The sequence below is a fragment of the Bacillus sp. NP247 genome (genome assembly GCF_018966865.1).
GTDB lineage: Bacteria > Bacillota > Bacilli > Bacillales > Bacillaceae_G > Bacillus_A.
Genome location: NZ_CP076653.1, coordinates 2,593,537 through 2,651,207, shown reverse-complemented (window position 1 = coordinate 2,651,207; position 57,671 = coordinate 2,593,537). Strand labels below are relative to the sequence as shown.

Sequence of the window (57,671 nt, the reverse complement as noted above, 5' to 3'; positions counted from 1 at the left end):
CAAATCGCACAATATGTATGCGACACATCTGTCGTATTAAATGATGCACTAGATAACAATCATCGTGTATTATTTGAAGGTGCACAAGGTGTTATGCTTGATATCGACCACGGTACGTATCCATTCGTTACATCTTCTAACCCAATTGCTGGTGGTGTAACAGTTGGAACTGGAGTTGGTCCTGCGAAAGTTACTCGCGTTGTAGGTGTATGTAAAGCATATACAAGCCGTGTAGGTGATGGTCCATTCCCTACGGAACTTAATGATGAAATCGGTCATCAAATTCGTGAAGTTGGTCGTGAATACGGAACAACAACTGGTCGTCCGCGCCGCGTAGGCTGGTTCGATAGCGTTGTTGTAAGACATGCACGTCGTGTTAGTGGTTTAACAGACTTATCATTAAACTCTATCGATGTATTAACAGGTATCCCAACTCTTAAAATTTGTGTTGCTTACAAATACAATGGCGAAGTTATCGATGAAGTTCCAGCTAACTTAAACATTTTAGCGAAATGTGAGCCTGTATATGAAGAGCTTCCAGGTTGGACAGAAGATGTTACTGCTATGAAATCATTGGATGAACTTCCTGAAAATGCAAGAAAATACGTAGAGCGTGTTTCTGAATTAACAGGAATCCAATTATCTATGTTCTCAGTTGGACCAGATCGTAATCAAACAAATATCGTTCGTAATGTATACGAAGCTTAATTGATATAAGAAATTGATTTTTTTAAGAAAAAACTCATGTTCTCATGAGTTTTTTCTTATCTTTTATAAAAAAATAAAAAAAGGTATTGCAAAAACAAAAGATAACATGTTATGATATGTCTTGTCGTCACGAAAATATGACGTTGGTGAGTATGAGCCATTAGCTCAGTTGGTAGAGCATCTGACTTTTAATCAGAGGGTCGAAGGTTCGAATCCTTCATGGCTCACCATTTTATTTTTCGTGGCCCGTTGGTCAAGTGGTTAAGACACCGCCCTTTCACGGCGGTAACACGGGTTCGAATCCCGTACGGGTCATGTTTTTTTATATTCATTTTTGGTCCCGTGGTGTAGTGGTTAACATGCCTGCCTGTCACGCAGGAGATCGCCGGTTCGACCCCGGTCGGGACCGCCACTTTTGTTTATACCACCATTAGTGGTTTTATATATAGTTTTGGCTCGGTAGCTCAGTCGGTAGAGCAGAGGACTGAAAATCCTCGTGTCGGCGGTTCGATTCCGTCCCGAGCCACTCTCAGGATATTAAGTGGGCCCACTTAATATCCTTTTTATTTTGTCCAGTTTTACAAAAGTGGGTAGTTATTTTACAATAGAATGAGGAGCCTCTAGCAGTTGAAGCTAGAGGTTTTTCTATAGATCGTATAGGATTCCGTGTAAAAGTGGATGATACATGAGTCTATGAGAATAGAGGAGAAATACTTAGACTAAGATTGTTGTCATATAGGAACATACTATAGAAACACCAATATGTTTGAGGATTATTGATCATATTTTTATAAGGAGGAAATAGACGATGATGGGAAAGAAAATTTTAGTAGTTGATGATGAAAAGCCGATTGCGGATATTTTGAAGTTCAACCTAGAAAAAGAAGGTTTTGAAATTGTAATGGCGCATGATGGTGATGAGGCGATTGAAAAAGCAAATGAAGAACAGCCAGATATGGTTTTATTAGATATTATGTTACCGGGAAAAGACGGTTTAGAGGTATGTCGTGAAATACGTAAAAGCTCAGAAATGCCAATTATTATGCTTACAGCAAAAGACTCTGAAATTGATAAAGTATTGGGGCTTGAGCTTGGGGCAGATGATTATGTAACGAAACCATTTAGTACGAGGGAGCTACTTGCTCGTGTGAAAGCGAATTTACGTCGCCATCAACAGGGTGGTGCTGCAGAGAAAGAAGAAAATACCGAAATGGTTATTGGACCAATCGTTATCAATTCGAACGCTTATAGTGTAACAAAGCGTGAAGAAAGCATTGAGCTTACACATCGTGAATTTGAATTACTACATTATTTAGCGAAGCATTTAGGTCAAGTTATGACTCGTGAACATTTATTACAAACAGTTTGGGGTTATGATTATTTTGGAGATGTACGTACAGTAGACGTAACAGTACGTCGTTTACGCGAAAAAATTGAAGATAATCCAAGTCATCCTACTTTAATTGTAACTAGACGTGGAGTAGGGTATTACTTGCGTGACCCAGAACAGGAATAGTATATGAAGAAAGTTGGCTTTTTTCAATCTATTCATTTAAAATTTGTGCTCATATATATGCTGTTAATATTAATAGCAATGCAAGTAATTGGTGTATATTTCGTCAGGGAATTAGAAAAAAGCCTTGTAAAAGGCTTTCAAGATTCCTTAACGCAGCAAACAAATCTACTTTCTTATAACCTGAAGCAAGAGTTTGTAAAAGAACGTCCTAAAACAGAATCAGTAGATAAAGCTATTAATGATTCGATTCAAAAATTCGCATCAGATCGTAAGAAAGATATTCAAGAAGTAAGTGTGATTGATTCTACTAAAAAATTAATGGCAATTTCAGACGGGTCTAAGCAAAATAAGGTAGGAAGAACGTCAGCAGATACAGCTGTACAACGGGTAATGGTACAAAAGAAACCAGAGTCAAAGATTGAGAAAGATGGAAATACAGGTCATCGAGTTCAAGTTATGATTACCCCTATTCTAAAAGAGCCAGGCGGAGAGGTACTTGGTGTCATTCATATCGTTGCATCTATGGAAGATGTGTATAAACAAATGAAGGACATCAACCAAATTTTCGCAACGGGGACAGTAATTGCTTTATTAGTAACAGCTGTACTTGGAATTTTATTGGCTCAAACAATTACGAGACCAATTTCAGATATGCGAAGACAAGCAATTGAAATGGCGAAAGGAAATTATTCGCGAAAAGTAAAGGTGCATAGTCACGATGAGATTGGACAATTAGCATTATCTTTTAACAATTTATCTAAAAAATTACAACAAGCTCGTTCCTCCACAGAAAGTGAAAGACGAAAATTATCATCCGTTTTATCACATATGACAGATGGAGTAATTGCTACTGATCGAAAAGGGGATATCATTTTATTAAATGATCCTGCGGAAAAGATGTTAAATGTTTCGCGTGAAACGGCGCTAGATCAATCAGTGTTAGAAGTGCTAGGAATACAAGAAGAATTTACACTGGATCATTTATATGAAGAGCCTGATTCAGTTTTATTAGATTTTAGTACGAGAAATGAACCATATATTTTACGTGCTAGTTTCTCTGTTATTCAAAAAGAAACAGGGAAGGCAAATGGTTTAATTGCTGTATTATATGATGTAACAGAGCAGGAGCGGATAGAACAAGAGCGCCGTGAGTTTGTTGCGAACGTATCTCATGAGTTAAGAACGCCGTTAACAACAATGCGCAGTTACTTAGAAGCACTTACTGATGGAGCATGGCAAGATCCCAATATTGCACCACAATTTTTAACGGTTACACAAGAGGAAACGGAAAGAATGATTAGGCTTGTAAATGCATTGTTACAACTATCTAAACTAGATAGTACAGAACATCGCTTAATGAAGGAATGGGTCGACTTTACTGATTTCTTTAATAACGTTATCGATCGTTTTGAAATGTCTAAAGAGCAAAATGTAAGCTTCAAACGATCTTTCTCTAAAAAATCTCGATTTATTGATATGGATACAGACAAAATTACACAAGTTTTATATAACATTATTTCCAATGCACTAAAATATTCGCCAGAAGGTGGTACAGTAACATATCGCCTACGTGATCGCGGGGAGTTATTAGAGATTAGTGTGAGTGATCAAGGAATGGGAATTCCGAAAGAAAATGTAGATAAAATATTTGAACGTTTTTATCGTGTAGATAAAGCGCGTTCGAGACAAATGGGTGGTACAGGCCTTGGGTTAGCTATTGCGAAAGAAATGATTGAGGCACATGGCGGCTCGGTTTGGGCGAAAAGTGAGGAAGGAAAAGGGACAACTATTTATTTCACATTGCCAATGGCGACAGATGAAGAGGACGATTGGGAATGAGTATGGAAAACTTTAAAACGATAGTTCTAATTAATTTGGTTGTCATTAGTCTATTTCTTACTTTTAACTTGTGGACATATGTTCCTGATTCTACTTCTATGCAAAATACAAAGTTCGTTCAAGGTAACGAAGAGATAAATCCGATAAAGATTTCTGAGGTTGTTCGCCCATCCTCTGTCGTTATTCATAAAGAGAAAAATCATTATGTAAGCGAAAAGAAGGAAAATGTGGATTCGATCTATAAAATTCTTGAAAACGGAGAATTACATAATTTCGAGGAAATCACGGGGACAGTCCCTAAAGGTGATTTTCTGTCTTATGTACACGGAGAAGAAAAAATTGAATTTGTTTTTCCTACAAATATCCCGTTAGATACGATTAAAAATATGTTTAATATTAAAGATAAAAACATAGAAATTAACAGAAGTTTTAATCGTATTATAATTGATCCTTCTAGAAGTAAGGACCAAGAAATTAAAGTTAGCTTTGTTTCCTATGATACTCCTCATAAAATATATCAAGCAACATTGAGTGGTGCTTATATAAAGGATATTATAAATGCTCAAAATCAACTTATAACAGTAGCAAGACCATATTTTGAGTATCAAATAAATGATACAAAAAAACTTTTTTTACCAGAGGGGATTACGGAATCAAGCAAGGCAGAGTATATTACAGCTAAACTAGAAGTGGATCCATTTAAAAATGCTTTATTTAGTGATCCACGTTATTTAAGTCCTATTTCTGAGAAAACAAAGGAAACATTTACAGATGGCATCCGTTCTATGGAAATTGATAAGTCGGATGCAATGTTGAAATATAAAAATTCCGCTGTACATGGTGATAAATCTACGGATAATGCGGTAATTTTACAAAAAAGTTTTGACTTTGTAAGTGGGCATAGTGGATCCTTGAAGTCCTATCGTTTTGATTATATTAATGGTAGGAAAACTTCATTCCGTTTATATGAGGATGGTTTGCCTGTATTTAGTGCAAATGGAATAGCGGAATTAAAACAAGTATGGGGTTCAGGTGAAATTATGCAGTATGAAAGACCCTTTTTTGAGTTCAGTATTCCTTTGCCTAGTAAACAACAAACAACTTCTCTTGCATCAGGTCGTACAGTGATGACATCACTAGAGAATAATCCGGAAATTGATAAAAAATCAATTCAGGATGTTGGTATTGGTTATAAAATGTCATTGGAACCGTCCATCAGTGATGTGAGAATCGCTGTCTTACAGCCGATATGGTATGTAAAATGTGAAGAAGATGGTAAGCAACAAATATATGAGTGGAGTGAGGGGGGACTAAATGGATTGGGATCGAATTAAAACCATATTTATTGTGACCTTTTTTGTTTTAGACCTCTTTCTTATCTTTCAGTTCATTCAAAAGCAAGATAGTAATCAATTAGAACTTGTGACGGAAACGAAAATCGATCAACAATTAAAAGCTGAAAAAATTACTATGGGAAATTTTCCTAAAGAACCGAAAAAAGAGTCATTTATAATGGCGAAAAATAAGGGTTTCAAAGAAGAAGATGTGCAATCTTTAAAAAATCAGACAGCGCATGTGCAAGACGAATATCAAATAGAGGGTAAATTAAAAGAGCCTTTTTTAAATACAAAATCATTGTCAAAAGATAAGTATAATGAGTTTTTGAAAAACTATGTGCTGGATGGACAAAAATATGAGTTTGGAGCAATAAAGGACTCAAAAATTTACTTTTTTCAAAAGTATAAAGATAAACCAATCTTCTACAATAATCGTGCGATGATTGTTGTAGATTTAAATGAAAAAAATGAGCTTATTTCATATACACAAACAATGTTAACGGATTTGAAGGAAATGGGCGAAAGCGAAAAGACGAAAGAACAAGAAATTATTACTGCTCAAACAGCTTTAGAAAATATATATTTGAAAAATAAAATTGCAGAAAATACGCACGTGAAAGAGGCGCAGATTGGATATGCGACTCTTGCGGAGTCTTCTTCTAATATACAAGTGCTTGCTCCAACATGGAACTTAAAGACAGAACAGAAAAAGGATTTTTTTGTGAATGCAATTGAAGGGCAAGTTATGGAATTAGGGGAAACTCAAGTGCCGGAAGAACATAATGGAGTGAGAAAGAATGAGTATGCACTTTAGTGTACTTGCAAGTGGAAGTACAGGGAATATGCTATATGTAGGAACAGATGAAAAAAAACTGCTCGTCGATGCAGGTTTAAGTGGTAAAGCTACAGAGGCTTTATTTAAACAAGCTGAACTGAATATAAATGACATATCAGGTATTCTTGTAACACATGAGCATAGTGACCACATTAAAGGATTAGGTGTATTGGCGCGTAAATATGATTTACCTGTTTATGCGAACGAGAAAACATGGAATGCAATGGAACATTTAATAGGTAATATCCCAACTGATCAAAAATTCATTTTCTCAGTAGGAGACGTGAAAACATTTGGGGATATTGAAGTTGAATCATTTGGTGTTTCTCACGATGCGGCAGAGCCGATGTTTTACGCTTTTCACAACAATAATAGAAAGTTAGCTCTTATTACAGATACGGGCTACGTAAGTGACCGTATGAAAGGTATTATTAAGGGAGCGAATGCTTTCGTATTTGAAAGCAATCATGATGTGGAAATGCTTCGTATGGGACGCTATCCATGGAGCATTAAGCGACGTATTTTAAGCGACGTTGGTCACGTTTGTAATGAGGACGCTGCATTAGCGATGGCTGATGTTATTACAGACGAGACAAAACACATTTATTTAGCGCATTTAAGCTTAGATAATAACATGAAAGAATTAGCGCGTATGTCTGTATCACAAGTATTAGAAGAAAAAGGTTTTGGGGTTGGAGAATCCTTTGAAATACATGATACAGATCAAAAAATGCCTACGAAAATTCAATACGTATAATTCTTCATTTTAGTAAACAATAAAGGTGAATATAGTTGTTTTCAGGAAGATAGGTGAACAAATATGTCCTTTATTGATGAAGAAAAATATCGTATTAAACGCGCAGGGAAAAATAAACATAAAGGTATTGTCATTTCTAGCATAGCGGGAACAATTGTAGGGGCTTCATTATTTGCATTTGGAGCTCCTTTATTTTCAAATCATGCAGGTAAGCTTCCACAAGCTGAAGCAAGTGAAAAAAATATGGCTGAAACTCAAAGTGGAAATGGTCCTGTTAAACAGATTAGCTTTGTAGACGCTGTTGATCGTGCTTCAGAGGCTGTTGTTGGTGTTATTAACATTCAACGAGATGATTTTTCAGAGGCTGATTCGGAAGCTGGTACAGGCTCTGGTGTGATTTATAAGAAAACAGATGGACATGCGTATATTGTAACGAATAACCACGTTGTTGCTGGGGCGAATCGTATTGAAGTGAGCTTAAGTGACGGTAAGAAAATTCCAGGTAAAGTATTAGGAACCGATATAGTCACAGACTTAGCGGTACTAGAAATAGATGCGAAGCATGTGAAGAAAGTGATTGAAATTGGCGACTCTAATACCGTTCGTAGAGGAGAACCAGTTATTGCGATTGGGAATCCACTTGGGCTACAATTTTCTGGAACTGTCACACAAGGTATTATTTCGGCTAACGAGCGTATTGTCCCTGTAGATTTAAACCAAGATGGACATTACGATTGGCAAGTAGAAGTATTACAAACAGATGCGGCAATTAATCCAGGTAATAGTGGTGGTGCACTTGTTAATGCAGCAGGACAATTAATTGGCATTAACTCAATGAAAATTGCAGCAAAAGAAGTAGAAGGAATTGGACTAGCTATTCCAATTACAAGAGCCGTCCCTGTTATGAATGAACTTGAGAAATACGGTAAAGTAAAAAGACCTTATGTTGGAATTGAGCTTAGATCGTTAAATGAGATTCCGAATTATTATTGGTCAAAAACGTTACACTTACCAGGTAACGTAACAGAAGGAGTCTGCATTTTAGATGTGAAAAGTCCTTCACCAGGTACGGATGCGGGTCTTAGAGAACATGATGTTATTGTGGCGGTAGATGGAAAAGCGGTGCAAGATATTATTGGGTTCCGCACGGCCTTATATAATAAAAAAATTAATGATAAAATGACTCTTACGTTTTATCGTGGTACAAAACGAGCGAAAACAACGGTGAAATTAGGCATTCAAAAGTATTAAAAACAGGAGGGCATACCTCCTGTTTTCTATTGTAGAAAAGTGAGGTGAAGAATATGAATTTACCTTGTTGTTTAGAACATGTTGAATTAGCATTAGATATCATTGTGGATGAGTGTGAAGTCGCACCGGTTATTAACAATGTGGATAACTCTAAAGAAGAGAAAAAAACATGTGAATTTTGTCAAAATGAGGCGACATATGTTGTATCGAACACAGATTCTCACACAATATGTGGGTAATATTTGTGGATATGTGGATAAGTCCTGTGGATAACGTGTTTGTAAGGTGGGGAATAAATGTGAATATCTCGATTATTTCAATTGGGAAATTAAAAGAAAAGTACTTAAAACAAGGTATAGCAGAATATTTAAAACGATTATCTTCTTACGCAAAAGTAGAAGTAATTGAATTGCCAGATGAAAAGGCGCCAGAAAATTTAAGTGCAGCAGAAATGTTAATTGTAAAAGAAAAAGAAGGTATCCGTATACTGGATAAAATTTCTGACGATACGCATGTCATTGCGTTAGCTATAGAAGGAAAACAAAAATCATCAGAAGAATTTGCAGCAAGTCTAGATCGTCTTGCTACATATGGAAAGAGTAAAGTAACGTTTGTAATTGGTGGATCACTTGGACTTAGCTCAGAAGTAATGAAGCGTTCAAACGAATCTCTTTCTTTTTCGAAGATGACATTACCACATCAATTAATGCGTCTAGTATTGCTTGAGCAAGTATATAGAGCGTTTCGTATTAATCGCGGTGAACCGTATCATAAATAGTTGTATACTAGTACATTAAAACGGCTACAGATGTGGCCGTTTTCTATATTTCATAATATGTAATAGGAGAACTGTATGAAGCCAAAACAACTACTAAGTTTATATATAGAAAATTTTTTAGTCGATGAACTACAAAGGTTGGGCTTCCGTTATGCAAAGAGTGTACCTAAGTTTTCTCGTAAACAAGGTGATTTTGAATTAACCTTTAGCTTTTCGCTCAGTAAATGGAACTCTGAAAATCATTGTGAGTTTTGGACCATGTGGGGTGTTACGTCAAAAAAGTATTCTAAATGGTATAAAGAACAATGGGGAGATAAGCTAGTAAATAATTCAATAGTCGGAGATGCAGAGTGGAATATTCCAGGATGGACAAGGAATATTCAGCATTTTAAGTTGAAGAATTTGGAATGTGATAAAGTGGAATTTAGTGAATTCATGCATAATATAATGAATATTGGGATTACCTATTATTCGCAAATTGATGATTGGAATACTGCGGCGGAGTATGCAACAAGGAGTCCAATTATTTTTTATGAAAGAGTATGTGATTTTTATATGATGTCAGGGCAAGAAGATAAAGCAAAGGAAATCCTTGAGAGAGGTATTCAGGAGATTAAAGATAGGAAACATGATAGTTATATGCAACTTCCAGAAATTGAAAAGAGATTGAAGAAGTATTTTATACAGTAAACTCCTATTTCCTAAAATAAGTATGTTTCTATTTCTAAAAAAATATGCTGTAATATGAAGAGGAAAAAGTATAAGTAGTCAGAGAAGTGAGGAATTAAAGGTGAAGAAGTTTAAGAAGTTTTACTTGGAGATTACAAGTGTATGTAATCTTGCGTGCAGCTTTTGTCCGCCGACGGAAAGGCAGAAGCAATTCATTTCTGTGGAGGATTTTGCTAAAAGATTAGACCAAATTAAACCTCACACAGACTACATTTATTTGCACGTGAAGGGTGAGCCGCTGCTCCATCCGAAAATAGATCAACTGTTAGATTTAAGCCATGAAAAAGGGTTTAAAGTTAATATTACAACGAACGGAACGTTAATTAATAAGAGAAGGCATAGATTGTTAAATAAGCCTGCTTTAAGACAAATGAATTTTTCACTGCACAGTTTTGATGGGCATCCAGGTTCGCAAGATAAAGAAGGTTATGTAAGGAGTATACTTTCCTTCATTAGAGAGGCGACAAGTCAATCGGATTTAATTGTTTCACTACGGTTATGGAATTTAACTCAGGATAATAAAACAAATGCTGAAATCCAGAAAAATAGAGATTTATTATCCATCATTGAAAATGAGTTTGGTCTATCTTATCAAATCGAAGAGAAGCTTACACCAGGAAAAGGTATAAAAATTGCGGAACGTGTCTTTATTAATCAAGACTATGAATTCCAGTGGCCGGCATTGCATGAAGAAGAGGATGATGGAAAAGGATTCTGTCATGGTCTTCGAAATCAGGCAGGTATTTTAGCGAACGGAACGGTTATTCCTTGTTGTCTAGATGGTGAGGGAATTATTAATCTTGGAAATATTAATAATGATTCATTCTCTAATATTATTGAAGGCGAAAGAGCGAACAATATTGTAGATGGATTTTCAAAAAGAGTTGCAGTAGAAGAACTGTGCAGAAAGTGCGGATACCGCAAAAGATTTGGAAAGTAAATATAGAATAAGCCCTCATAAAACGAGGGCTTATTTTTATTCTTGATAAGAGTGCTCTAGTTCATCAATTAAGGAACCGACGTAAGAAACGGCTTTACGGATTGCATCTGGTTTTGACATGTCTACTCCAGCGTGTTTCATTAATTCAAGTGGTTTCATTGTACCGCCTGCACGGAGTACATCAAGCCAGCGATCAACAGCAGGTTGTCCCTCTTCTTTAATCATTTGAGCTACAGTAGTAGATGCAGTTAAGCCCGCAGAATATGTGTAAGAATATAAGCCCATATAATAGTGAGGTTGACGCATCCATGTTAAACCGGCGCCTTCATCAATTTCTACAGAATCTCCCCAGAATGTCGAAAGGACCTTCGTTTTTATTTCAGTTAAAGTTGTAGCTGTGAGTGCTTGCCCTTCTTCTGCTAGGGTATATACTCTTCTTTGGTATTCTCCCTCAAGTAGATGGGTAACGAAGTTGTGGTAATATGTGCCGAGTAGTTGCAGAATAACCCATCTGCGCATTCTCTTATCCTCCGTTGTCTTAAGTAAATGCTGAGTTAATAGTAATTCATTCATCGTTGATGGAGCTTCAACAAAGTACATAGATGGACGCACATTCATAATACGCTGATTTTTATTGGCTAAATAAAAATGACCAGCATGTCCAAATTCATGAGCTAATGTGAAACACCCGCGCATCGTACCCTGCCATGTAATTAAAATATAAGGGTGAGAACCGTATGGGCTAGAGCAGAAGGCACCTGTTGATTTTCCAACGTTATCTGCAAGGTCTACCCATCTTTCTTTGAAGCCCTTTTCGATAATGGAACTATATTCATTTCCTAATACTTTTAAAGAATCTTGAATGAGTTTACCAGCTTCTTCGTAAGTGATTGTTGGATTAAATTCAGGATCCAACGGTGCATGTAAATCGCAGAAGAGCATTTGATCGAGACCTAATACTTTCTTTTTTAAATCTGCAAAACGGCGCATATGAGGCGCTAATTCGTTATAAATAATATCTAGTTGGTTGTTATACATTTCAAGTGGAACGTTTTGAGGTTCTAGAAGCATATGAGTAACGGACTCGTACTTGCGTAAACGAGAAAGCGTCACTTGTTTTTTTACTTCAGTAGCATATGTTGTTGCAACTGTATTTTTATATCGTTTTAATGTAGAAACAAATGATGAATATGATTTTCTGCGTATGTATGTGCTTGGAGAGAATTCATATTTACTTTCAAATAACGCAAACGACACAGGTAAATCATTTCCTTGTTCATCTTGTATAGAAGGAAAATCCATATCGGCTAATTTAGTCATACCGTAAATTTTGTAGGGAGAACTATGAACTTCGCCGAGTGCAGCAAGAGCTTCTTCTGTTTCAGGTGAGAGAGTGTGCTGCCTTTTTTGTAGTATTTCTAGTAACGATTTACGGAAAGGTTCAAGTTTTGTTTCTTCAATTAAATATTTTTCAATTGTTCCCTCTTCGAGTGAGAGGATTTCATTATGGATAAAGGATAGTGCAGTATGTACAGTTGTCCATAAAGCAGAAATTTTTGAAGAGTTCGCTTGAATAACTGGATCTGTTCGATCAGCAGATTCTTTTAAATTTGCATATGAATATAGTTTTGTTAATTGCATTAAAAGCTCTTCCTCTAAAAGCAGGCAATTTAATAAAGTAGTGGGGCTAGTGTGTAATTGTCCTTTAAATGTATCAAGTTTTTTTATATCGTCTTTTAATACACGTAATGCAATTTCCCACTCTTTATCAGATGGGTATAAATCAGAAAGGTCCCATGTTAATTCAGTAGGGACTTCTGCGCGAATAAGGCGTTTCTCAATTACATCTTTCATTTGTTATATCCCCCTTATTATAAGTATCTAAAAACATGATACTAGAAAATTCAGTAAAATAAAAATATTTTACATTTTTATACATGAAAAAGAAGGACAAGCATATAAAATGCTTGTCCTTCGAGTTGAATTGGAAAATTAATATACTTTGTCACCGTTGAAAATAGAGTTTTTTACGACAACATAATCTACAGTACGAATAGCGTCTAATTTTGTTCCGCCAGCGTAAGAGATAGAAGATTGAAGATCTTGTTCCATTTCGACTAAAGTGTCTTCTAAAGAACCTTTATGCTCAACGAACATTTTCTTACCTTCAACGTTTTTCTTCTCACCTTTTTGGAATTCAGAAGCAGAACCGAAGTATTCTTTATAAAGCTTGCCATCTTTTTCGATTGTTTCTCCTGGAGATTCTTCATGACCAGCGAATAGAGAACCGACCATAACCATAGTTGCTCCAAATCGAATTGATTTAGCTACGTCGCCATGTGTACGAATACCACCGTCAGCGATAATTGGCTTACTTGCAGCTTTTGCACACCAGCGAAGTGCAGCTAACTGCCAACCACCAGTTCCAAAGCCTGTTTTGATTTTAGTAATACAAACTTTACCAGGTCCAATACCAACTTTTGTTGCGTCAGCACCAGCGTGTTCTAATTCTCTTACCGCTTCTGGAGTTCCAACGTTTCCAGCGATAACGAAGCTTTCTGGTAAATGTTCTTTAATATGTTGAATCATGTTGATTACAGCATTAGAGTGACCGTGTGCGATATCGATTGTAATGTATTCAGGTGAAAGTTGCTCAGCAGCTAATTGTTGTACGAATTCGTATTCGTCTTCTTTAACACCAACGCTGATTGAAGCAATTAATCCACGTGATTGCATATCTCTAATGAATGAGATTCGTTTCTCTGGTTGGAAACGATGCATGATATAGAAGTAATTATTTTCAGCTAAATAAGTTGCGATTCTTTCATCTATAATCGTTTGCATATTTGCAGGTACGACAGGTAATTTAAATTTATGTTTTCCTAAAGTGACAGTTGTATCACATTCAGATCGGCTGTTTACAATACATTTTGCAGGAATTAATTGAATATCTTCATAGTCAAATACGTTTTCCATCATTTACACCCCTAAAATACGAATATTTTATTTTTATTGATTAAAAATGTTCGTCCATAGGATAATTTACATCATTTTTATGAAGAAGTCAAAGATTTTCTTAACGTTTTTTTTGAAAGAAGCTAATATCTTTTAAAAATAACGTTAAAAACGAATTTAAATAGTTTTTATATGCATAACGTTCGTTTATAAAAAAGTAAGGAAAGTTGCGATAATTGCATAAAATTGTATGTGTGCTTTTTATTTTGGGTGAGGGGGGCTGGGGAAATACTATGAAAAAGTTAATACTGACAATAGGAATAACTTTGTTGGTTGTTGCTGGATGCAGCAATAATGATGCATTTGATAAGGCGAAGAAGCAAGGAGATTTAGCACTGGAAAATAAAGAATACGATAGAGCAGTCGCATCTTTTGAATTAGCATTAAAAGAAAATAAGGATGACCGAGAAGTAAGGCTGAAGATGGATCAAACGAATAAAATGATTGAAGCATTACAGGGAAGCAATATAGACCGAGCAATTTCGTTATTGAGAGAAATTGAAAATGATTCTGCTAGTTCAGTTATATTGGCCAAACAAGCAAAAGAAAAACGAGAAGTTTTAGCTAATCAAAAAGATGAGGAAGAAAAATATAAGCAAATGCTTGCTAAAGTAGAGGAGTTGAAAAACCAACAGAAGTTTGTGGATGTAAAAGAGCAACTGAACGTAATTATTAGGGAAACGAAAGGGAAAGAACAGTTTAAAGTATATTATCAAAATGCGAATGAACAAATTACACAGATTGTGCCGAGGGCAATAGATGTAGATAAAAGAAAAGATGAGAATCTTAAGGAAGAAAAAGTAAAAGAAGAAAATAAAAATGAAGAGAAGCCGAAAGTAGAAGAGCCTAAGAAAGAAAGTGCTATTACCGGTCAGAAGGTAGAGTATATTACTAAATTAAATAGTATTGAGGAGAGTTTGAAGAAACTCGATTACTTATATGAGAAAGGAATTACAACTGAAATGAAAGAGGGTGAGAGCAAAAGATACGAGGCATGGGATAACGCATTAAATGAGATTTATGGTGTTTTAAAAAGGCAACTTCCTACAAAGGAAATGAACACTTTGAGAGAGAAACAGCGTGAATGGATTACGTATCGAGATCAAAAGGCGAAGGAAGCTTGGAATGAATCCGGACAGGGGACATTGTCAGGTTTAGCAACTATTTCATCGAATGCAACTAGTACGAGGGAGAGATGCTATCAGTTAGTTGAACAGTATATGAAGTGATAGAGGTTTATTTTTATAATGGAATAATTTTTTGAAATAGAAAATCTCTATATAAAAAGGTGGATCACGAATGATTCGCCTTTTTATGTGAGCTTTCAAGTATAATGAATAAGGTGATAATAACGTATATGATGATTCATTGATAGGAAAAGCGAAAAAAGAAAATAATACAGAATAAAAAGAGGTTAATATATGAGTAAAAAAAGTTTTGTTGATTATGCATTAAGTAAAGAAATTGTAAGAGCACTTACTGGTTTAGGATATGAACATCCAACGGAAGTGCAAGGAGAGGTTATTCCAGTTGCTTTGCAAAAGAAAGACCTTGTCGTGAAATCACAGACTGGAAGTGGAAAAACCGCTTCATTTGGCATACCACTTTGTGAAATGGTGGAGTGGGAAGAGAATAAGCCACAAGCTTTAGTTTTAACGCCGACGAGAGAGCTTGCGGTACAAGTAAAAGAAGATATTACGAATATAGGACGCTTCAAAAGAATTAAGGCTGCTGCAGTTTATGGTAAATCTCCATTTGCACGTCAAAAATTAGAGTTAAAGCAAAAAACACATATTGTAGTTGGGACTCCTGGCCGTGTGTTAGATCATATTGAAAAAGGTACTCTTTCTTTAGCGTATTTGAAGTATTTAGTTATTGATGAAGCAGACGAAATGCTGAATATGGGCTTTATCGATCAAGTAGAGGCAATTATTGACGAGTTACCTATAAAACGAATGACAATGTTATTTTCAGCAACACTTCCAGAAGATGTTGAAAAGTTATCTCGTAAGTATATGGATTCGCCAACGCATATTGAAATTAAGGCTGCTGGGATTACGACAGATAAAATTGAACATACACTTTTTGAGACGAGAGAAGAGGAGAAGCTTTCACTTCTTAAAGATGTAACAACGATTGAGAATCCAGATAGTTGTATTATTTTTTGCCGTACACAAGAAAATGTAGATCACGTATTTAAACAGTTAGATCGCGTTAACTATCCTTGTGACAAAATACATGGTGGTATGGTACAAGAAGATCGTTTTGAAGTTATGGACGATTTTAGAAAAGGGAAGTTCCGTTATTTAGTAGCGACAGACGTAGCAGCTAGAGGAATTGATATTGATAATATTACACATGTTATTAACTATGATATTCCATTAGAAAAAGAAAGTTATGTACATCGTACGGGAAGAACAGGACGAGCTGGTAATAAAGGAAAAGCTATTACATTTATAACGCCGTATGAAAATAGATTTTTAGAAGAGATTGAGGAGTACATCGGCTTTGAAATTCCAAAGGCACTTGCACCTTCAAAAGAAGAAGTTATGAAAGGAAAAGCAGTATTTGAGGAAAAGATACATGCTAAACCGATTATAAAGAAAGATAAAAATGCAGACCTAAACAAAGGAATTATGAAATTGTACTTTAATGGCGGGAAGAAAAAGAAAATTAGGGCGGTAGATTTCGTCGGTACAATTGCTAAAATTAAAGGTGTGACAGCAGAAGATATAGGCATTATTACAATACAAGACAATGTTTCTTACGTTGAAATATTAAATGGAAAAGGACCACTTGTTTTAAAAATCATGAAAAACACAACGATTAAAGGGAAACAATTAAAGGTTCATGAAGCAATTAAGTAAACAAAAAAACTATCCACTTCAAACAGGTGGATAGTTTTTTGTTTAAGATTCTTTGAGATCATCGACTAGTTTTTCTGCTAAACGTCTATACATATTACTCATAGTCACGAAGGATGTTAGTAATAAAAACTTTTCTAGTGTTGGATCTTCTAAGGAAGAAACCTCGTTTACTTCCGTAACACGGTTATTTACGTCTTGTTTAAAGCTTTCAACATTGGTTTCAGTAAGAGAAAGATAATCTTTATATAGAGTATTTAATTCGAATGTATCATCGTTTATCAACGGTGCATTTATATTTTCTAAGGAGCTTTTTATATCATTAATGGAAAGTGCTCCTTTTAATTGATAAATTAAGCTGATTAAAATCATATGTTCTTTTGAATACTTTTTATTTTTGATAGGGATGAATAGTTTCCCTTTTGCGTAATTGTTAATCATTGTTTTTGTTAATACTTTTTCATCATCAGTTCTCGTTGTATCCGCATAAGTATTCTCAAATAGTTGGACAACTTGGTCTACATATAAGTCGACATTTGGGATATCCTCAAGTTTAATATTTTTTTCTAAATGTAATGATTCAAGTAATTTATTTATATTTTCCACGTAGAACCCCTCACTTTTATAACTTAGTGGAACTTAATGTTTAGTATATCTTTAAATATGGTATTACGAAACAAATGAAATGTAAATGTTGACCCGTGTGGATAATATATATATAATTACAAGTAGTTATTAAAACTACATGTAATTATATGAGGGGTGTTTATATGAATACTTATGTAAGAGAACCGGTTAATGCATTTACTCACTTAGGAGGAGCTGTATTATCATTTATTGCATTATTAGCTATGATTGTGAAAGTTTCTGTTAAGATGCCATCTGTTGCTGCAATTACAGCTGTTATTTTATTTGGTATCGGGATGATGGTCCTTTATATGGCGTCAGCTGTGTATCATAGCGTTATAGCCAGTGAACGTGTTATTTATTTCTTTAGGAAACTAGATCATTCTATGATTTTTATATTAATTGCAGGTACATATGCACCCTTTTGCTTAATTACATTAAATTCGGCAAATGGTTTACTACTATTTTGTTTAGTTTATGCAACTGCAATTTGTGGTATTGTTTTTAAAATGTTTTGGTTTAATTGTCCAAGATGGTTATCGACAGCAATTTATCTTCTGATGGGTTGGTTAATTGTTCTATTCTTGGCACCGCTAGCTGAGAATTTAAGTACAGGAGGTATTATTTTCTTAGTACTTGGAGGCATTTTTTATACAATTGGTGGGTTTATTTACGGTGCGAAGCCAAAATGGTTGGAGTTTAAATATATGGGACATCATGAAATTTTTCATGTTTTTGTATTGTTAGGTAGTCTTGCGCATTTTCTAAGTGTATATTGTTACGTAATTTGATCAAAAAACGCCACGCGATATCTGTTATGTGGCGTTTTTTTATTACCTGATTGGAATCGTGTATTGTACAAAATAATTATGGTATAAAATGTAAGTTTCTGTGTTCGCATAATAAACATATGATAAGAAATATATGATATACTTTGAGAAGTTTATAATGAATGAAATATGGAGGACTATAATTATGGCAATACTTGTAACAGGTGGAGCAGGATATATTGGTAGTCATACATGCGTAGAATTACTAAAAAACGGTTACGAAATTATAGTAGTAGATAATCTTTCGAATAGCTCAGTAGAGTCTATAAATCGAGTGACAGAGATAACAGGAAAACAGTTTAAATTTTATAAAGAAGATATTTTAAATCGAGAAGCACTTGATACGATTTTTGAAGAAAATACAATTGAAGCTGTTATTCACTTTGCAGGCTTTAAGGCTGTAGGGGAATCAGTAGCAATTCCGTTAACGTATTATCATAACAACATTACAAGCACATTAGTGCTATGTGAAGTGATGCAGAAGCATAATGTGAAGAAGATGATCTTCAGTTCATCTGCAACAGTGTATGGTATCCCAGAAACATCACCAATTACGGAGGAGTTTCCATTAAGTGCAACAAATCCATATGGTCAAACAAAATTAATGATTGAACAAATTATGCGTGATGTAGCATTTGCGGATGCAGGATGGAGTATCGCATTACTTCGTTACTTCAACCCATTTGGTGCACATGAAAGTGGGCGTATTGGAGAAGATCCAAATGGAATTCCAAATAACTTAATGCCATATGTAACACAAGTAGCGGTAGGGAAGTTAAAGGAATTAAGTGTATTTGGAAATGACTATCCAACAAAAGATGGCACGGGTATCCGTGATTATATTCATGTTGTAGACTTAGCAAATGGACATGTAAAGGCGCTTGAAAAGGTACTTGGCACTACTGGGATAGATGCATACAATCTCGGTACAGGTACTGGTTATAGTGTATTAGAAATGGTTGAAGCATTTGAAAAAGTTTCAGGCAAGGAAGTTCCATATAAAATTACGGAACGTCGCCTTGGTGATGTTGCAGTATGTTTTGCAGATGCATCGAAAGCAAAGCGCGAATTAGGATGGGAAGCAATACGCGGATTAGAAGAGATGTGTGCAGACTCTTGGAGATGGCAATCAAATAACAAAAATGGCTATCTAGAAGTTTAATATGTAGATAAAAAAATGACCTTTTTGCAGGAGCAAAAGGTCATTTTTATTTATTTATTTCCATTAAGTTTATTAGCAAATTTAGTAAAGAAAGTTCGCTGTTTTATAGGGACGTTTGACTGGCAAAACGTGTAGTAATCAATATCTTTAATGTAAGTAAAGAGTCTAGAAATAGCATATAAGAATGTAATAGAAGATCCAATTGCAAAACTAATACCGTAACCATTGAATCCAAATGGAAGTAGAAGAATACTTAATAACAGATTTGCAAAAAAGAATAAGGCTGATGTTCGAAGTGCACCTTTACGATCTTCAAAATATAAGAGTAGTAATGTGATAACAAGGACCATCCCGTTTGCATAGGCACCAATTATAGTCAGCTGCAGAATAGAGTATTCAAGTGTCATTTTTCCAGATTGTGAACTAAACATCCATATTATAAAAATAATAAGTAAAGAAAAAATACCTTGATTACGAAGTATGCGTTCCATTTCTTGTTTGGGGACAAAGTTCATCGAATCTTTTAATTGTAAAATTGTATTTAATGTCGCCCCATTGTTAACTGAACCGAAGAACTTCTTATACCTTTCATAAAACCTTGTTTCAATGGATACTACGAAGAAAATATAGGTTGGGATAATGCTTAAATAAGCCCAGAAAACAGAGGTATCATACATTTGATGATAGATAAATGTGTTTTCAATATTTCCTCGCCCTTCCCCGAACCAAATAACAAAGTTACATACCCAAATGCCAATATTGTAAAGTGAGCTTGACCAAAATAGTTCTGGATATTTATCTAAATAAGAAAGAAAGGTAAATTGTTCAGTAGCATCACTATTTGGAAACATTCGTACAATAACTATACTTAACCACACTAATGTAATGAAGGTCCCAATTGTAAAAGCAATTAAAAGTAATAGGGCAAATCCATGTTCTAGTCCGAGTGTTGGATGCCAGTAAGATATAAGTGCAATTCCAGATAAGGAGAAAATGGAACCAATTAAAAATGCAAGAGCGATGGACTGATAATCTTTAGCTGCTGTTAAATAAATGGATTGAATCCAAATGATATTTAAAGCTAAAAATAAAAATAGCATCACGATTTTATAATACAAGGCTAATGGTGTAAAAATTGCAAACAAAAGCCATAAGATAATAGCTAAGAAAAGTGTGATTTTCGTCATTCCTAAAAAGGAAGAAAATACTTTATCAGCTTTTTGCTCGTATAAAAGGTCAGCCAGCTACCCAAGGGAAATTCCGGGAAGCATATGTAAATTTATTAAAAGAAATTAAAAGCGTTGATTCCAACCTGCTTCTTATACAGAATTGGGGATTTGACACAATTAAAAATACATCCTTGAATTTTATACATGGTGTATTGTGGGAAGACTTCAATAAACAAGTTATTGCGAAAGATGAATGGAGTCAAAATTGGATGCGCTATTTTAAACAACAAAGTAATAAAATTGTAACGTTTACCGTTACTCCAAATAACGTATCTAAAAAATATAGTTCTATAAATGGATTTATTCCTACAATCAATCCGAATGACATTTATGATAAATAGCAATTGTTCGGAATAAGAAACTATCAAGATTGACTATGACAGTTTAGGTCAGTAATACGATTATCTTATAAAGATGAATGTATTACTGACCAGCCCTTTTTATATAATAGGGGGACTTAATGAATTCGAACGAGCTGTTTATGGTATACTGTGTTACCTTCTTGGCTTGAATATGGTGGTAAGCTTCGCCCAAAGCAATTTGCAATAATGTTGGAATGATCATTATATGAAATTCGGATTTCATATAAATCTACAGTGTCATCTAAATCGGCGTAAAAAACGGCAAGATTATTACTGTCGAGAGAATAGGGGAAGCTCGCTTCTACATTTTCTCCAATCAGTACGGGAAGTTTTACAGGAGTGGAATAAGTAGACCAATCCCATACCTCAATAGTTACGTGATGTGGATAGTATTTATCCAGGTTCACAATGTTAGCTACAGCGGAAACAGTATTAGTTTCTTTCGTTAAAACACCAGTTGAATGAATTACATATCGGGGAATTCCATGATGAAGCATATACATCTTACCTTTCTTAAAAGATTAATATGAATTTAAAATATTTTATGTGAAGGATCGATAGAATGAACTAGTATAAATGAATCATTCTATTGATTTTCATAGAAAACAAAGAGGATAATTTGAAAATCATCCCAGGTCTTGTTTTGTTGTTAGAGTGCGTTTATAATCAAGTAATCCTATTAGCTTTTTGATAGGATTATTTTTTATTGAAAGCGCTTTTAATTCTGGGTGTTGTTAGAGTAACATTTTTACTTTCAAATACGGGAAAGCTGAATGGGAGTAAATAAGAAATAATATTGCTATATAAGTTATAAAAGAGATTTTCATTTTATTTTTTAAGGTAGGAAGTCTGACTTATGATATGAAAAAATTTGTATGTAGTTTTAAGTAAGAAGAAAGATAATAAATAATATGATTTTTTATATGGTGGGGAGGTTACAGTGTGAAAATATAAGATTTTCACACGAATATATATGGGTTACGTAGGGTTATTACTTTCAGGTGCAGCTTTATTTTTAAATAGTCTTGTCATATTAGGCAAAGTAGAGATGAAAAGTGCAGGTGTCTTTAATTTATTTGTGGGAGCATTACAAATTATCATTCCGTTCTATTTGATTATGATTTCTGATCAAAGTAATTGGACGGTATATTCATACGCAGCTACTTTTTTATTTGGTTTAACTTATTTATATGTAGGCATTACTTTTATTAAAGGAATGGATAGTAGTGGACTAGGATGGTTCTGTATTTGGGTAGCAATTATTGCTTTATTCTATATGGTTGTTTCATTTGTTCAATTCCACGATGTTGTTAATGCGTTAACATGGTTTATGTGGGCATTACTTTGGTATTTATTCTTTGTATTGAATGCACAAAAAAAGAATATCAATCAATATCTTGGCAGAATTGCCTTTGTACAATCATGGGTAACATTGACGTTGCCTTCACTCTTTTATTTTATGGGAGTATGGGGAGAGGGATTCGTATATGAACTGTGGGTTTACGTATCAGTAATTTCTATTTTATATTGCTGCTATTGTATTTTTAAATACCGAGTACGTTAGTATCGTATGTAGAAAAAACATGGAATCGTTAAACTGATTCCATGTTTTTTCTATTTTAGCGTTTATAATAAAGGTAGTATTTTACAATTTATAAAACGGGGATGATGAAGGTGAAAAAAGTATTGGTGCTAGGGGGAACAAGGTTTTTTGGTAAACATTTAGTAGAAGCACTTTTGCAAGCTGGGGATGATGTAACAATTGCTACGCGGGGAATTACCGAAGATTCCTTTGGGGATACAGTAAAAAGAATCGTAGTAGATAGAGAAGACGAAAAGTTACTGGAAGAGCGTTTGGAAGGTAAAAGCTATGATGTTGTATACGATAATTTATGCTATAGCTCGAATGCTGCGGAAGTTATATGTAAAGTATTACGTGATAGGGTGAAAAAATATGTTATGACATCTTCAATGGCTGTCTATGAACCTGCAATAGACCTGCAAGAAGAGGATTTTAACCCGTATGAGTATTCAATCACGTATGGAGATAGGAAAGATTTTACTTATAGTGAAGGGAAGCGATTAGCAGAAGCGGTGTTGTTTCAACATGCAACATTTCCAGTCGTTGCAGTACGTTTTCCGGTAGTTATTGGAGAAAGTGATTATACGAAAAGATTGCAGTTTTACGTTAAAAGTGTTGTGAAACAAGAGCCAATTGTTGTAAATTCGTTAGATGGAAAGTTGGCGTTCATACATGAAAAAGAAGCTGGAGAGTTTTTAGCATGGTGCGGAATGGAAAGCATAGAAGGTCCAATTAATGCTTGTAGTAACGGGGTGATTACTATGAGAGAAGTTATTCGTTTTATAGAAGAAAGCACGGGGATAAAGGCGCTTATTCAAGAAGTAGGAGACAATATAGCCCCTTATAATGAGGTAACTAATTGTACGTTACATAATAGAAAGGCTCGCGAATTAGGATTTCCGTTCCAAGAATTAAAATTAGAAATAAAAAATGTTTTACAGCATTACATAAATACACTGAAGTAATCATAAATCCCCCGGTGGCAATCCGGGGGATTCTGGAGGATTTCGACAATACTAATTTTACATTACCAAATTTACCTTATACGCACGACTAATGCTTTTGTAATTGAATTGCTTGCAAATACTTTTCATTCACTCGGTCCCAATTAACTGTATTCCACCAATTGGTGATGAATTCTGGACGCCGATTTTGATACTTTAAATAATAGGCATGTTCCCATACATCGATGACGAGTAATGGGATCTTACCTTCTTGCAAAGGTGTATCTTGATTGGGTGTACTCATAACAGCGAGTTCTTCACCATCAAGAACAAGCCATCCATATCCACTTCCAAAACGACTAATGGCCGCTTTGGACAGTTGGTCTTTTAAGTTGTCAAAGGTATTGAAATAATAATCAATTACTTTTGCAACGTCTCCATTAGGCTCGCCGCCACCTCGTGGGCTCATCACTTCCCAAAAAAGACTATGACAATAATGTCCACCACCGTTATTTCTTACAGCTGTAACAATTTCTTTTGGCAAATCATCTAAATTACATAGTAACTCTTCTAAAGATTTATTATGTAATTCAATATAATTTTCTAAAGTAGCATTTAAATTGTTTACATATGTCGCATGGTGCTTTCCATGATGAATGGAGAGTGTATTGCTATCGATATATGGCTCTAGTTCATCATAGTCATATGAAAGCTTTGGCAATTGAAATGAAGACATAAAATTACCTCCTTTCTTTTTAAAAGTTGGTCTAGGTAAAAAAACTTTACCTTAGTCAAAATTACACCTATTCTTCATGTAAGTCAATAGAAAGTTATTTAATTTTCTGAAAGTATTACAATAAAAGTAACACTTTCACTTTCGTTTGTGACTATTATCCTTTTTGCTTATACTGTAAATTAGTAGCGTTTGTTGAAATAGAAGGAGATTGTTTATGAGTAAAACGAAACAATTAATAGAGGAAGCGATTAATTTTATTACGATTTGCTATAAGGAACTTAATAAAGAGCAATTAATAGAAGAGCGTATTGGAGAAATTCTAATAGAAATAGAGAAGACCGGAACGTATGAGCATACATTTGAAGAACTTGTTCATGGATCGCGAATGGCATGGCGTAATAGTAATAGATGCATTGGGAGATTGTTTTGGAGTAAGATGCACATATTAGATGCGCGTGAAGTAGATGATGAGGAAGGTGTATATAATGCATTAATTCATCATATTAAATATGCAACTAACGATGGGAAAGTTAAGCCGACAATTACGATTTTTAAGCAATATCAAAGTGAAAAAAATAATATTCGAATTTATAATCACCAATTAATTCGATATGCAGGATATAAAACGGAAATGGGAGTGATCGGTGACTCTCATTCCACTACATTTACAGATTTTTGTCAGGAGCTTGGTTGGCAAGGAGAAGGTACACATTTTGATGTATTACCACTTGTATTTTCTGTTGATGGAAAAGAGCCTATGTATAAAGAAATTCCTAAAAAAGAAGTGAAAGAGGTACCAATTGAACATCCAGAGTACCCAATGTCATCTTTAGGAGTGAAATGGTATGGGGTACCGATGATTTCAGATATGCGCTTAGAAATAGGCGGTATTTCTTATACAGCAGCCCCGTTTAATGGATGGTATATGGGGACTGAGGTTGGTGCTCGTAATTTAGCGGATCATGACCGCTATAATTTGCTTCCAGCAGTTGCAGAGATGATGAATTTAGATAATTCTAGAAATAGTACGTTATGGAAAGACAAAGCGTTGATTGAGTTAAATATAGCTGTTTTACATTCTTTCAAAAAACAAGGGGTTAGCATTGTAGATCACCATACTGCCGCCCAGCAGTTTCAGCAGTTTGAGAAGCAAGAAGTTGCTTGTGGGCGGGTTGTAACTGGCAACTGGGTGTGGTTAATTCCGCCGTTGTCGCCAGCTACCACTCATATTTATCATAAACCGTATCCGAATGATATTTTGAAGCCAAATTTCTTTCATAAATAGTTTGTAGTATAGGGCATTTCTTGCAAAATATAAATTTTTTTAAATTACTGTTATGTAGCAATTGGAAGCCTTTACTCTTAGTTATTTGAGGAAGGGGATTTTTGAACCAGGGAGTTCGTTGTGTTATAATCAAATTTCTGTTTCGAAGACCTTATAGAAATATAAGGTCTTTTGTTTTGCTTTTTTATGTGATAGGAATAGAAAATTTCTTTTAAATAAAGGATTTAGCATATTTTTAGGGACAACATAAGTGTGTAGAAAATTGATGAATTATTATGCTTATATAATCATTGTGTTTTGGGTGTAAACAATAAAACATAATAAAGTTGTTTTTTTAGATTGCTGAGGAAGGAGGAAGGAAAATGAGGATGAAGAGTCAAAAAACGGATTGGCCTGTATTTCTTATTAGCGGTGGCTCGCTTTTATTATTTGTAATTGCAGTTATTTTAAATAAAAGTTATGTAGAGGGAGTCATTAATAGCAGTTTTGCAGCTTCAATTAAATATTTTGGTGCCTTTTGGCAGGTTTTATTAATTGGTACATTTATTGTTGCGATGTGTATGGCGTTCTCGAAATATGGGAGAGTTAAACTTGGAGGATTAGAAAAACCTGAGATTGGTACGGCAAAATGGCTCGCTATTATTATGTCTACATTACTTGCCGGAGGTGGCGTTTTTTGGGCAGCAGCAGAGCCAATGTATCATTTGATGACGGTGCCACCAATACATGAAGGTATATCTGCTGGAACGAAAGAAGCGGTCATGCCTGCTTTAGCACAAAGTTATATGCACTGGGGTTTCTTAGCATGGACGATTTTAGGGACAATTAGTGCAGTAGTTATGATGTATGGGCATTATCATAAAGGTATGCCGTTAAAACCTCGAACGCTTTTATATCCTATTTTTGGGGAGAAATTGCGAAAGAGTTTTCTTGGAACAATGATTGATGTATTTGCAATTATTGCGGTAGCTGCAGGAACAATTGGCCCAATCGGATTTTTAGGATTACAAGCAAGTTATGGCTTACAAGCATTATTTGGAATTCCTGATGTGTTTACTACTCAATTAGCAATTATTATTTGTGTAGTGGCCGTTTCTACTATATCTGCGGTAACGGGAATTAATAAAGGGATTCAAATAATAAGTGATTTAAATGTTAAACTAGCGATTTTATTGATGATGTTTGTGTTATTCTTTGGACCAGGTGGATTTATTATTGATTCATTTGTTTCTTCGTTTGGATTTTATATAAATGAGTTTATACCAATGAGCACATATCGCGGGGATACAGGTTGGTTAGGATCGTGGACAATCTTCTTCTGGGGATGGTTTATTGGATATGGACCGATGATGGCAATTTTAGTGAGTCGAATTTCAAGAGGAAGAACGATTCGAGAAATCATCGTTGCAATTGGAATTATTGCACCTATTATTACAACGTTTTGGTTTACGATTTTGGGAGGATCAGGTGTGTTTTATGAGTTAATGAAGCCTGGCTCTATCTCGGCTGCATTAAGTGAATCTGGTATGCCAGCAGCTATGATTGCAATTACACAGCAGTTGCCACTCTCTAATATTATTGGACCAGCATTTCTTTTATTAACAATTTTATTTGTAGTAACAACAGGAGATTCAATGGCCTATTCTATCTCGATGGCAGTGACTGGAGATGGAGATCCTAGAATTAGCTTGCGAATTTTTTGGTCGCTTATTATGGGCGCAGTTGCAGCAATTCTTTTATATATGGGTGAGGGAAGTATTAATGCATTACAATCCTTTATTGTAGTGACGGCTGTTCCTGTATCAATTTTATTATTCCCGATGCTATGGTTAGCTCCTAAAGTTGCAGGGGAATTAGCATTGAAGCAAGGAATTGTAGAAGAAAAAGATAAAACAGCTTTCTTATTCCAGAAGGCTAGTAAATCAAAATAAATGATAAACAAACATTGAAAAGAGGAAGCATCTGAAATGAGGTGCTTCCTCTTTTACGTTTAATCTAACACTTTTCCCTTTGTTTCTGGTACACATAATAGCATCGTAATCAATCCGATTGGATAGATGATAAAAATTAGGGACAATGCTCCAAGTAGATGGCCATCCGTAGCGAGTAATCCGATAATAACCGGCCCAAATCCAGCTAATCCACGCCCTGTACCGAAAATAAAGTTTTCCGCTGTGGAGCGAGCTTCGGCAGGATAGTTTTATGTGTAAAATATTTCAAAAACATTTCATTCTTCTTGACGCACGCTTCATTATTTTCCCATAATAAAACTAACTAATATAAAAAGGAATGAATCACAGATGCTAAATTTAGTACTTATGATGATTGAACGCGTCGGACTTATTGTTATTTTAGGATTTTTACTTTCTCATATTAAAACATTTAGGCGCCTTCTTCATAAGCAAGACGGATATGTAGATAAGTTTAAGCTTATTTGTATTTTTTCAGTGTTTACAATTGTAAGCAATTACACAGGGATTGAAATAGCAGGAAATACTATTATGAATGAAAATTGGCTACAAGGTGTTTCTTCATCGAGTACAATTGCGAATACACGTATTATGGGTGTTGGAATTAGTGGATTGCTCGGCGGGCCTATCGTTGGAATTGGAGTAGGATCGATTGCTGGTATTCACCGTTATATGCTTGGTGGGACGACAGCGGCAAGTTGTGCAATCTCATCAATTTTAGCAGGAGTTATAACGGGTTATATTGGATACATTTTCAAAAAATATAATCGTACAATTACGCCTAAATTTTCAGCGATTTTAAGTGTTTTTATCGTTTCTTTAGAAATGGTTATGATTCTATTAATTGTAGAGGATGGAATTAGTATTGTGAAAACAATTGCGATACCGATGATCCTTGTGAATAGTTTCGGGAGCTTTATTTTACTTTCTATGATACAAGCCATTTTGCGTCAGGAAGAGAATGCAAAAGCTCTGCAAACACATAAAGTATTACGGATTGCCGATAAGACGTTACCATATTTTCGCCAAGGGTTAACAGAAGAGTCTTGTAAACATGTGGCACAAATTATTCACCGCTTTACGGGAACGGATGCGGTATCCTTAACAGATACAGAGAAAATCTTAGCTCACGTTGGATTAGCATCAGACCATCATATTCCTTCACACAGTTTAATAACAGGTTTATCAAAATCCGTATTAAAAACAGGGGAAATAATGAAAGCGAAGTCTCGTGAGATTATTAATTGTCAACATGAGGGGTGTCCATTACAAGCGGCAGTTGTTATTCCATTAACTTCACATGGAAATACGATAGGAACATTAAAACTTTATTTTAAAAACTCTAATCAATTAAGTCGTGTTGAAGAAGAGTTAGCGGAAGGGCTGGCGAAAATATTCTCCACACAGCTTGAGTTAGGTGAAGCTGAGTTACAAAGTAAGTTGTTGCAAGATGCCGAAATAAAAGCGCTGCAAGCACAAATCAATCCGCATTTTTTATTTAATGCAATTAATACGGTATCAGCTTTATGCCGAACGGATGTAGAGAAAGCGAGAAAATTATTATTGCAGCTTAGCGTTTATTTTCGTTGTAATTTGCAAGGGGCACGACAATTACTTATTCCATTAGAACAAGAGTTGAATCATGTACATGCATATTTATCGTTAGAGCAAGCGAGATTTCCGAATAAGTATGAGGTGAAGATGTACATTGAAGAGGCACTAAAGGTGACTTTAGTTCCACCATTTGTGCTTCAGCTATTAGTTGAAAATGCATTGCGCCACGCTTTTCCGAAAAAGCAGCCAGTGTGCCAAGTCGAGGTACATGTGTTTGAAAAAGAAGGGATGGTTCACTTTGAAGTAAAGGATAATGGACAAGGGATTGAGAGTGAACGTCTAGAGCAATTAGGAAAAATGGTAGTTCCATCAAGGAAAGGGACGGGAACAGCTTTATATAATATTAATGAACGACTTATCGGGTTATTTGGGAAAGAGACAATGCTTCAAATTGAAAGTGAATTAGAGCAAGGGACAAAGATCCTCTTTGTAATTCCGAAAAAAGTAGAGGAGGAAAAACGGAGTGTTAAAAGTATTAGTAGTTGATGATGAAATGTTAGCACGGGATGAATTGAAATATTTATTAGAGCAAACAAAAGAAGTAGAGATAATTGGTGAGGCAGATTGTGTAGAGGATGCATTAGAAGAATTAATGAAAAACAAACCAGATATTGTTTTTTTAGATATTCAGTTATCTGATGATAACGGATTTGAAATCGCAAATATATTAAAGAAAATGAAAAATCCACCTTCAATTGTATTTGCTACTGCATATGATCAATATGCGCTGCAAGCATTTGAAGTAGATGCATTAGATTACATTTTAAAGCCATTTGATGAAGAACGTATCGTACAGACATTAAAGAAATATAAAAAACAAAAGCAAATAAAATTAGAAACAAAGCAAGACGTAAAGAGTGTAGATGTAACGACCGAGATGCATAAATTAGCATTACCAATTGAGGAATCAATTGTACTTGTCAACATTGAAGATATTATTTATGTAGGGCTTGTAGATGGGAAAGTAACTGTAAAGACAATGAAAGAAACATATGTAACACATGATACGCTTGTCATTTTGGAAAAGAAATTACCACAAACAATTTTTATGCGTGTTCATCGTAGTTTCGTTGCTAATATTAATCATATTTCTGAGATACAGCCGTGGTTCAATTCGACGTATAACTTAATTATGAAAGAGGGATCCAAAGTCCCAGTTAGCCGTACATATGCAAAAGAACTTAAAAAGCTGCTCCGTATTTAAGGAGCAGCTTTTGTATTTCACCGTATGATTTTTGTAATTGGCTGTTTATATTTGACATCCTGTTATGTAAACGCTTACTTAGGTGTTTGTATCCTATAAAATAAAGGTACCAAATCAAAAGAGGTGGCCAAAATGAGCACAAAAAAAGTATATGGATTTCTATCACAAATATTCGTTTTTTCAGCTATTATGTTAGTTTCTAATATTATCTCAACCCATTTACCAATTCCGATGCCGTCATCAGTAATCGGGTTAGTCGTTTTATTTAGTCTATTATGTTTAAAGGTTATTAAATTGGAGCAAGTTGAATCACTCGGAACAGCTTTAACAGGTATTATCGGATTCCTTTTTGTCCCATCAGGTATTTCAGTTATTAACTCTCTTGGTGTAATGAGCCAATATTTCGTACAAATCCTAACCGTAATCGTTGTCGCAACAATTATTTTACTTGCTGTAACAGGTTTATTTGCACAATTGATTTTAGGTAAAGATGACAAAGAAACAAAAGAGTTGAAAGTTGTAAACAAAGGAAGCAAACATGGAAAAGTCGCGTAACTATTTTAGACCATACATGGTTAGGAGGTAATGAACATGACAAGCACAATGACTCCATATTTCGGAATCGTCGTTTCATTAATTGCATACGGAATCGGAACGTTTTTATTCAAGCACTCAAAAGGATTCTTCTTATTTACACCACTATTCGTAGCAATGGTATTAGGGATTGTATTTTTAAAGGTAGGTAACTTTACCTTTGAGGAATATAATACGGGCGGAAAGATGATTAGTTTTTTCTTAGAGCCAGCAACAATCGCATTTGCGATTCCATTATATAAACAAGTTGATAAGTTAAAAAAATATTGGTGGCAAATTTTATCGGCTATCGTGGTTGGATCTATTTGTTCAGTGGTTGTTGTGTTCATTGTCGCAAAAGCAATTGGTTTAGATACAGCTGTAATGAACTCAATGTTACCGCAGGCAGCAACAACAGCAATTGCATTACCAATATCTGAAAGTATCGGTGGTATTCCAGCAATTACATCATTTGCAGTTATCTTCAATGCAGTTATCGTATACGCATTAGGAGCTTTATTCTTAAAAACATTTAGAGTTAAACATCCGATTGCTAAAGGTTTAGCTCTTGGGACAGCAGGACATGCGTTAGGGGTTGCAGTAGGGATCGAAATGGGTGAAGTAGAAGCAGCTATGGCAAGTATCGCTGTGACAGTAGTTGGTGTTGTAACAGTAGTTATCATTCCGATGTTTATGCCATTCATTGGGTAATATAACTTACTTAAAAAATTATAAAAGCAAGCTATTTGTAGGACGGATTTCTACTGATAGCTTGCTTTTTATGTTACAGTATTGGTAAGACCTATTTTTATAAGAATAAAAGTTTCCTTAAATCTTCATTAATACTATGCATAATGCGTTTTGAAATAGGTCATTGTATTGTAAAATAAGAAGTAACATAATATATTAGCAAAATTAACGGGCGGTTAGGATTGAAGATAAATTGCTCGCAATGGTTTTAATATTAAAGGATAATTATAAGTAGAGAATAGAGAGAGAGCTACTTGTTAAAGTTTTACTTTATAGGACAGGAGAGAGTACTCGTCGATTATGCAAATAAAAAACCTGTTTCAAAGCAAAGGATTTCAGAGGTTAATCGTATTAGTATTACTTGCTCTCATATTGTATGGGATGCAAAGTATGTTAAATTTAATTTTAATTACGTTTATGTTGACGTATTTAATGGATCGATTCCAAAAGTTTATTTCTCGTAAATTAGATCATTTCATGCCAATTAATCGGAAAATTATTATAGCGCTTTTATATGTAATGCTAGTGGCGGGAATTGCAATTACACTATTTAAATATTTACCGGTATTAACAATACAAATTTCACAATTGATTTATCAATTCAATGTATTTTTAAGAAATCCACCTGATAGTGAATTAATTAAGTATGCAGTTAATGCTGTTAATCATATGGAGCTTTCTAAATATGTAGGGCAAGGCGTAGACATTTTGTATAAATCTATTACGAATGTTGGGAAATTTGGCATTCAAGTTTTACTTTCTGTAATTTTAAGCTTATTTTTCTTACTTGAAAAAGCACGTATCGTTGCTTTTACTTCGAAATTTAAAGAAAGTCGACTTGCAATTTTCTATAACGAAATAGAGTATTTCGGAAAGAAATTTGCACGTTCATTCGGAAAAGTAATCGAAGCACAATTTTTAATTGCAATTGTTAACTGTGTGTTATCTGTTATCGCATTATGGATATTAGGATTCCCACAATTACTAGGCTTAGCGTTAATGATCTTCTTACTGGGTTTAATTCCAGTAGCGGGTGTTATAATCTCGTTATTCCCACTTTGTATGATTGCTTACAATATCGGCGGTATTATGTATGTCGTTTATATTATAGTTATAGTAACAGTAATTCATGCACTCGAGAGCTACGTGTTAAATCCAAAATTCATGTCACAAAAAACAAATTTACCGATTTTCTATACGTTTATGGTACTAATTTTCTCGGAACACTTTTTAGGTGTATGGGGACTTATTATTGGTATTCCGATCTTCATATTCTTATTAGATGTTTTAGACGTGACAAGTGATGAAACTGAGAAGGATTTTTCTGAAAAATAAAGTGAAGAAAAAGCATCGATATTCGATGCTTTTTCTTTTATAACTTATGGTATCTTATGACATACTGTAAGAAGAATATAAAATTGGGGTGAAATAATGGCTGTAAATGAAAAGGTAGAATTAGCTACATTTGCTGGAGGATGTTTCTGGTGCATGGTTTCGCCATTTGAAGAGATGGAAGGGATTATACAAGTTGTTTCAGGCTATATAGGTGGCCATACAGAGAATCCAACGTATAAAGAAGTGTGCTCGGAAACAACGGGACATTATGAGGCAGTACAAATTACATTTGATGCAAACAAAATGCCGTATGAAGAGTTGCTTCAAATATATTGGAGACAAATTGATCCAACGGACGTCGGCGGACAATTTCACGACCGTGGACAGTCTTATGAAACGGTGATTTTTTATCATAATGAAGAACAACATAAAAAGGCAGAGACTTCAAAAGAAGAACTTGCGAAGAGTGGGCGCTTTTCCAAGCCAATTGTGACAAAAATATTGCCGGCTGCTACGTTTTATCCAGCTGAAGAATATCATCAAGGATATCATAAGAAAAATACATTCCGCTATGAGTTATACCGTAAAGGATCAGGGCGAGATGCTTTTATTAAACAACATTGGCCAAAGGATAATGCCCATTTAAAAGAAAAACTCAATGAGATGCAGTTTTATGTAACACAGGAAAATGGTACAGAACCACCATTTCGAAATGAGTATTGGAACCATCAAGAGAAAGGTCTTTATGTAGACATCGTTTCAGGTGAACCGTTGTTTACTTCTATAGATAAATTCGATAGCGGATGTGGATGGCCGAGTTTTACGAAACCGGTTATGTCAGCTAGTGTAAAAGAAAAAATGGACGTTAGTCATAATATGACGCGTACGGAAGTGAGAAGTAAAGAAGGGGATTCACATCTAGGTCATGTATTCCCAGACGGCCCAGGACCAAATGGTCTTCGTTATTGCATTAATTCAGCGGCTCTTCGTTTTATTCCAAAAGAAGATTTAGAAAAAGAAGGATATGGTGATTTTCTAATTCTGTTCGGAGATGAAAAATAACCTCGCAGTTAGCGAGGTTATTTTTTTATTTTACTTTTTTCTTTTTAAATTTGCTTAGTGCTTCATAAACGATTGGAACAATAAGAAGTGTTAATAACGTTGAACTTGTTAATCCACCAATTACGGTTACTCCCAGCCCTTTAGAAATTAAGCCGCTACCTTCAAATCCTAATGCAAGCGGGATAAGAGCCCCGATTGTTGCAATTGCAGTCATTAAGATAGGACGTAGACGTGTTGCACCAGCTTCTAGTAATGCTTCACGTGTTGATAGACCTTCGTTTTCTTTATGAATAACGCGGTCAATAAGTACGATTGCATTCGTTACAACGATACCAATTAACATAAGCGCACCAATCATTGCAGAGACACTTAATGTTTCGCCAGAGATTAATAAGGCAACAAGTGCACCAATGATTGTGAATGGTAGCGAGAATAAGATTGCGAATGGTGCAAGGGCACCGCCAAATGTAACGACAAGAACGAAGTATACAATGGCAATTGCAGCTAACATCGCTAAGCCAAGTTGCTTAAATGATTCTTGAATATCTTTTGTAACACCGCCCATAGAAACATCTACACCAGAAGGAAGATCCATTTTATCCACTTCTTTTTGAACGGCAGCAGATGCTTTTGAAACATCATCCGATGTTAATTTCGCACTAACTTCTGCATAAACGCGACCATCACGATGTTTTACTGTATTAGAAGTTTCACCTTCTTTTACAGTCATTACATCTTTAACAGTAATTTCATTGCCAAGTGGTGTTGTAATTTTTCGATTTGTTAAATCATCGATTGTATCATAATTTTGTTTTTCAGCTTCTACATATACATTTACATCTTTACCGTCTTTTTTAATTGTTGTTAAAACGGGGCGATCATGTTGATTAGAAAGGCCCATTCCAATTTGAGCGGCCGTTAGACCCATTTTACTTAGCTTTTCTTGATCTGCTACTAAAGTGTACTCTGCATATGTTTTCGCAATACTAGAGTCAACATCTTTTAAATCTTTGTTTTTCTTCATGATATTTTGAAGGTCTTTCACGACAGGCTTAATTTCTTCAGAGCTATCTCCATAAACGTATAGCTTAATTTCGTTACTACCGCCACTTGCTCCGAAATCTTGGTTTTTCCATTCGCCTTTTCCAGACATCTTTTGTAAATCTTTCACGACTTGTTCTTTTTCTTTTTCAAAGTTTTTCGTATCGTTATCATATTGAACGAAGAACATTGCTTGATTTGATTGACCAGGACTCATTGGGTTTTCGCCACCTAATGAGAATTGAATTGTTTTGACGTCTTTATTATTTTGGAAGTGCTTCTCAGCTTTCGTTGCAATTTTTTCAACGTCTTCTAACGTTTGACCTGGCTCTGGATTGTACGTTGTAATAATCATTTTTTCTTCTTCAGAAGGTAAGAAACTTACACCGATAATCGGCACAAGTGCGAGACTACCAACTAATAGAAGGACAGCGATACTTGATGTAATGATTTTATGATTTAAAGCCCATGCAAGTATGTGTTTATAACCGTTTGCTAATTTACTTGGTTTCTCTTCATGATGTACTTCTTTTTCTCTCATGCTCTCTTTTTTAAATAAAGAATGAGCTAGCATTGGTACGATTGTAACTGCTACTAGTAACGATGCTAATAAAGCGAAGACGATAGTTAAGGCGAATGGTAAGAACATTTCACCAATCATACCTTTTACAAGTCCAAGAGGTAAGAATACAGCAATGGTTACAATGGTAGAAGACATAATTGGGATAAACATTTCCTTCGTAGCTTCACGAATTAAATCTTTTCCGCGCAATTTTTCTTCTGATAACGACATACGTCGATAAATATTTTCAATAACAACAATTGAGTCATCGACGACGCGTCCGATAGCGACTGTCATTGCTCCAAGCGTCATAATGTTAAGCGTAATATCCATTTGCTTTATAACTAAAACAGCAATTAATAAAGAAAGTGGTATAGAAACGACAGAGATTAATGTTGTTCGGATATTTCGTAGGAACAACATAATAATAACAATCGCAAAGATAGCCCCGAAAATTGCTTTGCTAAGCATTGTTTCAACTGATTTCTCAATCGGTGCACCTTGGTCGAATGTTGAGATGATTTCTAAGTCTGTATATTTTTTCTCAAGGTCTTTTACTTTATCTTTCACTGCATTTACAACATCAACTGTATTTGCATCAGCGGCCTTCACAATTTGAATTCCAATTGCTTCTTTTCCATTCGTTCGAGAAATAGATTCTGCTTTCCCGACTTCTTTAATGTCAGCAATTTCGTCTAATGTAACTGTTGGAATTCCATTCATAGCGGCTGGATTCATTTGCGGCGTTTGTGCACCAGCTCCAGTATTTTGACTACCTTGAGCGCTAGGTGCTGAAGGTACAGCTGGGATTTTTAGCTCTTTTAATGCTTTAATTGTTGTAATATTTCCATCTACAATAACTGATTTTTCCGTGTCTTTAAATGTATATAAGCCAAGTGGTAAAGATACATCCGATCCTTTAATCACATTTTTTACAGTATCTTCACTTAAACCTAATTCTTTCATCTTATCTTTCTTAAAGACAAGTTGTACTTCATCTACTTGTTGACCTGAAATTTGAACAGATGCAACACCATCAAGTCCTTTTAATCCTGGAACAACATTTTTTTCTACATTTTCTGTTAACGTAGCTAAAGATTCATTTTTACTTGCTACGCTTAACGAAATAACAGGAAAAGCATTAAAGTTTACTCGAGAAACTTTCGAATCTTTTACGCCTTCAGGAAGTTTCACATTCGCGAGAGCTTCTTTAATTTCTGTTTCGGCCTTTTCCATATTTTTATCAAAATCATACTCTACTTGAATAGAAGATGCGTTTTGAAAAGATGACGAACTAACAACGTTTACACCACTTAAATTTTGCAGTTGCTCTTCCATCGGTTTTGAAACTTTGTCAGCTACTTCTTCTGGTGTAGCACCAGGATAAACCGTAGTTACTGTTACAACAGGTGTTGTAATATCAGGAATTGTTTCCAGCTTCATGTTAAGCCCAGAATAAATCCCTGCAATGGTAACAATAATGGTTAGTAGCCAAACCGCGAACTTATTTTGTAATGAGAAATTGATGATTTTGTTCATGTTTGCGCTCCCTTTTATTTTATTGACCAATTGGTCAGTCTAATACATAATATAACTGACTGATTGGTCAGTCGTCAATGAAAAGAGATGGTATAATAAAGTGAAACTATAACCAGAGGGCTTTTACGGTCACCTAAAATTCTTTGCTTCCACAGAATTTTGAAGTGGTTGTCTCACCGTCCGTAAATAGCGGGATAAAATTAAATTTATAATATGATGCGAGATTAAATTTAGGAGAGAAGATATGAAAGAAAAAGAGCGTTTAATTATAGAATCGGCTATGAAGTTATTTGCGACTAAGGGTGTAAATGCAACGTCAGTACAAGAAATCGTAACCGCATGTGGTATATCAAAAGGAGCTTTTTATTTATATTTTAAATCAAAAGATGAGTTATTATTGGCCACACTCCGATATTATTATGACAAGATCCAAAAGAAAATGCTGGATATTGAAAAAGAATCTTTATTACCACGTGAAAAATTTGAAAAACAATTATATTGTCAGTTTACTGATGTACAAAGACATAAAGAATTTATTATTATGCATGCAAGAGAAAATGCAATTCCGTTTAATAAAGAAGTAGAAGAGTTTATGATGAGGATGAAATTAGAGTCTCATGCATTTTATCGGAATAGCTTACTGTCTATTTATGGTGACAAAGTCAGTCCATATTTATTAGATTTGGTAATTATGGTAGAAGGGATATGCCACGGTTATTTACAATTAATTATTTTAAATGCACCGGAAATTGATTTATCCTATGTTTCGACCTTTATTTTACAGAGGATAGATAATTTAGTAGAGGGGCTTCTAGAATCTTCTGAAGAGCCTGTTCTGCATGAAGAAAGGCTTGGAGAATTTCTTTGTAGTTCCGAGCTTATTAAGGAACAGGTGAAGGAACATTTTCTAAGTGAAATTATTGTATTTAAACGAACATTAGCTGATCAATTAGAAAATGATGAGTTACTTGTAACTTTAGATGTTTTAGAAGCAGAAATGAGATTGCAAAACCCAAGGATTCCAGTTATTCAGGGGATGTTATCTATTTTAGATGTATATCCAAATTTAAAGGAATTCCGCTTGCGAATCATGGGATATTATAATATAAAAAGGTAACAATGATGATTTTCATTGTTACCTTTTTTATTATACGTTCACTGTTTCTTTTTTCTGTGCAGTTTCATCTTTTTCAAGATTAACTGTCTCTTTTACGATATAAATTGGGCGGTTTTTACTTTCGTCATAAATACGAGCAATATACTGGCCGACGATTCCAAGACCAAGTAACTGAATACCGCTAAAGAATGTAATAGCAACCATAATGGATGCCCAACCTGTTTGAGTATCATTTCCGATAATTTTCACTGTGATTGTGTATAATAAGACAGCAATGGAAATGAGAACTGATAATAAACCTAAAGACATGACGATTCGTAACGGTTTTGTAGAAAATGCAATAATGCCATCTGATGCAAATTTAATCATTTTCTTTAATGGATATTTTGTTTCACCAGCAAAGCGCTCATCACGTTCATATTCAACATACGTTTGGCGGAAGCCAACCCAAGACATCATACCGCGGATGAAGCGATTTCGCTCAGTCATTTGATTGAAAACATCAGCTACTTTACGATCGATGATTCGGAAATCACCAGTATCTTTTGGGATATCGATATCAGACATGTAGTTTAAGAATTTATAGAAATATTTAGCTGTTAAAAGTTTAAACCAAGTTTCACCTTTACGTTGTTTACGTTTTGCATAAACAACTTCATATCCTTCTTCCCATTTTGCAATAAGTTCAGGAATAACTTCAGGTGGATCTTGTAAGTCTGCATCTATAATTACAATAGCGTCACCTTTTGCAGCTGCAATACCAGCTGTAACGGCTACTTGGTGTCCAAAGTTACGTGCAAAATTAACGATTTTTGTACGGTAATCATTTGCTGCAATCTCAGATAAGATTTCCATTGTACGGTCTGTGCTACCGTCGTTTACAAAGACAAACTCATAATTAATATTATTTTGAAGCATAACGGACTTTAAACGATTATAACATTCCTGTGCTACTTCTTCCTCGAAGTACATAGGAACTACAACCGAAATTAATTTTTCCATGCTAATCCCCCTATAGTTTGAATAATTTTGTTTATAGGCTTGTTTCAGTCTGACTAAAAGTCCATATTTTATTGAGGGAAAAGTTTATCATCATACCAATACTGATTGCGAAAATTTGTGCAATAAATTCATTGATTGAAAATTTATCTACTAGTATAAACAAACTCAATGTATTAAAAGTAAGTACGATTAAATTCACGGTTAAAAACTTGATAAATATTGGTAAACTTTTTCCACTAGATTGAAATACCCAATTTTTATTCCAATAATAGCTATTAGCAACACCGATTAAATAGGATAGTATATTAGCAACTAGGTAATTCATCCCTAGTTTTACTAAAATAAAATAGCTAATGATTGTAATGAGTGTATTAAAGATTCCTACTAAACTAAACTTTAAGAGTTTCTCCATAATAATATCCTCATCTTCATAATAAAATATAAGTAAATTAAGAAATACAGAAGAGTTATTCATACATAACAAGTAAAAATTATACCATATTTCCAACTTTCATGTGAATTTAATTATAAAAATTGCCCTCAAACTTTACATTGTACGCAAAATTGAGGGCAACTATAAATTCATTGAAGGAGATCTTTTTATTTTTATGAGACCTTCTTTTTCGATATTAGACTATAACATATATATATTCCGTAGCTTTGAATTATTGTAAAGCTAGGAATGATGAAGTATCGATACCTTGTTTGGACTTCGATTAAGAAATGAATAGCTACGTAACCGATTATTAATAATAAAAATAGCGTGTAATGTGTTTTGTCTTGTTTAGTCATGATGAGATAAAGGAGTGATAATGTACAAAATAGCATAGCTGCAGTATACATGTACTTTTCATATTTTGTAAGGTCATCTTTTAACGACACCATATCATTATCTGTCTTTTCTAGTGTTACTAGGCTCCATAATGGAGCGGAGTCATAATCTGCCCACATGAGTACAAATTTATCGCCAAATAAAGATAAAACCTTCTGTGGATCAGATAGTCGCTCTTGAATTAGCTTTTTTTGAGCAGCCGTTCGTTCTTCGCCAAGTTCAATTGACATAATATATTCTGCATCTTCACCAGAATAGCCACCTTTTGTCTCATGATTAAATCCTAGTGTGAATTTCCAAAGCGGATCACGGTTAGATAGAGGGTATTGTGTAATTCCGGAATATATAAATGAATAACTTACAACTTGATGTATAAGATAAAATACAATGAAAATACCACCAAGTTTTTTTATAGAAATGAAAATTTCTTGTCTTGATTTTCCTAATATACCTTGTAAAAAGATATAAATAGTTACTGCAATTAAAATTATAGCACCAAGTGGACGCATGATGTCTCCTAAGGATAGGGAAACCCCAATAAAAATCCACATATACTTATGGCTTAGACCTTTTGTAATTAATAAATAAAATCCTAGATAAAATAGGAACACGGCAAGGTGTTGATTTGTTAGTACTGAGCTCAATACAATACTTGGGATATATACTGCATATAGTAATCCGGCTATTCGTCCAGACCACTCATTAAATATTTGAGAAGTTATTTTGTAAATTAGTAATGTTGTACCTGTACAATACAGTATATTTAAAAATTTTAGGACAAACGTCCCTTCACCAAATAACTTAATAATAAAAGCTTGGTACATTGTAAATCCAAGTTGGTAAACCCATGAAGTATAATATGTACTTTGTGTAAAGCTGAAATCTCCTTTAGCAGCTTGAACAGCACTATTGTACATCATTGCGAAGTCTGTTTCTACAGGAGTTTGAATATTGAGAACCCAGATTAATCGAATAGAAAAAGCTAAAAAGATTAGTGAAATAGAAAAAACTACTTTCGACATATATTTATTAGAAATATAGCCGAAAAGTAAAAATATAACACCTATTAGAATAACAACTGGTATTAGAACAAGGAGGTGAGTGTCATCGTGTTCCTTAATCACTGCTATTGAATGCCATGTGATAGCGCCAGAAATAATTAAACATAATATTAATAAAAATTTCACGAAAAATGTATTAAGTTTTAGAGGAAATGTACTTTGCATTATATTTAAAAACTCCTTATCAAATTTTATAACTATTTCAAATCAAATTCCCTTTACACACTAAGTTACAGTGTAAAGGGAGGATTTTAGTTTTTAGATAATTAAGAGTTTTACTGTGCCCACTCTTCCACATTCCAAACTTTTGTTATCCAGCCTTCATAAAAGTCGGGTTCGTGACATACAAGAAGGATTGTCCCTTTATATGCTTTCAGAGCCTTTTGTAGTTCTTCTTTTGCTGTAACATCAAGATGGTTTGTTGGCTCATCGAATAATAGCCAGTTACTCTCTTCACCCATGAGCTTGCATAAACGAACTTTTGCTTGTTCGCCACCACTTAATTGATTTAATGGACGAGAGATATGTTCATTTTTTAATCCACATTTCGCTAACATTGCACGAATTTGATGTTGGTCCATGCTAGGGAATGTGTTCCAAACGTCATCAATTGGTGTTATATTATCAGCTTTTACTTCTTGTTCGAAGTATGCAGGTTCTAAGAAGTCACCAAGACTCGTTTTACCACTTAAAGGTCTAATCTTTCCTAAAATTGTTTTTAATAATGTTGATTTACCAACACCATTACATCCAACGATAGCAATTTTTTCACCGCGTTCAATTGTCATTGTTAGTTTTGGTAATAAGGGATGTGTATATCCGATTTCTACATCTTCACCTTCAAAGACGAAACGACTACTTGCACGACATTCTTTAAATGAGAATTCTGGCTTAATTGCTGTTTCAGGACGATCGATAAGCTCCATGCGATCAAGTTGTTTTTGACGACTTTTTGCACGACCTGTAGTTGAATAACGAGCTTTGTTCTTCGCAATGAAATCTTCTTGCTTTTTAATAAACTCGCGTTGCTTTTCATAAGCGTTTATATGTTGATTTTTATTGATTTCTGCTAGTTCTAGGAATTTTTCGTATGTCGCTGTATAGCGCGTCATTTTTGTAAATTCTAGATGAAAAATAACATCAACGCATTTGTTCATAAATTCTGTATCATGAGAAATTAATAAGAATGCATGTGGATATTCTTTTAAATAATTCGTTAACCAATGAATATGTTCAACGTCTAAGTAGTTAGTAGGCTCATCGAGTAATAACACTTCTGGCTGCTCAAGTAATAGCTTTGCAAGCAATACTTTTGTACGTTGCCCACCACTTAGTGCTGAAACATCACGATCTAAACCGATTGCATCAATTCCAAGACCTCTTGCTGCCTCTTCAATTTTCATATCTAGTAAATAGAAACCACCTGCTTCGAGAGCATCTTGTATTTCCGCCATCTCCTCAAGAAGTGCCTCTAATTCTTCTGGTGTTGCAGTTCCCATTTTTTCTGCAACTTCATTTAAAGCTTTTTCTTTTTCAAATAAAGGTAAAAATGCGTCAGCTAATACATCACGAATTGTACGACCGGGTGTTAAAATTGTATGCTGGTCTAAGTAACCGTAATTTGTACCAGGTGTCCATTCTACACGACCTTCATCATGGATAAGTTGACCAGTAATAATATTCATAAATGTTGATTTGCCAACACCATTTGCACCGACTAATCCAACATGTTCTCCTGCTAGTAAACGCATGGATACATCTTTAAATAATGTGCGATCGCCAAATGTATGGCCTAATTTCTCGACTGCTAATAAGCTCATAGTGTCCTCCGTCCATTTCAAAATAGTGTCTTGAATCATGATACTAAATTATTGAGTATAATGCTATCCTTTCAAAATGTATATTTTTTCAAGCGTGACATTGCATTGTTTCAGGGGAAATATAGAGTGTAATTGAACGGTGGTTAATTACATTGTGGGATATGAAAAATGTCGCCGAGAAGAGCAGTTAAACAAAAGAAATGATTATGAATATAGCAAGGGACATAGGGTATAGCCATGGTGTTATCTATTATTATTTTAAAAGTAAAGAAGAGCTCGTATTATGAAGGTCCAAAAGAAACGATTTTATATGTAGAGGATAATAAATAAAAAGCCAAGTTCTCTTTCATAAAGATGAAAAAGAACTTGGCTTTTATGCTATTTTTTTACCTAGCTTTTTATTTACAAACCCTAAAATCAATCCGCGTATTTGTGGATCAATTGCAAGGCCAATAATACCGTACAATATACCAGTAAGTGTTAGAGCTACTAGTGGTGGTAAGCTAATTAATACTGTGCGGTATAGGACGTAACTGATTATAAATGCTAGTGTATTAAATACAATCCCTTTGAATAGTAATGTAAATCCTTTACGAACGAATAAAGTAAATCCGATTAATAAAGTAACCTCAGTAATGATAGCAGCCACAGCAGCTCCCATCATTCCAAATTGGCTACCTAATACGATGTAACTTATGATGGCAACAGCCAATCCAATTCCCATCGTTGTCGCACGCTTCCACTGTTGACCAATTGTTGTTAAATTATCAGCAAGTGGATAGTTGATGGATTGTAAAATGACCATAAAGGCTAAAATTGCAAGGGCATCACCGGCTGGTGCATATTTTTCACCTAGTAAAGTTACAATCCAAAAACTTGGATCGGCGATAAATGGAATAGAAATTCCCATTCCTAAGAAAGACATAAGTTTTAATTCGAACTGAGATAGTTTTCTATGTTCATCAATATTCTTTTCATTTCCAAAAGCAAACAATTTTGGATAAAAAGCTGCTGCAATTACGCCCGGTATTTGATAAAGTACAGCAGGTATTTTCGATGCAGCGCCAAAGAATCCAACTTGCTCATTCGCTGAAACTTTTTCTAATATAATGGGACCTAACTGCGGCAAAAGCATAATGATAATGCCATTGATTGTGAAAATAAGTAATTGATCTAAAATGCCTTTATCCCAGCCCTTATGAATAGTTGTATAGCGGATTGTCATTATAAAGGCCATGACTCCTGTTACAAGGCTAGATATTCCGTACATGGCAGCGACCATCATAAGTGACCATTTAAATGACATTCCTAGCAGAAGAGCGGCTGCGGCTGTCACACCTTGTAGTACAGAAATAATCGCTGTAAATTGCATACGCTCTGTTACTTGGAAATAAGCCATCCCAACACCTTGTAAAGTGGCTCCAAACATGGTTGGTAGTACGACCCAATATACCATGGCACGTAAGTAAGCATCAGTGTAGAAGAACTGAGCGAAAATAGCGAAGAGCACAGAAATTACGATAGCTAATACTAAACGAATACGTAAATAACTACTTATTAATACGCTAATGTTAGCGTCGCTTCTTGTTCCTTCACGCATAAACGTATGTGTCAAACCTGCATCTGTAAAATAACAAATGACAGCGGAAACTGCTAATGCAACTGTAAACATCCCATACTCATCTGGTGAAACATATCTTGCAAAGAGAATGGTAGCAATAGCTAGTACAAATCGAACGGTGATATTTCCTACAAAGAGGTAGGAGGCGTTTTTAAGAATTTTATTTGTTTTCATGGAAAAAGACCTTTCTATTCCTTAGGACGTACTTTGTCCTAGTTGTAAATTTGATTTGTTTACGGAAAGAATGTTTAGAAGTGTACCTTTAATTTAAGAAAACATAAACTTAATTCGTACAAACCAAAGCATTGCGTATAACTTCTTGCTTCGTTTTCCATTTTTCGAATAAATTTTGCGGCAATATTGTTTTATATCTTTTTTAATTAATTGAACTTGTGATTTATCTAACTTAGAGCTTCCTTTAATGTATATACAAGCATTATTAATGACTGTATATGGGAATAGATAAGTTTCAAGGATTTCAATAATTTCTGTAGAATCATCCACAATTAAATCTTTTGACTTAGTATGAACCCAATCCTTCATTCGATTAAACACTTCTAATTCTTTTGTTGTTTTTAATTCATAATCTTTATACTTTGAAGAAAGATTTCCTTCTGATAAGATTCGATAATATGTTAAATATTCATCTACATAGCATACATTTGTTACACTCATTAATTTAAATAGAAATTCTAAGTCTTCTCCCCAGCTACACCCTGGCGTGAAACGAATGTTATGATCCATCACGATAGATCTTTTGAAAATCCAAGTACTCGTCTGAGCAACAACTTGATGTGTTAAGAAAGCTTTTGTCATATCACCTTTAATAAAGTTTGTCGTATGCTCAACTTTTTCCCCAGTCTCTTCGTAAAAGTTCATATAGCCGCAATAACAAGCGTTCATGTTGTTTTTATGCATGCTTTCAATTTGTTTTTCTATTTTTGTTGGATGCCATAAATCATCACTATCAAGAAAAGCGACGTATTCTCCGCTAGCATTTTCAATTCCTGTATTACGAGCAACTGAAACACCTTGATTTTCTTGTGGGACGTATTTTATTTGTCCTGGATACTTTTGTACAAGTTTTTTTACGATGGAAGGTGATTGATCTTTGCTTCCATCATCTACAATTACAATTTCAATGTTTTTATATGTTTGATCTAGTATTGATTGCATCGTTTCTTCAATATATTTTTCCGTATTATACAGAGGTATGACAACGGAAACGAGTTGTTTTTGTTCCATCATAGAGTTTTTATCTCCTCAAATTTTTTATGTTTTGTACCATATATACAAGCCTTTTGAAAGGAAGAAGACTACAAGAACATCTGTATAAGTTTAACGCATATAAACTTTGTAAATCAACTTTCTATTGTGGTACCTCGTATAATTAGAAAGAAATAATTTGAAATGATAAAAGCTCCTGAATTTTTCAAGCAAAATTCAGGAGCTTTAATATATTAGTATTTAGTTAGAAAGTTATTCTTTATCTGTTATCTTTAATTTTTGTTTTAATAATGCATAATCTTGCGTTAATGTTACAAGTTGATGGTGTAATTTGGAGATTTTTCTCGTCAGGTCAAAAATTAAGATAAAACAGAATAATAGTCCGAATAAGAATAAAATGGACGGAGGATATTCTACTTTTAATAGTTTTCCAATCCAATTTATAATTTTATCCGTGGAACTTAAAATAGCCATTGCAATACAAACGAAAATCCATAAAATAGCATATTTTGTTTCTAAATTCCCACGACGAATGGAATTAATAATTGTGAAGAATAGTAATAAAATAAAGATGAATGAAAAGGTAATTATATGCATTTATTATCAACCTTTCACGATTTTTTGCATCAATATAGCAAGACTTACCTTAATCATGTAATATGCAGATTTAAGGGGAGTGATGGAAGATTGTCCACCTTGTCGCTCTTGCATATTTACAGATATTTCATTAATGCGAAGTTTTTTCTTTTTTAAATGAATAAGGACTTCTGGCTCCGGATAATCTTTTGGATAATTGTGTGCAAAAATCTTAATTACTTCTCGATTGATAGCACGATACCCAGAAGTTGGATCCATAAATGTTTGCTTTGTTAGTACTTTCAATAGAGCGGTAAAATAAAAAATACCGACTCTTCGGGAAATACTACCTTTATATGCTGTTTTTTCTGTAAAACGTGAACCCAGCACCATATCGCATTGATCCTCGGCAATAGGCTGTATGATTTTGTATAAATCATCAGGATTATGTTGTCCATCAGCATCGAACTGAATCGCAATATCATATCCGTTCTCATAAGCGTATTTATATCCAGTCTGTACAGCTGAACCGATACCTAGATTATATGGTAAATTAACAAGATGAACAGGGAAATCTTTTACGATTTGAGCTGTTTTATCTTTTGATCCATCATTAATAACGCAAATGCTTAATGCTGTAAAATGCTGTTTTAGTTCTAATAATCTTGTTAATGTATCTGCAATTGCTTCTTCCTCGTTATACGCTGGAATAATAATTAACGTTTTTGGTATTGAAATTGGTACCTCAATAGACATTATCGCACCATCCCTTATATACTTAATCATATTATGGTTATTTTTAAACGAACATTATTTAATATACCATTAATAGCATAACAAAATAAAGGAAAAGCTGATGGGTGATTTTAGGAAACAGGCATCGAATAAAGATGCTAAGGCGTAATACTTTATTATAATAAAAAATACATGCAAGGAAGAAAAAACCTGTGCATGTATAAGATAAAACCCTAATTTTACATATTCCAAGGCTTACTTAAAGTTAACACTTCAGCCATTTCTTTACTTTTCAAACGTCCTTTTTTTCTATTTTCTGCACGCTCTGAACCAGTTGTATGTAGCCAATGTTCTTCCTCTGTTTCGGGAATTACTTGTGGTACAGATGAAGGTTTTCCGTCTTTTAATGCGACAAATGTAATGAAACACGTTGCGGCCATTCTACGCTCGCCTGCTAGTAGATCCTCTGCAATTACTTTTACGAAAACTTCCATTGAAGATTTTCCTGTATAACATACGAATGCTTCATAACAAACAGAATCTGCTTGGTGAATTGGAGTCAAAAAGTCAACGGAATCGATAGATGCTGTTACGCAATGTTTGCGGCTGTGTCTCGCAGCTGCAATTGAAGCTATACTATCAATTTCTGCTAATAATTTCCCCCCGAAAAGTGTTTGGTGATTATTTAAATCGTTAGGAAAAACACGTGTTGTTTTAATTGCTTTTGATTCTCGCATGAATTTCTTTTCCATATATTCATCCCCTATTTTCTGTTTTCAATCAGAGTGACATGTGTAAGTGGAGTACCCATATTAGATATTTAATGAAGTAAAGTGTTCCAAAAGAGGATTATCCCGCTATTTGCGGGCTAATAGTCAGTGAGGGATGAACAAAACCCCCGTGGATTAAAGTTTCACTTTATTGAAATTTCTGTATTTGTATTCATGTAACTGAAAGAAAATTTATCGTATATAAAATGTAGTGTAAAAGAGGATTCGCTTACATTGCAAGTGAAAAAGTAATGACTATGTATTTGTCATAGAAATTCCCTATTAACCTTGTGCCTATTCATGATAGAATCGTTTTGTTATGAATGGAAATAGAGGTGCAATGGACATATGAATCATATACAAACAAATTTTTCGTCTTTCTTCAGTAAAATAATGATAGGTGCGATGCTCGCATTTTTTGTCTATAGTTGTTGGTCGGCTTTTGAAACAAGTAAGCAATTTTTTGGGGGAAGTACAACAAGTATTACAATCGTATTAGTGATTTTTGTTATTCTTATTTTGTTAGTAGCATCAATTTTGCAATATCGTTTTACAGATAAACAATTTCTTATTTTTCTTATAAGCATATCTATGGTTGTAAGACTTATCACAGTTCTATTTGTAGATGGTCCAATGATAGGTGATATGAAAGCTATGTATGAGTCTGCAAAACAGATTGCGATGGGCAATAATATAGAGCATGTAGCACAGTTACCTTTTATTATTTATGAATCAATCATCATTCGTATATTTGGTGATACGATATTCGTTTTACAACTATTTAATATTTTATTTTGTACAGGAACTGCATTTTTCATTTATCGCATTGCGTCAATGGTCTTTGGAGAAGAGTGTGGTCGTATTGCATCAATATTTTACGCTTTATATATTCCAAATATATTTATGAGTTCTGTATTAACGGCGGAATCACTCGCAATATTTTTATTTTATTGTGCTTGTTACATATTTTTATATAAGGGATTAGGTCATCCTTATATGTGGGTAATTTCAGCCATTTTATTTGCGCTTAGCAATATGATTTCCCCAATGGGGTTATTTTTACCTATTTTTATAGCTGTATATGTGCTGTTAATTGAATTATTTCAATCAGGGGCGAAACAAAAATTACTATTAAAAATGATAGGAATACTTATTCTGTTTTATAGTACTCATTTTGGTGTGAGCTATGGTATCAAGATGATGGGAATGTCACAGTATACGATTTCTAATCAGACTTATGTTCAATCTGTTTTAATTGGAAAAAGTCAAAATGAAGAAAAAACATCCAAAAATCAAAGTGTAAAAGAGCACGTTGATCAAGAGTTAAAAGAAATGGAAGTAGAAAGATTTAAACTGTTAAAACCTGTTGTTAACCAGTTTTCAGATGAGGGAATAAATTCTATTATTTTTAAATGTGAAAAGCTTATATATATAGTGGTGACATTATTTATGGCCATATCGTTATTACATTTTCTAATTAAGAAACAGCAAAACGAAGGATATATGTTGTTTGTATTATTAATTACCGGATATGTATCGTTAAGGCTCTTTCAAGTAGATATGGCATATTATAATATTATTATGCCTGCTTTGTTTATTTTACAAAGCTTTGGTGTTTATATGAGTTATTTCTATTGCCAAAAGATATTTTTCAGAAAATAAAAGAATCCATTTTGGATTCTTTTTTTGTAGATGGATGATAAGGATGAATACAAAGTGGAGATGAAGAATCTCCACTTTGTATCGATTCGCCTTATCGGTTTAGTTCTAGTTGTAAATTATCCGCTGTTAAGGCCATTTTGGAGGAATCGTCTTGAATACTCTTCATTACTTGTGAGATAGTTTCTAATTCATTTTCAATTTTTTTATTTTGTTCTTTAGAGTTAGACATATCTTTTACGATTTCTTGGAAATATTGATCTGTCGCATGCATACTATCTGTCCCTTCAGATACGAGAGAGCTTATTTGTTCCACGGAAGAAGAGACGTGTATAATTTGTTCATTAGTTTTTTCAACGAGTTTTGTAACATTGGAAATTGATTCTTTCGTTTGCTCTGATAACTTTCGGATTTCGCCCGCTACGACTGAAAAACCTTTACCAAATTCGCCAGCACGTGCAGATTCAATAGCAGCATTTAATGCTAGTAAATTTGTTTGCTCGGCGATTGATTTTACAATATCAATGATTTCGTTAATTTTGTTAGAAATATCAAGAAGTTCACGGGTATCAGTAATAATAGTTTCCATATTCGTTTGAATGCTTTCCATTCGTCTGTTTTGCAGGTTTAATTGTTCTTTTCCTTTATTGGCCTTTTCTTCTGATGTCGTAGCTAATGATGTACCTGTTTTTGCAATTCCTACGATATTTTCTGATTTAGATGTTAATTGTTGAATAGAAGAGCTTGTTTTTTCAGATACTGCCGCTAGTTCTGTTGCAATATGTGTAATCGTCATAGCGGTCAGTTCTTTTTCTTTTTCATGTTCTTTTTGAATTCTTTCATATTCGGATTCATAAGCCGCAATAACAAGTTCTTGTTCTAATGTGAATAATTTATTTATTACGTTTATAGAATAAGAAAAATCGTCTATCGTTGAAATTTTCGTTTGCAAAATCTTCATGACGGAGCGGAATAATTCTTGATAAGCAGCAGTATACCATTTTCTATGTAAACCAATTTGTACGTGCCTTTTGGCAATTCTAACACGTTGTTCAATAAAATTTTCATTCATATTCCCGCTGAACAATTCTTTAATATGTGTCTTTAAAGTTTGTTTTAATTTTGGAATAGAGCTGTAGCGTTCAATAACAGCAATTAAATTAGGTTGTTTTGTGATGTTGGTGTAGAATTTTTCTGTTATCCAATCTATTTCCTCATAAATAAATGGCTGTAATACTTTAACAATTTTTAAATCTTCCTTTGAAATATGTAGCATATCCATTTGAGTTTTTAGTTCAGAATTAGCAGGCACGTTAAATATGATTTGTTGGCCTTTGCTTAATTCAATTATACTGGTGTTTGTTTTATTTTTTTTAAAAACCCCAAGCATCATTCTTCCCCCTGTTTATAAAACGTTTTCATTTCTTTATTCTAATGTAATTATATATTTTTATATACAATTACTCTATAGTATATGGAATTGTATATAAATTAAGAGAATTCTATGTAGAATTCTCTTAATGGCCTTTATTAATTTTTGCATGTGTTTTAAAGAAAACGGGGAAATGTACATTATATATTACGGTGACTACACGAATAACGAATGTTATTAATAAACAAACATAGAAAGCTAATACGTGTGCCCCCATTGCATGTGTAATTAAGAAACTAACTGCTCCTAAAATAGAAGCAATTGCATATATCTCCTTTCGGAATACATACGGGATATCTTGAGCGCAAATGTCACGTAAAATACCGCCCCCAATACCTGTAATAACTCCCATCGAAACGACTAAAAACGAGGCGTCAACATGATGTGACATTGCTGCATTTGCACCAATAGCTGTAAATACACCTAAACCAACAGCATCAGAAAGCATAATAACAACTTGAAGTTTATTGATGCGCTCAAAAAACATACATGTGAATAATGCTGATAGTACACTTACGAAAAAGTAAATGGGTTTTACAAATGCGACAGGAGGCAGGTTACCAATCATAATATCACGAATAATACCGCCGCCAAGCGCAGTAGCTACAGCTAAACAAAGGACACCAAATAAATCTAGATCTTTTTTCAAACCAACTAATGTACCAGAAATGGCAGCGGCGATAATGCCAAGAAACGTAAATATATCGATTAATAACATGGCTTTAATTCCTTCCTCTTAAAGATGTTCCAGAGAAAAAATATACACTAAAGTTTTGGAAATAACAATTACTTTTCGCTACATGTAGAAAAATGGATGAAATAGCTAAAGAAAGCGTTTGAAAATGCTTGATAAGTAGCAATAAAATAAAGCGAAAAAGTGTGGAAAGATTAATAGTATAGTTTTTTGATGTAGCTTAGTTGGAGGGATGGTACAATAAGAGAAGTCCGCTTTTTACATTTGTATAAAATGATAAAAAAATATTCCTGTACGGTCGAAAATAAGTGCATATGTGTTAGATAGTTTTTATAGGGATAGGGAAGGATAGCTAAAGGACAATGTTTTCGGTTACTACTAATGCTGGATTTGACTAGTTTTGGCATGAAAAATAGTTCTCAATTTAAATATGAGTTATGTTATAATTGCTAGGTGTGTTTAAACAGTAGAAAACTATGATTAAAAGATAATGTGAAGATTTTGTATGGAGGTCTTGGAATGTTAGCAAATCAAGCTAGGGTTAGATTTGAGCATTTTTTGCTCTTTTTTATTATTTTACAGCCTGTTTTAGATTTATTAACGTCTCTTAGCATCGTTTTATTAAAGTCAAATGCCACTGTTGGAATTTTGGTCAGATTTCTTATTATGGCTGTCGGTGGTATTTACATTTTAATTCAGGCAAAAGAGAAGGAAAATAGGAAGTTTTTAATTTACTTAATACTATTAGCAGTAGTTTTAGGGATAGGGTTTATTAATAATAAACTAGTTAAGAATCCTATTGTACTTGGTGAAGAAGTTAAGTTTGTTGCGAAGGCATTATATATATATATTATGCTAGGATCATACATTTTAGCTTTAAAATCATTGAAAAAGAAAGTAAATATTAGTGACAAAGTCAGAAATAGTATTGTGTATTCAACATTAATCATTAACGCTATTATGGTTATTTCTATTTCGACATCTACAGACTTTGGTAGTTATCAATGGATGAAAGTTGGTTCCCGAGGGTGGTTCTATGCAGGTAATGAACTAGGGTCAATCTTAGCTATTATTTTCCCTATCGTGGTACTATATTCTATTCAAAAAACAAAGAGCGTGAAACACGTTTTATATTGGATTCCATCACTTTTAATGATTTACTCGTTAATTCAAGTTGGTACGAAAGTAGGGATGGGCTCAATTGGTGCTACGTTAGCAGCAGCAATCGGGATTATCGTACTACAATTATTATTTGATAGAAGAAATCCAAACAAAAAGTCTCTTGTACTTAATGGATTAATTGCTATTGTCCTATTAGCTGGTGTTGTCGGAACGTTTAAAATGACGCCATTAGCACAAAATATGGGTATTCATAACAACTATTTATCAGAACAAAATGTAGCGCAGCAAGGTCAAAAAGAAAAAGAAATTAAAGAGAAAATTAAAAAAGAAGAAAAACAACATAAAGTTGAGAAACCAGAAGAAAAGGCGAAGATAGAAGCTGAAGTTAAGAAAGAGCTTGAGAAAGAGCAAAAGAAAGAAAATCAAGAAAATCTTATTTTCAGTGGACGTCAAGTATATGAAGAGAGACATAAGCAGTTCTTTAAAGAAGCGCCGATGTCACAGAAACTGTTAGGAATGGGTTACGCAGGTAACTATAAATATAATGAACAAAAGCAGCCAGATCCGAAGCTAATTGAAATGGACTTCCATGATTGGTTTTATGATTTCGGAATTATTGGCTTTGCATTACTAATGATTCCATTTATTTATTATGGCTTAAGAATTCTGCTAGCATTTATTACAAGATTTAAAGAAATATTTAATATAAAATATGGAATGATTACAGCAAGCTTAGTATTAGCACTAGGTATTGCATATATCGCAGGACATATTTTGACGGCACCAGGAGTTGGGATTTACTTTGTAGTGTTGTTAGCTTATCTAATTGTAGACTTAGAAATTGAATGATAAAAATAAAAGCTAACTTTTGTTAGCTTTTATTTTTTAGTACAGTAAAATAAAGGTAGATGGAAATGTAGCGAGGATTTAAAGGAGGAAAAAATATGAGGATATTGCATATGAATGCAGGAGCAGAAGATGGTGGAGGAAAAACACATATTATTTCACTTCTCGATCAGTTCCCAACTGGTGAAGTAGAATTAGCAGTATTTGAGGATGGAATTGTTGCGAAAGAAGCAAGAGAGCTAGGAATAAAAGTTCATGTGTTTTCACAAAAATCTCGCTATGATTTATCCATTTTAAAGAACATAGGTGAATTCATTAATAAAGAAAAATTTGATGTAGTTCATACACACGGTCCTAGGGCGAATTTCTTTGTTTCTCTAATGAAGAAGAAATTCGCGGCAAAATGGGTAACGACAATTCATAGTGATCCATTTCAAGACTTTACTAAACAAGGCTTAAAAGGCTGGATTTTCACTAAGTTAAATTTGAAAGCTTTAAAAAATATAGATTTATTTTTTGTTGTAACGAATAGGTTGAAAAAAAGCTTAGCGGCATTAGGTATTTCAAATGAAAAGATGCATGTTATTTATAACGGGATTGAATATGATCAGGAAAAAGCAGATGGCTATAATAAAAAGGAAATGTTTAATATTGAAGAAGATGTGTTTACGGCAATCCAAGTAGCGCGTCTGCATCCTGTTAAAGGACATGAAGTTTTATTCGATGCGTTACAACAAACGAAATTGGAAAAAATTAAAGTGTTATTAGTTGGTGATGGGCCGTTAGAAAGAGAATTAAAGGCATTAGCTACTGAAAAAGGGATTAATGATAAAGTTGAATTTTTAGGGCATCGTCAAGATGTGAAACAATTATTTGCTTCATCACATGTCAATTTGTTAACTTCCCATAGCGAAGGATTTCCATTAGTTTTATTAGAAGCGGCAAATCAACGTGTACCATCAATTGTGACTAGAGCAGGAGAAATCGAACCGTTAATTGCAGATGAAACTTATGGATGGATTGTACCAACTGGTGATGGCAAGGCATTGGCATCGGCATTAGAAGAGGCGTATGACAAGTGGAAAACTGGAGAGTTATCAGTAATGGGCAAGCATATTTATGAGCATGCTACTATGAACTTCTCACTTCAAAAATTATATGAAGATACGAAAGAAACATATAAGCAATTAATAGCGAAAAACCTTTAATGATAGAGAGGATAGTTAAATATGTCAGTACAAACGGTTGATATTCTAGGTGTTCCTTTCTCTACAATGACAATGGATGAAACGGTCCAATATTTAAAGGAACAACTAGAATTGGAGCAAACTCATACTTTTCAGGTAGTAACAGCAAATCCTGAAATTGTTATGTGCGCAAAAAAGGACGAAAAGTTCCATAACACATTATTAAATACAGATTTAATTACACCTGATGGTATTGGGGTTGTAAAAGCAAGTGGTATGATTGGTACACCTTTAAAAGAGCGTGTAGCGGGATTTGATTTAATGAGCAATTTATTTGCAAAGTTATCAGAAGAGAATAAATCAGTATCTGTTTTCTTATTAGGTGCAAAACCACATGTTGTACAAGCTGCGGCTGATCATTTAACGAAGACATATTCGGCTGCATCTATCGTGGGGATACAAGATGGATATTTTAAACAAGAAGAAGAAGAGAATATTGTTTCACGTATTCAAGAGGCAAAACCAGACCTATTACTTGTTGCGCTTGGATTCCCAAGGCAAGAAAACTTTATCCAAAACAATAAGAATCGTTTAAAAACGAAAATGGCTGTTGGAGTAGGCGGTAGTTTAGATGTGTGGGCTGGAGAGGTAAAGCGTGCGCCAAAATGGATTCAAGCTATTAATTTAGAGTGGTTTTACAGATTATGTAGTAATCCAACACGCTGGCGTCGTCAGTTAGTATTAGCTGAATTTTTAAAAGAAGTAATGCGTTCAAAAAAGTAGCGGAACATCGCTACTTTTTTTTATTTGTTCATTTTTGATAAAGTGAAACTTTAATCAGTGGGGGTTTGTTCATCTCCCACTGATTATTAGCCCGATTCCCAACTAACTTCTTTGTTCCAGCTGGATTTTGAGGTGGGAGTTCTACTGCCCGCAAATAGCGGGATAAACATTTTACTTTTTGGGAATGATGAGGGAGAAATTTTTATACGAAAGTATTTTACTTATACAATACACACATGTAAAATGATGTGTAAAGACACCTGTGTAAGGAGGACTTCTTGTGAGCAAGGTAAAAGAAATTTCGAAGCGAAAGCTGCTTGGTATAGCAGGGCTTGGCTGGCTATTTGACGCAATGGATGTTGGAATGCTTTCATTTGTAATAGTGGCGTTGCAAAAAGAGTGGGGATTAAGTACTCAAGAGATGGGTTGGATAGGTAGTATTAACTCAATTGGTATGGCTGTAGGGGCGCTCGTTTTTGGGATACTATCAGATAAAATAGGACGGAAATCAGTCTTTATTATTACATTATTACTATTTTCTATTGGTAGTGGCTTAACGGCTTTAACGACGACACTTGCGATGTTCCTCATTTTACGCTTTTTAATTGGTATGGGACTTGGCGGGGAACTTCCAGTTGCATCTACCCTTGTATCGGAGAGTGTTGAAGCACACGAACGTGGGAAAATAGTTGTACTATTAGAAAGCTTTTGGGCTGGTGGTTGGTTAATCGCAGCTCTTATCTCATATTTTGTTATTCCTAAATACGGTTGGGAAGTTGCTATGGTATTAAGTGCAGTTCCAGCGTTATATGCTTTATATTTAAGATGGAATTTACCCGATTCTCCAAGGTTCCAAAAGGTTGCAAAAAAGCCATCTGTTATTGAAAATATAAAAGCAGTTTGGTCTGGAGAGTATCGTAAAGCAACAATTATGTTATGGATTCTATGGTTTTGTGTTGTCTTTTCCTATTATGGAATGTTCCTTTGGTTACCTAGTGTAATGGTACTGAAAGGCTTTAGTTTAATAAAGAGTTTTCAGTACGTACTCATTATGACATTAGCTCAACTACCAGGGTATTTTACAGCTGCATGGTTTATTGAACGTCTTGGCCGTAAATTCGTCTTGATTACGTATTTAACTGGTACAGCATGTAGTGCGTATGTGTTCGGAATAGCGGATTCATTAACAGCATTAATAGTGGCGGGTATGTTACTATCCTTCTTTAATTTAGGCGCTTGGGGGGCATTATACGCTTACACACCTGAACAGTATCCAACAGTTATTCGCGGTACAGGTGCGGGAATGGCAGCTGCATTCGGTCGTATTGGTGGTATTCTTGGGCCTCTATTAGTCGGATATTTAGTTGCCGCACAAGCTTCACTTTCGCTAATATTTACGATTTTCTGTGGATCAATTTTAATTGGAGTACTAGCTGTAGTTATACTTGGTCAAGAAACGAAACAGAGGGAATTAGTATAAAAGAAAAGGGGGGACCAAAGTGGTTTCCTTTTTTCTGTTTTTTTAGATAAATAATGGTATAGTAAGAAAAAGGGATTGTTTCTTACTAAAGCGAATGTATACAACAAGACATATGGACAAAGGAATTAGGTGGCTGGATAAATGAAAATCTTACTTATCATGGAAGAAACAGAAGAGCGAAGAAAATTAGTTGAGAACTTTACTGAAAACATTCGAAATGTAGAATGTTTTGAAGCGGGAACTGGAACAGAATCTTTGCTAATAATGAAAAAACATACACCTGATTTTGTTTTTTTAAATTCGCAATTAATGGATGGTACTGGTTTTGAATATTCAAGTTTGTTACGAGAAGTGAATTGTTATACGAAATTTATTTTTATTGGTGAGGATATAGAAGAGGCAATTACAGCTTTTCGTTTCCAAGCGTTTTATTATTTATTACGACCATTTCGTGAAGAAGATTTACAATTCATTTTATATAAAATGGGAAAAGAACAAGGTGAGAAAGCAAAGAGTCATCTGCGTAAACTGCCGATAGAAGGCCATGAGGGGATTAGATATATTTTCCCGGAAGATATTGTATATGTGAGTAAAAATAAGGAAAATAAGACGGTTTCAATTTATACAACAAATAATCAGTATATTTCAACATACACACTCCAGGAATTAGAAAATAAACTAAATGCATATGATTTTTTACGTGTACATAAAAGCTATTTAATTAATATGTC

Annotated in this window: 50 protein-coding genes, 4 tRNA genes and 4 pseudogenes (2 of these 58 only partly in view); 38 read left to right on the top strand and 20 right to left on the bottom strand. The window is 34.3% G+C overall.

Annotated features, from left to right (window positions below):
- The 15 genes from KPL75_RS13930 to KPL75_RS13860 all read left to right on the top strand — a co-directional run.
- Positions 1-708, top strand: partial view of an adenylosuccinate synthase gene (locus KPL75_RS13930; RefSeq protein ID WP_002138921.1) — the 3' portion only. It extends 582 nt beyond the left edge of the window; only the last 708 of its 1,290 coding nucleotides appear in the window; its start codon lies off the left edge, out of view; it ends in the stop codon at positions 706-708.
- Between the two features lie 154 nt (positions 709-862).
- Positions 863-938: transfer RNA gene (locus tag KPL75_RS13925), tRNA-Lys, on the top strand.
- 13 nt (positions 939-951) lie between these two features.
- A tRNA-Glu gene (locus KPL75_RS13920) sits at positions 952-1,023 on the top strand.
- 21 nt (positions 1,024-1,044) lie between these two features.
- A tRNA-Asp gene (locus KPL75_RS13915) sits at positions 1,045-1,120 on the top strand.
- Between the two features lie 41 nt (positions 1,121-1,161).
- Positions 1,162-1,234 (top strand) — tRNA-Phe (locus KPL75_RS13910).
- Positions 1,235-1,516: 282 nt separating this feature from the next.
- Positions 1,517-2,224 carry a cell wall metabolism DNA-binding response regulator WalR gene (gene walR, locus KPL75_RS13905; protein WP_000971867.1) on the top strand — a complete coding sequence of 236 codons (708 nt, stop codon included), beginning with the start codon at positions 1,517-1,519 and terminating at the stop codon, positions 2,222-2,224.
- A gap of 3 nt (positions 2,225-2,227) precedes the next feature.
- Complete coding sequence (walK, locus tag KPL75_RS13900; RefSeq protein ID WP_002166370.1) at positions 2,228-4,063, top strand: cell wall metabolism sensor histidine kinase WalK; 1,836 nt, start codon at positions 2,228-2,230, stop codon at positions 4,061-4,063.
- Positions 4,060-5,397, top strand: a complete 1,338-nt coding sequence (locus KPL75_RS13895; RefSeq protein WP_219916768.1) for a YycH family regulatory protein — start codon at positions 4,060-4,062, stop codon at positions 5,395-5,397. Before walK ends, KPL75_RS13895 begins: the two co-directional genes overlap by 4 nt.
- The gene (locus KPL75_RS13890; RefSeq protein ID WP_219916766.1) at positions 5,378-6,214 is read left to right on the top strand and encodes a two-component system regulatory protein YycI; all 837 of its coding nucleotides are present in this window, start codon (positions 5,378-5,380) and stop codon (positions 6,212-6,214) included. Before KPL75_RS13895 ends, KPL75_RS13890 begins: the two co-directional genes overlap by 20 nt.
- Positions 6,198-6,992 (top strand): MBL fold metallo-hydrolase, encoded by a 795-nt coding sequence (locus KPL75_RS13885; protein WP_219916764.1) that lies wholly within the window; start codon positions 6,198-6,200, stop codon positions 6,990-6,992. Before KPL75_RS13890 ends, KPL75_RS13885 begins: the two co-directional genes overlap by 17 nt.
- 63 nt (positions 6,993-7,055) lie before the next feature.
- The gene (locus KPL75_RS13880) at positions 7,056-8,243 is read left to right on the top strand and encodes a S1C family serine protease (protein WP_219916762.1); all 1,188 of its coding nucleotides are present in this window, start codon (positions 7,056-7,058) and stop codon (positions 8,241-8,243) included.
- A gap of 53 nt (positions 8,244-8,296) precedes the next feature.
- Positions 8,297-8,482, top strand: coding sequence for a CxxH/CxxC protein (locus KPL75_RS13875; RefSeq protein WP_002035001.1), 186 nt, complete (start codon positions 8,297-8,299; stop codon positions 8,480-8,482).
- Positions 8,483-8,541: 59 nt separating this feature from the next.
- Positions 8,542-9,021, top strand: a complete 480-nt coding sequence (gene rlmH, locus KPL75_RS13870) for a 23S rRNA (pseudouridine(1915)-N(3))-methyltransferase RlmH (RefSeq protein WP_219916761.1) — start codon at positions 8,542-8,544, stop codon at positions 9,019-9,021.
- Positions 9,022-9,096: 75 nt separating this feature from the next.
- Entirely contained in the window at positions 9,097-9,711 is a 615-nt protein-coding gene (locus tag KPL75_RS13865) for a hypothetical protein (protein WP_219916759.1), read from the top strand.
- A gap of 100 nt (positions 9,712-9,811) precedes the next feature.
- Positions 9,812-10,690, top strand: coding sequence for a radical SAM/SPASM domain-containing protein (locus KPL75_RS13860; RefSeq protein WP_219916757.1), 879 nt, complete (start codon positions 9,812-9,814; stop codon positions 10,688-10,690).
- Between the two features lie 36 nt (positions 10,691-10,726).
- Here KPL75_RS13860 and pepF read toward each other — a convergent pair whose 3' ends face one another.
- Both pepF and guaC read right to left on the bottom strand, forming a co-directional pair.
- Complete coding sequence (pepF, locus tag KPL75_RS13855; protein WP_219921042.1) at positions 10,727-12,544, bottom strand: oligoendopeptidase F; 1,818 nt, start codon at positions 12,542-12,544, stop codon at positions 10,727-10,729.
- A gap of 138 nt (positions 12,545-12,682) precedes the next feature.
- Positions 12,683-13,666, bottom strand: a complete 984-nt coding sequence (gene guaC / locus KPL75_RS13850; RefSeq protein ID WP_219921041.1) for a GMP reductase — start codon at positions 13,664-13,666, stop codon at positions 12,683-12,685.
- 272 nt (positions 13,667-13,938) lie between these two features.
- On the opposite strand from guaC, the gene KPL75_RS13845 reads away from it, so the two are divergent.
- Positions 13,939-14,934: a lysozyme inhibitor LprI family protein gene (locus KPL75_RS13845; RefSeq protein WP_219921040.1), complete on the top strand. Its 996-nt coding sequence runs from the start codon at positions 13,939-13,941 to the stop codon at positions 14,932-14,934.
- A 192-nt stretch (positions 14,935-15,126) separates the two neighbouring features.
- A complete protein-coding gene (locus tag KPL75_RS13840; RefSeq protein WP_219921039.1) occupies positions 15,127-16,572 on the top strand; it encodes a DEAD/DEAH box helicase in 1,446 nt (481 codons plus the stop codon).
- 42 nt (positions 16,573-16,614) lie between these two features.
- On the opposite strand, the gene KPL75_RS13835 is transcribed toward KPL75_RS13840, so the two are convergent.
- Entirely contained in the window at positions 16,615-17,175 is a 561-nt protein-coding gene (locus tag KPL75_RS13835) for a DUF1836 domain-containing protein (protein ID WP_219921038.1), read from the bottom strand.
- A gap of 164 nt (positions 17,176-17,339) precedes the next feature.
- Between KPL75_RS13835 and KPL75_RS13830 the strand changes: the two genes are divergently transcribed.
- A complete protein-coding gene (locus tag KPL75_RS13830) occupies positions 17,340-17,987 on the top strand; it encodes a PAQR family membrane homeostasis protein TrhA (protein WP_219921037.1) in 648 nt (215 codons plus the stop codon).
- Between the two features lie 184 nt (positions 17,988-18,171).
- Positions 18,172-19,188 carry a UDP-glucose 4-epimerase GalE gene (gene galE / locus KPL75_RS13825; protein WP_219921036.1) on the top strand — a complete coding sequence of 339 codons (1,017 nt, stop codon included), beginning with the start codon at positions 18,172-18,174 and terminating at the stop codon, positions 19,186-19,188.
- Between the two features lie 50 nt (positions 19,189-19,238).
- On the opposite strand, the gene pelG is transcribed toward galE, so the two are convergent.
- On the bottom strand, positions 19,239-20,375 hold the full coding sequence (pelG, locus tag KPL75_RS13820) for an exopolysaccharide Pel transporter PelG (RefSeq protein ID WP_258237034.1): 1,137 nt from the start codon (positions 20,373-20,375) through the stop codon (positions 19,239-19,241).
- Between the two features lie 50 nt (positions 20,376-20,425).
- Here pelG and KPL75_RS13815 point away from each other — a divergent pair.
- A pseudogene (locus KPL75_RS13815) lies at positions 20,426-20,758 on the top strand (glucanotransferase); the annotation flags it as partial.
- A 116-nt stretch (positions 20,759-20,874) separates the two neighbouring features.
- Here KPL75_RS13815 and KPL75_RS13810 read toward each other — a convergent pair.
- Positions 20,875-21,276: a hypothetical protein gene (locus KPL75_RS13810; RefSeq protein WP_219921035.1), complete on the bottom strand. Its 402-nt coding sequence runs from the start codon at positions 21,274-21,276 to the stop codon at positions 20,875-20,877.
- Between the two features lie 476 nt (positions 21,277-21,752).
- Between KPL75_RS13810 and KPL75_RS13805 the strand changes: the two genes are divergently transcribed.
- A complete protein-coding gene (locus KPL75_RS13805; RefSeq protein ID WP_219921034.1) occupies positions 21,753-22,343 on the top strand; it encodes an AmiS/UreI family transporter in 591 nt (196 codons plus the stop codon).
- 104 nt (positions 22,344-22,447) lie between these two features.
- Positions 22,448-23,326, top strand: coding sequence for an NAD-dependent epimerase/dehydratase family protein (locus KPL75_RS13800; RefSeq protein ID WP_258237046.1), 879 nt, complete (start codon positions 22,448-22,450; stop codon positions 23,324-23,326).
- A gap of 88 nt (positions 23,327-23,414) precedes the next feature.
- On the opposite strand, the gene sodA is transcribed toward KPL75_RS13800, so the two are convergent.
- The gene (gene sodA / locus KPL75_RS13795) at positions 23,415-24,041 is read right to left on the bottom strand and encodes a superoxide dismutase [Mn] (protein ID WP_219921032.1); all 627 of its coding nucleotides are present in this window, start codon (positions 24,039-24,041) and stop codon (positions 23,415-23,417) included.
- A gap of 214 nt (positions 24,042-24,255) precedes the next feature.
- Here sodA and KPL75_RS13790 point away from each other — a divergent pair, with 214 nt between their 5' ends.
- Both KPL75_RS13790 and KPL75_RS13785 read left to right on the top strand, forming a co-directional pair.
- Positions 24,256-25,326: a nitric oxide synthase oxygenase gene (locus tag KPL75_RS13790; protein WP_219921031.1), complete on the top strand. Its 1,071-nt coding sequence runs from the start codon at positions 24,256-24,258 to the stop codon at positions 25,324-25,326.
- A gap of 362 nt (positions 25,327-25,688) precedes the next feature.
- Positions 25,689-27,257, top strand: a complete 1,569-nt coding sequence (locus tag KPL75_RS13785; protein WP_219921030.1) for a BCCT family transporter — start codon at positions 25,689-25,691, stop codon at positions 27,255-27,257.
- 59 nt (positions 27,258-27,316) lie between these two features.
- Here KPL75_RS13785 and KPL75_RS13780 read toward each other — a convergent pair.
- Positions 27,317-27,526 (bottom strand): annotated as a pseudogene (locus KPL75_RS13780) (MFS transporter); the annotation flags it as partial.
- A gap of 100 nt (positions 27,527-27,626) precedes the next feature.
- Between KPL75_RS13780 and lytS the strand changes: the two are divergent.
- From lytS to msrB, 6 genes are all read left to right on the top strand, one after another.
- Positions 27,627-29,396, top strand: coding sequence for a two-component system sensor histidine kinase LytS (lytS, locus tag KPL75_RS13775; protein WP_219921029.1), 1,770 nt, complete (start codon positions 27,627-27,629; stop codon positions 29,394-29,396).
- Positions 29,374-30,114, top strand: coding sequence for a LytR/AlgR family response regulator transcription factor (locus tag KPL75_RS13770; RefSeq protein WP_002113186.1), 741 nt, complete (start codon positions 29,374-29,376; stop codon positions 30,112-30,114). Before lytS ends, KPL75_RS13770 begins: the two co-directional genes overlap by 23 nt.
- 132 nt (positions 30,115-30,246) lie before the next feature.
- Complete coding sequence (gene lrgA, locus KPL75_RS13765; protein ID WP_219921028.1) at positions 30,247-30,669, top strand: antiholin-like murein hydrolase modulator LrgA; 423 nt, start codon at positions 30,247-30,249, stop codon at positions 30,667-30,669.
- 36 nt (positions 30,670-30,705) lie between these two features.
- On the top strand, positions 30,706-31,398 hold the full coding sequence (gene lrgB, locus KPL75_RS13760) for an antiholin-like protein LrgB (RefSeq protein ID WP_002144612.1): 693 nt from the start codon (positions 30,706-30,708) through the stop codon (positions 31,396-31,398).
- Between the two features lie 339 nt (positions 31,399-31,737).
- On the top strand, positions 31,738-32,772 hold the full coding sequence (locus KPL75_RS13755) for an AI-2E family transporter (protein ID WP_219921027.1): 1,035 nt from the start codon (positions 31,738-31,740) through the stop codon (positions 32,770-32,772).
- Positions 32,773-32,868: 96 nt separating this feature from the next.
- Positions 32,869-33,834 (top strand): peptide-methionine (R)-S-oxide reductase MsrB, encoded by a 966-nt coding sequence (msrB, locus tag KPL75_RS13750; RefSeq protein WP_219921026.1) that lies wholly within the window; start codon positions 32,869-32,871, stop codon positions 33,832-33,834.
- A gap of 25 nt (positions 33,835-33,859) precedes the next feature.
- On the opposite strand, the gene KPL75_RS13745 is transcribed toward msrB, so the two are convergent.
- Positions 33,860-36,976 carry an efflux RND transporter permease subunit gene (locus KPL75_RS13745; RefSeq protein WP_219921025.1) on the bottom strand — a complete coding sequence of 1,039 codons (3,117 nt, stop codon included), beginning with the start codon at positions 36,974-36,976 and terminating at the stop codon, positions 33,860-33,862.
- Between the two features lie 244 nt (positions 36,977-37,220).
- Between KPL75_RS13745 and KPL75_RS13740 the strand changes: the two genes are divergently transcribed.
- Positions 37,221-38,093 carry a TetR/AcrR family transcriptional regulator gene (locus tag KPL75_RS13740; RefSeq protein WP_219921024.1) on the top strand — a complete coding sequence of 291 codons (873 nt, stop codon included), beginning with the start codon at positions 37,221-37,223 and terminating at the stop codon, positions 38,091-38,093.
- Positions 38,094-38,123: 30 nt separating this feature from the next.
- On the opposite strand, the gene KPL75_RS13735 is transcribed toward KPL75_RS13740, so the two are convergent.
- The 4 genes from KPL75_RS13735 to KPL75_RS13720 all read right to left on the bottom strand — a co-directional run bounded on the left by KPL75_RS13735 (position 38,124) and on the right by KPL75_RS13720 (position 42,847).
- Positions 38,124-39,095 carry a glycosyltransferase family 2 protein gene (locus tag KPL75_RS13735; RefSeq protein WP_219921023.1) on the bottom strand — a complete coding sequence of 324 codons (972 nt, stop codon included), beginning with the start codon at positions 39,093-39,095 and terminating at the stop codon, positions 38,124-38,126.
- Positions 39,096-39,126: 31 nt separating this feature from the next.
- Complete coding sequence (locus KPL75_RS13730; RefSeq protein ID WP_219921022.1) at positions 39,127-39,507, bottom strand: GtrA family protein; 381 nt, start codon at positions 39,505-39,507, stop codon at positions 39,127-39,129.
- 194 nt (positions 39,508-39,701) lie between these two features.
- On the bottom strand, positions 39,702-41,153 hold the full coding sequence (locus tag KPL75_RS13725) for an ArnT family glycosyltransferase (RefSeq protein ID WP_219921021.1): 1,452 nt from the start codon (positions 41,151-41,153) through the stop codon (positions 39,702-39,704).
- 110 nt (positions 41,154-41,263) lie between these two features.
- Positions 41,264-42,847 (bottom strand): ABC-F family ATP-binding cassette domain-containing protein, encoded by a 1,584-nt coding sequence (locus KPL75_RS13720; RefSeq protein WP_309137452.1) that lies wholly within the window; start codon positions 42,845-42,847, stop codon positions 41,264-41,266.
- A gap of 129 nt (positions 42,848-42,976) precedes the next feature.
- Between KPL75_RS13720 and KPL75_RS13715 the strand changes: the two are divergent.
- Positions 42,977-43,086 (top strand): annotated as a pseudogene (locus KPL75_RS13715) (TetR family transcriptional regulator); the annotation flags it as partial.
- A gap of 95 nt (positions 43,087-43,181) precedes the next feature.
- Here KPL75_RS13715 and KPL75_RS13710 read toward each other — a convergent pair.
- From KPL75_RS13710 to KPL75_RS13690, 5 genes are all read right to left on the bottom strand, one after another.
- On the bottom strand, positions 43,182-44,603 hold the full coding sequence (locus tag KPL75_RS13710) for an oligosaccharide flippase family protein (RefSeq protein WP_219921019.1): 1,422 nt from the start codon (positions 44,601-44,603) through the stop codon (positions 43,182-43,184).
- Positions 44,604-44,696: 93 nt separating this feature from the next.
- Entirely contained in the window at positions 44,697-45,677 is a 981-nt protein-coding gene (locus KPL75_RS13705; protein ID WP_219921018.1) for a glycosyltransferase family 2 protein, read from the bottom strand.
- A gap of 231 nt (positions 45,678-45,908) precedes the next feature.
- Positions 45,909-46,253, bottom strand: coding sequence for a DUF2304 domain-containing protein (locus KPL75_RS13700; RefSeq protein WP_219921017.1), 345 nt, complete (start codon positions 46,251-46,253; stop codon positions 45,909-45,911).
- Between the two features lie 6 nt (positions 46,254-46,259).
- Complete coding sequence (locus KPL75_RS13695; RefSeq protein ID WP_219921016.1) at positions 46,260-46,988, bottom strand: glycosyltransferase family 2 protein; 729 nt, start codon at positions 46,986-46,988, stop codon at positions 46,260-46,262.
- 218 nt (positions 46,989-47,206) lie between these two features.
- The gene (locus KPL75_RS13690) at positions 47,207-47,719 is read right to left on the bottom strand and encodes an acyl-CoA thioesterase (RefSeq protein ID WP_000412118.1); all 513 of its coding nucleotides are present in this window, start codon (positions 47,717-47,719) and stop codon (positions 47,207-47,209) included.
- A 366-nt stretch (positions 47,720-48,085) separates the two neighbouring features.
- Between KPL75_RS13690 and KPL75_RS13685 the strand changes: the two genes are divergently transcribed.
- Positions 48,086-49,399: an ArnT family glycosyltransferase gene (locus tag KPL75_RS13685; RefSeq protein ID WP_219921015.1), complete on the top strand. Its 1,314-nt coding sequence runs from the start codon at positions 48,086-48,088 to the stop codon at positions 49,397-49,399.
- A gap of 91 nt (positions 49,400-49,490) precedes the next feature.
- On the opposite strand, the gene KPL75_RS27825 is transcribed toward KPL75_RS13685, so the two are convergent.
- The 3 genes and pseudogenes from KPL75_RS27825 to KPL75_RS13675 all read right to left on the bottom strand — a co-directional run bounded on the left by KPL75_RS27825 (position 49,491) and on the right by KPL75_RS13675 (position 51,546).
- Positions 49,491-50,297 (bottom strand): methyl-accepting chemotaxis protein, encoded by an 807-nt coding sequence (locus tag KPL75_RS27825; protein ID WP_375141030.1) that lies wholly within the window; start codon positions 50,295-50,297, stop codon positions 49,491-49,493.
- A pseudogene (locus KPL75_RS27820) lies at positions 50,295-50,672 on the bottom strand (protoglobin family protein); the annotation flags it as partial. The gene KPL75_RS27825 and the pseudogene KPL75_RS27820, both read right to left, overlap by 3 nt.
- Before the next feature lie 241 nt (positions 50,673-50,913).
- Positions 50,914-51,546, bottom strand: coding sequence for a trimeric intracellular cation channel family protein (locus tag KPL75_RS13675; protein ID WP_000924380.1), 633 nt, complete (start codon positions 51,544-51,546; stop codon positions 50,914-50,916).
- Positions 51,547-52,041: 495 nt separating this feature from the next.
- Here KPL75_RS13675 and KPL75_RS13670 point away from each other — a divergent pair, with 495 nt between their 5' ends.
- The 5 genes from KPL75_RS13670 to KPL75_RS13650 form a co-directional block, all read left to right on the top strand.
- A complete protein-coding gene (locus KPL75_RS13670; protein ID WP_219921013.1) occupies positions 52,042-53,493 on the top strand; it encodes an O-antigen ligase family protein in 1,452 nt (483 codons plus the stop codon).
- Between the two features lie 95 nt (positions 53,494-53,588).
- Positions 53,589-54,698, top strand: a complete 1,110-nt coding sequence (locus KPL75_RS13665) for a glycosyltransferase family 4 protein (RefSeq protein WP_219921012.1) — start codon at positions 53,589-53,591, stop codon at positions 54,696-54,698.
- A gap of 21 nt (positions 54,699-54,719) precedes the next feature.
- Complete coding sequence (locus tag KPL75_RS13660) at positions 54,720-55,460, top strand: WecB/TagA/CpsF family glycosyltransferase (RefSeq protein ID WP_219921011.1); 741 nt, start codon at positions 54,720-54,722, stop codon at positions 55,458-55,460.
- Positions 55,461-55,740: 280 nt separating this feature from the next.
- Complete coding sequence (locus tag KPL75_RS13655) at positions 55,741-56,940, top strand: MFS transporter (RefSeq protein WP_219921010.1); 1,200 nt, start codon at positions 55,741-55,743, stop codon at positions 56,938-56,940.
- A 141-nt stretch (positions 56,941-57,081) separates the two neighbouring features.
- Positions 57,082-57,671: the 5' portion of a LytR/AlgR family response regulator transcription factor gene (locus KPL75_RS13650; RefSeq protein WP_219921009.1), read on the top strand. It continues 127 nt past the right edge of the window; the window shows 590 of its 717 coding nt (coding positions 1-590); the start codon lies at positions 57,082-57,084; its stop codon lies beyond the right edge, outside the window.

Coding starts and splice junctions, on each gene's coding strand:
- KPL75_RS13720 (WP_309137452.1), bottom strand. CDS start 42,847: ATGATTCAAGACACTATTTTGAAATGGACGGAGGACACTATGAGCTTA.
- KPL75_RS13805 (WP_219921034.1), top strand. CDS start 21,753: ATGGGTTACGTAGGGTTATTACTTTCAGGTGCAGCTTTATTTTTAAAT.
- KPL75_RS13830 (WP_219921037.1), top strand. CDS start 17,340: ATGAATACTTATGTAAGAGAACCGGTTAATGCATTTACTCACTTAGGA.
- KPL75_RS13875 (WP_002035001.1), top strand. CDS start 8,297: ATGAATTTACCTTGTTGTTTAGAACATGTTGAATTAGCATTAGATATC.
- guaC (WP_219921041.1), bottom strand. CDS start 13,666: ATGGAAAACGTATTTGACTATGAAGATATTCAATTAATTCCTGCAAAA.
- KPL75_RS13725 (WP_219921021.1), bottom strand. CDS start 41,153: ATGCAAAGTACATTTCCTCTAAAACTTAATACATTTTTCGTGAAATTT.
- KPL75_RS13665 (WP_219921012.1), top strand. CDS start 53,589: ATGAGGATATTGCATATGAATGCAGGAGCAGAAGATGGTGGAGGAAAA.
- KPL75_RS13705 (WP_219921018.1), bottom strand. CDS start 45,677: ATGATGGAACAAAAACAACTCGTTTCCGTTGTCATACCTCTGTATAAT.
- KPL75_RS13685 (WP_219921015.1), top strand. CDS start 48,086: ATGAATCATATACAAACAAATTTTTCGTCTTTCTTCAGTAAAATAATG.
- KPL75_RS13895 (WP_219916768.1), top strand. CDS start 4,060: ATGAGTATGGAAAACTTTAAAACGATAGTTCTAATTAATTTGGTTGTC.
- KPL75_RS13700 (WP_219921017.1), bottom strand. CDS start 46,253: ATGCATATAATTACCTTTTCATTCATCTTTATTTTATTACTATTCTTC.
- pelG (WP_258237034.1), bottom strand. CDS start 20,375: ATGACGAAAATCACACTTTTCTTAGCTATTATCTTATGGCTTTTGTTT.
- KPL75_RS13755 (WP_219921027.1), top strand. CDS start 31,738: ATGCAAATAAAAAACCTGTTTCAAAGCAAAGGATTTCAGAGGTTAATC.
- pepF (WP_219921042.1), bottom strand. CDS start 12,544: ATGAAAGATGTAATTGAGAAACGCCTTATTCGCGCAGAAGTCCCTACT.
- KPL75_RS13865 (WP_219916759.1), top strand. CDS start 9,097: ATGAAGCCAAAACAACTACTAAGTTTATATATAGAAAATTTTTTAGTC.
- walR (WP_000971867.1), top strand. CDS start 1,517: ATGATGGGAAAGAAAATTTTAGTAGTTGATGATGAAAAGCCGATTGCG.
- KPL75_RS13880 (WP_219916762.1), top strand. CDS start 7,056: ATGTCCTTTATTGATGAAGAAAAATATCGTATTAAACGCGCAGGGAAA.
- galE (WP_219921036.1), top strand. CDS start 18,172: ATGGCAATACTTGTAACAGGTGGAGCAGGATATATTGGTAGTCATACA.
- sodA (WP_219921032.1), bottom strand. CDS start 24,041: ATGTCTTCATTTCAATTGCCAAAGCTTTCATATGACTATGATGAACTA.
- lrgB (WP_002144612.1), top strand. CDS start 30,706: ATGACAAGCACAATGACTCCATATTTCGGAATCGTCGTTTCATTAATT.
- KPL75_RS13890 (WP_219916766.1), top strand. CDS start 5,378: ATGGATTGGGATCGAATTAAAACCATATTTATTGTGACCTTTTTTGTT.
- KPL75_RS13660 (WP_219921011.1), top strand. CDS start 54,720: ATGTCAGTACAAACGGTTGATATTCTAGGTGTTCCTTTCTCTACAATG.
- lytS (WP_219921029.1), top strand. CDS start 27,627: ATGCTAAATTTAGTACTTATGATGATTGAACGCGTCGGACTTATTGTT.
- KPL75_RS13745 (WP_219921025.1), bottom strand. CDS start 36,976: ATGAACAAAATCATCAATTTCTCATTACAAAATAAGTTCGCGGTTTGG.
- KPL75_RS13885 (WP_219916764.1), top strand. CDS start 6,198: ATGAGTATGCACTTTAGTGTACTTGCAAGTGGAAGTACAGGGAATATG.
- KPL75_RS13735 (WP_219921023.1), bottom strand. CDS start 39,095: ATGGAAAAATTAATTTCGGTTGTAGTTCCTATGTACTTCGAGGAAGAA.
- KPL75_RS13730 (WP_219921022.1), bottom strand. CDS start 39,507: ATGGAGAAACTCTTAAAGTTTAGTTTAGTAGGAATCTTTAATACACTC.
- KPL75_RS13710 (WP_219921019.1), bottom strand. CDS start 44,603: ATGAAAACAAATAAAATTCTTAAAAACGCCTCCTACCTCTTTGTAGGA.
- KPL75_RS13695 (WP_219921016.1), bottom strand. CDS start 46,988: ATGTCTATTGAGGTACCAATTTCAATACCAAAAACGTTAATTATTATT.
- KPL75_RS13670 (WP_219921013.1), top strand. CDS start 52,042: ATGTTAGCAAATCAAGCTAGGGTTAGATTTGAGCATTTTTTGCTCTTT.
- lrgA (WP_219921028.1), top strand. CDS start 30,247: ATGAGCACAAAAAAAGTATATGGATTTCTATCACAAATATTCGTTTTT.
- KPL75_RS13740 (WP_219921024.1), top strand. CDS start 37,221: ATGAAAGAAAAAGAGCGTTTAATTATAGAATCGGCTATGAAGTTATTT.
- KPL75_RS13690 (WP_000412118.1), bottom strand. CDS start 47,719: ATGGAAAAGAAATTCATGCGAGAATCAAAAGCAATTAAAACAACACGT.
- KPL75_RS13790 (WP_219921031.1), top strand. CDS start 24,256: ATGAGTAAAACGAAACAATTAATAGAGGAAGCGATTAATTTTATTACG.
- walK (WP_002166370.1), top strand. CDS start 2,228: ATGAAGAAAGTTGGCTTTTTTCAATCTATTCATTTAAAATTTGTGCTC.
- KPL75_RS13845 (WP_219921040.1), top strand. CDS start 13,939: ATGAAAAAGTTAATACTGACAATAGGAATAACTTTGTTGGTTGTTGCT.
- KPL75_RS13810 (WP_219921035.1), bottom strand. CDS start 21,276: ATGCTTCATCATGGAATTCCCCGATATGTAATTCATTCAACTGGTGTT.
- KPL75_RS13785 (WP_219921030.1), top strand. CDS start 25,689: ATGAGGATGAAGAGTCAAAAAACGGATTGGCCTGTATTTCTTATTAGC.
- KPL75_RS13840 (WP_219921039.1), top strand. CDS start 15,127: ATGAGTAAAAAAAGTTTTGTTGATTATGCATTAAGTAAAGAAATTGTA.
- KPL75_RS13800 (WP_258237046.1), top strand. CDS start 22,448: ATGAAGGTGAAAAAAGTATTGGTGCTAGGGGGAACAAGGTTTTTTGGT.
- KPL75_RS13675 (WP_000924380.1), bottom strand. CDS start 51,546: ATGTTATTAATCGATATATTTACGTTTCTTGGCATTATCGCCGCTGCC.
- msrB (WP_219921026.1), top strand. CDS start 32,869: ATGGCTGTAAATGAAAAGGTAGAATTAGCTACATTTGCTGGAGGATGT.